This window comes from Pseudomonadota bacterium (assembly GCA_039028155.1).
Lineage (GTDB): Bacteria > Pseudomonadota > Alphaproteobacteria > SP197 > SP197 > JANQGO01.
Map to the genome: position 1 here is coordinate 1 of JBCCIS010000029.1, position 56,071 is coordinate 56,071.

Below are 56,071 nucleotides of genomic sequence, written 5' to 3' on the forward strand. Positions count from 1 at the left end.
CACGACTTTCGTCACCAGATTCTAAGTCTGGCGTGTCTACCAATTCCACCACGCCCGCAGCCTTACGCGGCCGTCGCGGCCAGATAGCCGCCCGGGCGGGACCATATAGTCGCGATTTCGCCCGCCCGCAAGCATGGCACATGGGGTGGTTCAGACAGACCGCTTCACCAGTTGGCGCAACGCCGACGAGATGGCGACGGTACCACTGCCGACAAAGGCCTCATGGTTGGTTCGGATGTCCTCCAGCCGATAGAGATAATTGACCATGATTCCAGCCGATTGCTCGTAGCCTTTCTGTGATGTATCGCCGGCCCAGTTCAGCCGCTCGACGCGGGCGCCGTTGGCCAGATGGAAGCGGGCAACCGGGTCCAGTGGGCGATCGTTGCGCTTCTCCATGACAAGGTAACGTGCCGTCAAACGCAGCAGAACTTCGGCGAAACGGTCCAAAGCGTCGCCTGGTCCGGCATCCAGGGCGACGGCAAGATCATCAAGAGCCGCCTGATGCGTCTCATAGCCAAGCTTCTTCAGCTCGTCGGGTCGGATCAGACCCTCATCCACCCCACTTAGGCCCTCGTCGGCGCGTATCAGTTTATCGTCCGAGGTCGCCATGCGACCGCTCAACCAGCGGCGAAACCCGGGAATCGGCGACAACGTTGCAAAGGTCTTCAGATTGCCAAGCTCCGCGCTCAACAGCTCCACGACCTGTTTGATCAGAAAGTCGCCCAGACTGATCCCCGCCAGCCCACGCTGCGTATTGGAGATCGAATAAAAGATCGCGGTATCCGTGCGATCGGGCGCCAGTTCCGGCGTTTCGGCGTCGAGCAGCGTCTGCACCTGGCTCGCCATCCCGTTGACCAGCGCGACCTCAACGAAGATCAACGGCTCGTCCGGCATGCGCGGGTGGAAAAAGGCAAAGAGCCGCCGGTCCGATCCCAGCCGGTTCTTCAGGTCCTGCCATGAGGCGATCCGGTGAACGGCCTCATAGACAATCAGCTTCTCCAGCAGCGACGCCGGCGACGACCAGGTGATGCGCGTGAGTTCGAGAAACCCGATATCGAACCAGCCGGTCAGCAGGCGGCGCAGGTCGTTGCTGATGCGCACCAGCACCGGTTCCTCGCGTGACCACGACATGGCATCGGCGCGCATATCGACGAGGAACTTGACGCCGTCCTGCAGGCCATTGAATTGAGTGAAGAGCCGCATGCGGGGTGGTTCCAACGCATCGCGCAACGATCCCGCCAGCGCCCGCTTGGCCTCCGGGTCCTGGACCTGGATCATCGCTTGGGCCTCTGTCTCAACCTCCGCGATGTCGATTTCGAAGTCACTGGCCAGCATCGCCAGGAAGCGACGCTTGCCGGTCGGCGCGAGCGAGAGATAGCTGCCACCGATCGACGCCGCCCTGCCCCTCGCCAGAACCTCGCCACCCAGGCCGGTGACACACTCCGCGACCTGGTTGCGCAGCTTGTCGAGATCGTCATCGGGCAAATCGACCCGAATGCGCCCACCGATGCGGACCATGGCGGCGTCGGCGACGTCCTGCCACGTCGTCGACAGCTGCTTTAGCGCCCGGTCCCAGATGTTGTCTCGCTCGTCGCTCACGCAACGTTCTCCTTCAGTGCCGCTAGGACGCGTGGCAGCGCCTCCGGCAGATCCTCGGCAATCAGGCCCGACCCGACCGTCTTGCCGGCTTCGCCGTGGAGCCAGGCGCCCATGGCCGCTGCCGCCACGGCCTTGACGCCTTGCGCCATCAGCCCGGCGACCACACCTGCCAAGACATCCCCGGACCCGGCGGTCGCCAAATCTGGTGGTGCATTGTCGTTAACCATTGCGGTTCCGTCAGGCGCAGCGATCACAGTATCGGCACCTTTTAACAGAACTATGGCACCGGCTTTCTCCGCGGCCCGACGCGCCCGATCCAGCTTGTTCCCGCTATCATCGAAAAGCCGAGCAAACTCGCCCTCATGAGGTGTAAGGACGCAATCCGCGTGAAGCCGCGCAAAGAGCGCTTCCGGATCGTCAGCAAAGACAGTCAAGGCGTCGGCATCCAAGACACAGTGCTTCTTTGCCGCCAAGGCCACCTCGACGAGGGCGCGGGTCCGCTCCGTCACCCCCTGGCCAGGCCCCAAGACGACGCAGTTGAGGCGCGGATCGGCCAGCATCTCAGAAAACGCTTCGGCATCGTCAATCCGCCGCAGCATGATCGCGGTCAAATGCGCAGCATAGGTACTGAGCGCTGCCGGTGGCGCGGCAACCGTGACCAGGCCGGACCCGACCCGCAGCGCCGCGCGCGCCGCCAGGCGCGAGGCGCCGTTCGCGGCAAGATCGCCGCCGGCGACGACCGTGTGACCTCGGGCGTATTTGTGGGCGTTCGGCGCCGGCCACGGAAAGGTTCCAAACCAGAGATCCCTGCCATTGCGCCATATCGCCGGACCGATGCCGCCCACGATGTGGTCGCCAATGCCGATATCGGCGACCACCACCTCGCCGCATAGTTCGCGCCCAGGCAGAAGTACATGCCCCGGTTTCGCACGGCAAAACGTCACCGTAAGGACCGCCCGGGGGGCGATACCGCGCACCGCGCCGCTGTCGCCATCAAGACCGCTGGGCACATCCACGGCGACGACTGGTGCGCCGCGCGACACGACGGCGGCGACCAACACCGCCGCCTGTCCGTCAAGGTCACGCGCCAATCCAGCGCCGAACAGGGCATCGATCACCAGGTCCGCCTTTTCCACACAGCCGGGCCCGGCCTCGACAACCTCACCCTGCCAGCGTTCCGCCATGATGGCGGCGTCGCCCTTGAGACGGCCGACATCGCCCAGCAGGGCAAGCTCGACCGGCCAACCGGCCTCGCTGAGCAGACGGGCGACAACAAAGCCGTCGCCGCCGTTGTTGCCGGGGCCACACAGGACAACAGTCTGACACGGCTCAAACCGTGCTTTGACCGCCTCGGCGATCGCTGCGCCGGCATTGGCCATCAAGATCTCGCCGGGCGCGCCTGAATCGATCGCCGCACGGTCGGCATCGTACATCTGGTTGACCGCCAGAAGGCGTAAGGCGTGATCGGTCGCAAAGGCCGTCTCAGGCATGGTCCAACTTGTCGCGGAACAGATAGACGGTCAGGGGTTGGCGGAATCCATAGCCACCGTCGTCGCGTCCGCGTTCAAAACTCTCGCGCACGGCAGGTGCTTCAACATCCGCGCGGCGGAAGGCGTTATAGGTCAGCGACAGGACCGCGTCGGCAAAGGCGTTGAAATCCGCATAGCGCCGCTCGACGGAAAACGCCGCGACAATCGTGTCGGCGAAGGCCGGCCGGGCGTGTTCGGCAAGGCAGGCGAGCGCTTGGCGCCTTTCGTTGGACTCATTGTGAAACGGCGACATCAGGTTCGAATACGCGCCATCGATGTCGGGCTCCAGAACATAGAGAAAGCCGCCGGGGCGCAGCACCCGCATGGCCTCGCCAACCGCGGCAGGCATGGCCGCGACCGGCACGTGATGCAACGACTTGCTGAAGAAGGCACCGTCGGCCGAGCGGTCGGCCAATGGCAGGCTCTCGGCGCCGGCCTCGACAAACTGCAATGACGACAACGGCGGTGAGGCAGCGTTCTTTCGCGCCTGGTCGGGATCAGGCTCAACAGCGGTTACCCGCGCGCCGCGTCCGGCCAAATGGCGGGCCAGATCACCCGCGCCGCAGCCAATGTCGACAAGATCGAGCCCTGCCGGGTCGATCAGTCGATCAAGCGCATCAAGCGCCGTGCAGTCACCGAAATCCTTGTCGACCGATGGGAGCGTGGCCACGGGCGTTGTTCGCTTTTCCTTTGTGCTCTGTCTTTGCCTCGTCGCGCCATGCCGCCCAAGGCGCTGGCCATCACGGCGAAGCTAGAGCTCTTCGATACCTGTATTGGCCAGTTTCTCAATATGGCGGCGGTCGAGGATCAGAAGCGTGCGGTTGCGGCGCTTGACGATGCCCAGGCTGGTCAACTGGCCGATCGCGCGCGCTACCGTATCCGTCGTTGTGCCGGACCAAATCGCAATGTCCTTGTGCGCCGGAACGGTGGGGATCAGCCAGCGGCCATCACCGGTCGGTGACGGTTCAATCAGGCGCAGGATCTCGTCATAAACACGCTGAATGCCGGACTTGGTGCTCAAGCCCACGACGCGCTCGTTGGAGCGCCGCAAGATCCTGGCGCAATCCTGCAACAGGTTCAGCGCAAACGGCGGAAACGCCGCCATCGCACGCAGGATGACGTCGCGCTCGACGACGGCAACGAACGAGTCCTGGATCGCAACGACACTCGCCGACCGGCTGCCGCCGTCCAATGTCGACAGCTCACCGAAATGGCCGCCGGGTCCGATATCGGCAAAGGCGACATCCTGGCCTGACGCGGCATGGATCAGCACCCGCGCCCTGCCCTCGGCCAGAAAAATCATCTCCGTACCCGTATCGCCCTGACGAAAGAACTGTTCGCCATCGTCATAGGTGAACCATTTGGCGTTTTCCTGCAGCTTTCCCATCTCGGCCTGCGGAAGCCCCGCAAGAATCCTGCTTTCCGAGAGGTCGCCCGCCTCCGCTGCCTGCATGTCGATCAAATCCCCTTACACATCGGCGCGTTGCCTCCAACGCCCGCGTCAAAATCGATCGTGACGCGATCGCGATGCCATGCCAAGTGGCCGGCATCGACCGCGTCGGTCATTTATCTTCCTCCCTGGGGATGCACACCACCTTTTACAGGTTTCTTAGCTGCGTCCCTGACATCTCTACAATGTCACATTAGGTGTGCGTGGTACAACATTGAAATAACTAGAAAATGGTCGGAGCGGCAGGATTTGAACCTGCGACCTACGGTCCCCCAGACCGTTGCGCTACCAGGCTGCGCCACGCTCCGACCGATACGGTTTGCAATCTGCAACCGCGCAAAGCGGCGGCACTATAGTCAACGCGGTTTAGCGCCGCAACGCTTGCGGCTTGGCTCGTTGGGGAGAAGATCGCGGAGCGCGCGACAACGGCGCAGGCTTCTCAGGAAGCGCCCTTGAGCAGGTCGCGGCAGGCGATCAATTGATCCAGGAGTGACTGCAGCGCGCGGACCTGAGCCGCCGAGAGCGTAACCGTGGCGCCGTCCTCGGCGCGGGCGGCAGGCGCCGGTGAGGCCGCGGGCGCGTCAGCGGCCGCACCATCAATCGCATGCTGCAGTGCCGCGACGCCGCCTTGGCGCAACAGACGCTGGACACCCTTGATGGTGTAACCCTCGGTGTACAGGAGATGCTTGATGTTCCTGAGGAGATCGATGTCCTCGGGCCGGTAATAGCGCCGCCCGCCGCCGCGCTTCAAAGGGCGGATCTGGTGGAACTTGGTCTCCCAGAAACGCAGGACATGCTGGGCCACGTCCAGCTCGTCGGCGACCTCGCTGATCGTCCGGAAAGCCGCCTTCGACTTGCCGCCCCGTCGCCCCGCGGCGCCCGCGCCGCTATTGGCGTCCGCCGCCATCGCCATCAGGCCCCGTCACGCCCTGTGAGTTCGTCGTTGATGCGGTCCTTCAGCACATGGGACGCACGGAACACCAGGACACGCCGTGGCAGGATTGGTACCGCCTCGCCAGTCTTCAGGTTCCGGCCGACGCGCTGAGCCTTGTCGCGGATCGAAAAGCTGCCGAAAGACGAGATCTTCACGGTCTCGCCGTCGATCAAGGATTCTGAGATTTCGCCCAACACTGATTCGACGAGTTCCGCCGACTCACTGCGTGACAGGCCCACCTCATGGTAGACCGCTTCGGTTAAATCCGCCCGAGTCATGGTTTTCTCGACCATTCCGGCATGTCCCCCTTGTTCTTAACAAGGAAGGCTAGCTTTGAAGCGAAAAACCGTCAATATCAAACAGTTGGCTCGGATATCTTAACAAAGACTGGACGCGTGGCCCGCCGGGTGTCTACCAGCGGATAAGGCCCGAACCCCAAGTAAAACCGCCACCCATGGCTTCAATCAGGACCAGCTCGCCCGGTTTGATTCGCCCGTCACCAGCGGCTTCGGCAAGCGCCAGCGGTATCGACGCGGCGGACGTATTGGCATGCCGATCGATCGTATTGACGACTCGCGATTCGTCCAGGGACAGCTTGCGCGCCATCGCATCGATGATCCGTTTGTTGGCCTGGTGTGGCACAAACCAGTCTATATCACTGGGACTTACACCATTTTTATCAAGCGCTTCATCAACCGCTTCAGCTAAGTTAATGACTGCATGTTTAAAGACCTCACGGCCTTCCATCCGCAGATGCCCGGCCAAACCGGTGGTCGACGGGCCGCCATCGACATAGAGCATGTCGTGATAACGCCCGTCGCTGTGGATGTGTGTCGACAGAACGCCCCGATCCTGGTTGCTGCCGCCGCAATCGCCGGCGCGCAGGATAACGGCACCGGCACCGTCGCCAAACAGCACGCAGGTACCGCGGTCCTCCCAGTCCAGAATGCGCGAGAATGTTTCGGCGCCGATGACCAACGCGCAATCGGCCTGGCCGGTCTTCACGAAATTGTCGGCAACCGACAAGGCATAAACAAAACCCGTACACACCGCCTGCACGTCGAAGGCAGCACCATGATACATGCCTAGCTTCTTCTGCACCTGGGCCGCGGTCGCCGGGAATGTCTGGTCTGGCGTCGCGGTGGCCAGAACAATGAGATCGACCTCGTCGATAGCGATCCCACTGTTGGCAAGCGCCTCCTGGGCCGCGTTTGTCGCGAGGTCGGACGTAAACTCGCCATCCGCGGCGATGTGGCGCTGGCGGATGCCGGTTCTGGCGACAATCCACTCGTCGGACGTATCGACCTTTTTGGCCAGTTCGGCGTTGGTCAGGCAGCGCGCCGGCAGATAGGACCCGCAGCCAGCAATCTGGCTGCGCCGAACGCCACTCACTGCGCAGCGGCCTCGGCGGCGTCCTTCGCCCCCTGATCGAGGCTCTCGATGTCGCGGATCACCTTTTCATTGAAACCCTGGGTCATCATGTCAACGGCGAACCCGATGGCGTTGGCGTAACCCAGCGCATCGGTGCCGCCATGGCTCTTCACCGCGATGCCGTTGATGCCCAGGAACATGCCGCCGTTGTAGCGGCGCGGGTCAAATCGCCGTTTCAGCGCCAAAAGCGCCGGTTTGGCCATCCAGTAACCGAGTTTGGAGAAGACCGAGCGGCGGAATGTGGCGCGCAGGAAGCTGGAATACATGCTGGCCGTGCCTTCGGCCGTCTTCAGCGCCACGTTGCCCGTGAAACCATCCGTCACGACCACGTCGACGGTGCCGTCGGCGATGTCGTTGCCTTCGACGAAGCCATGAAACTCAAGGGGAAGATCGGCGTCGCGCAGGGTCTGCGCGGCCCGCTTAATCTCCTCATGGCCCTTGCTTTCCTCGCTGCCCACGTTCAGCAGGCCGACGGTCGGGCGCCGGACGCCCTGGACACTGCGGGCGAATGCCGCCCCCATAATGGCGAATTGGACGAGATTCTCGGCGTCACACTCGATATTGGCGCCCAGATCCAGCATCACCGATTCACCGCGGGTGGTCGGAAACATGGTCGCGATCGCCGGGCGATGGATGCCGGGCAGCGTCCGCAGCACGATCTTCGACATCGCCATCAAAGCGCCGGTGTTACCGGCCGATACGACGCCCCGCGCCTTGCCCTCCGAGACATCGTCGATGGCCAGCCGCATGCTCGACTGGCGGCCGCGCCTGAGCGCCTGGGACGGCTTCTCTGAGGCCTCGATCACGGTCTCGCTGGCGACGACGGTCGCCACCTGGGCCAGTTTCGGGAACCGGCGCAAGAGCTTTTCCAGCTTCTCGGAGTTGCCGAACAGCCGAAACTGCAGGTTTGGGTAACGCACGCGCGCGACGTTGGCACCCGCCACCACCATGTCCGGGGCGTTGTCGCCACCCATGGCGTCGAGCGCCAAAACCAGCGAGCCGCTCATAGAGGTCAGTTCCGCGTTGCCAATCGACGAAGCCGCACGGTCAGAAGCTGCCCACCGGCTCCGTGATTTCTCGGTCGTTGTAATAGCCGCATGCCGCGCACACGTGGTGCGGCAGCTTCGTCTCACCGCAATTCGGGCATTCATTCAACGCCGCTGCGGTCAGCGCGTGATGCGAACGACGTTTGTCCCGGCGGGAACGGGTGACCTTTTTCTTAGGTACCGCCATCTCACAGATTCCTTAACTGACAGGAGATTTAAAGGCCCGTTTACCAGTCTTTGGAAGCGGGTACAAGCGACACGAAACTCACAGCTTCAGCTTCTTCAACACCGCAAACGGGTTGGTTTCTTCATCATCCTCGGTCGCGCGCGCCGCATACCGTGGGTCGATCTGGGCGCCTTCCTTGCGCGGATAGGGATTGATCGCCAGTCCCAGCTGTTCGGCAACCACCTCGCCCAGGTCGATCGTGTCATCGACCAGCGGATCGCAGACCGCCTCGTCGAGCAAATCATCGACCGTCAGATCCAGCTCGTCGTCCTCGCTGACGGCCATGTCCGGGTCGAAACGGCGCACGAAATCCTCGTCGACCGTTTCCGCCACAGGCTCCAGCGAGACCACGCAGGTCTGGGTCAGATTGCCTTGAAGTCGGCCCGAAACCTCGACAATGCGGTCATCGCGGCGATAACGCAGATCCGCCTCCAAGCTATCCAGCGACAGCAGGTCGAAGCGTGCGCGAAGCGCGGCGCGTTCGTCATCGTCGGCGACCAGATGGCGGATGCCTTCGTCGCCGTCTTCCAGGTCGCCAGTTTCGAGCGGCCGACTGAACTCAAGCGGCGCCGTGCCAGAGGATTGATCCATCATGTCTCAGTGACCCACATCACGATCAGCTTATATGGCCTGCCCCATGGCTTGCGGCAAGCGTGTCATGTGTGCGGTGTATCGAACCCCGGAAACGTCACCTTCCCGGCCAGAAGATCGTCATCCGCCTGACTGTCAAGCGCCTCCACGGCGGCGAAGACATAGGCCGTTACCGCGGAGACCGATGCATCACCAGGCTCGACGGTGCCATAAAGGTTGCGCAGGACCGCCTCCTCCATCGCCGCCGCGCCAGCCGCGTTGTCCGCGGCTCTGTCCAGGGCCTCGTCATAAGCCTTGGCGCGGCCATAGAACGCCTTGAGCATGATTTTGATCCGCCGCCCCACCCTCAGGTCGCCGACGCCCATCTCGCGCAGCGACCGGTCCATATCCGCGAACATCAGGTCGAACAACGCCTGATCGAGGCCTCGGCCGGCTTCGCCGCAGGCGCGCAACCGGCGGCCAACCAGCACGGTGTGCATGACAATCATGTCGAAGCGCCCGTCGACGCTGTCTGGCACTTCAGCCGCCAGGTAGAAGGCCGGCTGACGGGACTGGCCCACGATCGCGTCGTAGAGATCGTGGGCGCGGTCATCGAACCGGGAACGGGAGAGCAGTGTTGAGAGCTTCATGGCCATCCCTAAGCGACCCGGTTGACAGCCGGGTCCAATCGCTCGCATCTTGCGCGTCACATAGGCGGCAGAACGGGGTCGGTCAATGATGGATATGCGTCGGTTCGGCAATGGAGCGATCAAGACGTGTATGACAGCGTGTGTGACGGCGCTGGCCCTGACGGCGTGCTCGCCGCGGATTACAACGCACGGCTACGTGCCCGACCCCGATGCCCTGAGCCGGATCGAACCGGGTATCCATAACGAGCTGGAGGTCGCCCAGTTCCTCGGAACACCATCGACCACCGCCCTGTTCGGCGAGCCGACCTGGCTCTACATCACCGAGCGCACGGAATCCGTCGCCTTCTTCGAGCCAGAAGTGATTGACCAACGGGTTGTCGCCATTGCCTTCGACGACGCCGGCGTTGTGAGCGAGATCGACGAATACGTCCTGGCCGACGGCTACCTGGTCGATCCGATCTCACGGACGACGCCGACCTATGGCAAGCAGCTTGGCTTGCTGGAGCAGCTCCTGGGCAATATCGGCAGGTTCGCGGGCCAGGAAGATGAGCCGCGACGGTCGCCCGTGCCCGGCGTTTAACAACCCAGCGGACAGAATAGAAAACGCCCCGGTGTCTCTACGGCACCGGGGCGTTTTCGCTTCAAAGGCCTTGGCTGTCAGCCGCCCAGCATGGCGAGCAGCAGCAGTGCGACGATGTTGATGATCTTGATCATCGGATTGACGGCCGGGCCGGCGGTGTCCTTGTAGGGATCACCGACCGTATCGCCCGTCACCGCGGCATGATGGGCTTCCGAACCCTTGCCGCCGTGCTGACCGTCCTCGATGAACTTCTTGGCATTGTCCCAGGCACCGCCGCCGGACGTCATCGAGATCGCGACGAACAGGCCGGTGACGATAGTCCCCAGCAGCATGGCGCCCAGTGTCGAGAATGCCTGGCTCTGGCCGGCGATCGCCCAGATGACGAGATAGATCACAATCGGCGCCAGGACCGGCAGAAGCGAGGGAATGATCATCTCGCGGATCGCCGCCTTGGTCAGGAGATCGACCGCGCGGCTGTAGTCCGGTTTGCCCGTGCCTTCCATGATGCCGGCGATCTCGCGGAATTGGCGCCGCACCTCCTCGACCACCGACCCGGCGGCCCGGCCGACCGCCTGCATGGCAAGCGCGCCGAAGAGATAAGGCAGCATGCCGCCGATGAAGAGGCCGATCACGACGTACGGATCGGCGAGCCGGAAGGTGACGTCGAGATCCGGGAAATAGTGTTGCAGGTCCTCGACATAGGCCGCGAACAGCACCAGTGCCGCCAGACCGGCCGAACCGATGGCATAGCCCTTGGTTACCGCCTTGGTCGTGTTGCCGACAGCGTCCAGTGCGTCGGTCGTCTTGCGCACGTCTTCCGGCAATTCGGCCATCTCGGCGATGCCGCCAGCGTTGTCGGTGATCGGGCCGTAGGCGTCCAGGGTCACAACAACGCCGGCCAAGGCCAGCATGGTGGTGACGGCAATGGCGATGCCGAACAGGCCGGCGATGAGGTAACCGACCAGAATGCCGCCACAGATGATCAAGACCGGGACGGCCGTCGCCTCCATGGAAATGGCAAGGCCCTGGATGACATTGGTGCCGTGGCCGGTGGTCGAGGCCTTGGCGATGATCTTGACCGGGCGATACTCAGTCGATGTGTAGTACTCGGTCACCCAGATCAAAAGGCCGGTCACGACCAGGCCAAGCAGCCCGCAGAAGAACATGTCCCAGCCGTTGAAGGTCGTCGTGCCGACGGTAAACTCGGTGCCCAGCCCCAGGATCCATTCGGTGACCGGGATGAACAGGATCGCCGAAATGACGGCCGTGACCAGAAAGCCCTTGTAGAGCGCGGCCATGATGTTCTGGCTGCCGCCGAGCTTCATGAAGAAGTTGCCGACGACCGTGCCCAGGATACAGGCGCCGCCCAGAACCAGCGGGAACGCCATCATCGCCAATTGCGTCTCACCGGTGAAGAAGATCGAGGCGAGCAGCATGGTGGCGACGAAGGTCACCGCGTAGGTTTCGAAGAGGTCGGCGGCCATGCCGGCGCAGTCGCCGACGTTGTCGCCCACGTTGTCGGCGATCACCGCGGGATTGCGCGGGTCGTCCTCGGGGATGCCCGCTTCGACCTTACCGACCAGATCGGCGCCGACATCGGCACCCTTTGTGAAGATACCGCCGCCTAGACGCGCGAAGATCGAGATTAGCGAACCGCCGAAGCCAAGCGCCACGAGCGCCTCGACAATCTCGCGTTGGGGCACCTCGATGCCAAGCAGGACGACGTAATAGATGGCGACGCCGAGAAGACCAAGGCCGACCACCAGGATGCCGGTGACCGCACCGCCGCGTACGGCAATGCCCATGGCTTTCTCAAGGCTGGATCGGGCGGCCTCTGCGGTGCGCACGTTGGCACGTACCGAGACCAGCATGCCGATATAGCCGGCCGCGCCCGACAGCACCGCGCCGATGGCGAAGCCGACCGCCTGCCATAAGCCCAGCAGGAGCAGCAGCACCACAAAAATGACAACACCCGCCGCGCCGATCGTCAGGTACTGGCGGTTCAGGTAGGCCTGCGCGCCTTCCTGGACCGCACCAGCGATCTCCTGCATGCGCTCGTTGCCCGGGTCGGCCGCAACCACCGACCGAATGGCATAAATGCCATAGATAATGGCTACCACGCCGCACGCGATAGCGAACCACAATGCCGTCGTCATTGTTCAAGAACTCCTGCAAATCCGGCTAGATCAGCCTCGCAAACCGCCGCGAAACGGCGGTCTCGTTCCCCCGATCCAAAATCGCGCGGACCATGCCAAAACTGGTAAGCGATTTCAACATATTGCGGTGCACAACGCTCAACCCGCCGATTTGCCGTGCCGCCAACCGGTCTTTGTTGGTGTGATGTCGTGGCCGTCCGCATCGACGATCCAGACACCGGAACCCGCTTCGACCATGCCGATGACGCGGACCCCTGCATCCGTATCCCGAACATCCGCAAGGTCCGCCTCGCCGATCGTAAACAGCAGCTCATAGTCGTCACCGCCGGTCAGTACGCTGTCCAGATAGGCAGGGTCACCATCCACCAGGCGCCGCGCCGCGCCGGAAAGCGGAAGACTGTCGACGTCTATCCGGATCGCGACGTTCGATTGCTCGCTTAGGTGGCCGGCGTCAGCGGCCAGACCATCGGAAATGTCGAGCGCCGCCGTTGCCCGCCCAATCAATGCACTGCCCAATTCAAGGCGCGGTCTGGGCAATCGGTAACGGTCGACGAGATAGTCGTGGTCATCGGGATCGGCGGCGATCTCACCGCGCAGGCACCTCAGGCCCAGCGCACCGTCGCCGAGCGTGCCACTTACCGCAAGCAGGTTGCCCGGCACCGCGCCGGAACGCGTCAGGGCTCCGCCCTGCGGTACAACCCCTAGCGCCGTCAGCGACAGCACCAGAGGACCATCGCCAACGGCAATCGTGTCGCCGCCCATAAGTCCGAGCCCGAAGTCCTCCTGATCGGCCGCCAAGCCATCGACAAACTGGATGAGCCAATCCTCGTCTAAGGGTTCGCTGAAAGCCGCGCCGACCAGGTACCCGAGCGGGCTCGCACCCATCGCCGCGAGGTCGGAGAGATTGACCCTGAGCAGCTTGCGCGCGATCAGGTTGGGCGGATCATCGGGTAGGAAATGGATACCGGCCGCCACCATGTCCTTGGTGACGACCAGGTCCTGGCCAACCGGCGGGCTAATGATGGCGGCATCGTTGGTCAGATCGAATGTCCCCGGCGTCGCTGCGGCGAGCGGCGCCAGGAGGCGTTTGATCAGGTCGAATTCATCCACGCCCGGCGGACGCCGCTTCAGCCGCGGCAAACTCGGCATCGCGAAGACCGTGGGCCAGCTTGTCGAGCACCGCGTTCACCATGCCCGGCTCGCCCCGGTCGAAGAACGCGTTCGCGACGTCGACGTATTCGTTGATGACAACCTTGGCCGGCACATCCGGCCGGTCCAGCAGTTCGAACGCGCCGGCGCGCAGGATCGCGCGCATCAAGATCTCCAGTCGCGCCAGCGACCAATCTTCCGCCAATGCCCCTTCGATCATCTCGTCCAGCCGTTCCTGGGTCGCGCCCTCTGTCACGCCGCGCACGATGATCGAGGCAATCTCCGGGTCGGCCTCCGCGGCCAAGCCTGTCTCGTCCAATGTGGCGCCCCGCGCGATGACCGTGGCCAGTGCATCTTCCGGCCCGGCGGCGCCAAGCTCGACCTGATAGAGCGCCTGCACGGCCGCCAAACGGGCCGCCGTCGTCAAACCGTTGTTCTTTTTACGTGCCGTTCGGCTCATCCGGTAACTCGCAGGGTACGACTCAACTCGACCATCTTGATGCAGGCGATCGCGGCTTCGCGGCCTTTGTTGCGCCCTTTGACGTCGGCGCGCGCCTTGGCCTGATCCCAGTTCTCCACGGTCAGGACGCCAAAGCCGATCGGCGCCATGTGTTTCATGGCCAGTTCGTTCACGCCGCGCGCCACCTCGGCGCAAATGTGGTCGTAGTGGCTGGTTTCGCCGCGGATCACGCAGCCCAGCGTCAGGTAGCCGTCATACTTGCCGGTCGCGATCGCCATCTGCAGGCCGCCGGGAATCTCGAAGGCACCCGACAGCTCGACCCGCTCCCATGTCGCACCCCAGGCTTCCAGCTCGGCAATCGCGCCTTCGGCCAGTTCGTCGGTGATTTCCCGATAGTAACTTGCTTCGAGGATCAAGATATGCGGCGTTGTCGCCATCGTTGTGTCTCCCTGGCCCCCAAAGCATCAGGGCCACGTGTTTGACGGTTCTGGTTTTTCTGTTGAACCCTGGCTTCGCACAAATGCGCGCCGACCGCCAGCATCACGTTAGCATCACCACAGAACGGCGCACCGCCGGTCGCCTGGAGCAAGATCCGCCCATGTCCACGTCTTCACACCGTTCCGCCGCTTTCGAGCCGTTGGTCGAACTCGTGCAGCCCGGCGCGCGGTTGGTCACGTCCCGCCCCCTGGAGGGGGGCGTCTCGGCCGAAACCACGATGCTGGAACTGGCGCAGGCGGACGGCGGCGTCGAAAGAGTGGTCGTGCGGCGCCACGGACCGCGCGACCTCGCCGCCAACCCCCATGTCGCCCATGACGAGTACCACCTGCTGACCTTCCTCTATGCTGCCGGTCTTCCGGTTCCAGCGCCACGCTATGTCGACGAGGCCGGGGACCTGATGGGTTCACCGCTTATCGTGATCGATTTCGTCGACGGCACCGATACGATTGAAGAGGACGACCTGAAGCAGAGCCTGTCGCAAATGGCCGGCTTCCTTGGCGACCTCCATCGTCTCGACGGCGACGATCCGGCGCTGTCGTTCTTGTCCGACACCCAGCAGACGGTGGCTGTCTCGTTGGCCACCCCTCCGGACCAGCTTGACGACAGCCTCTCGGAGGGCCTGATCCGTGAAGCGCTTGTGCGGCCGTGGCCGCCGAAGGCCGACCAAGCGCGTTCGGTTCTGCACGGCGACTATTGGCCGGGCAACATCTTGTGGCACGACGGCAACCTGGCCGCCGTGATCGACTGGGAGGACGCCGGCGCTGGCGATCCACTGGCCGATCTCGCCAACATAAGGCTCGAACTTCTGTGGTGGTACGGCCGCGAGGCGATGGAGACATTTACAGCGCTCTATCGGAAGAACACCGGACGCGATCTGGCAAACCTGGCTCTGTGGGATCTCTATGCGGCGCTTCAGCCCTGCTCGAAGCTGGGGACGTGGGGGCTGGACGCCGACGAACTCCGGACGATGCAGGAGCAACATGCTGTCTTCGTTCAGCAGGCGCTCGCGGCCTTGCCCTAAAGGCGCCTACTCCGCCGCGGCGGCGACGTCCGCCAGCCGCGCGACATAGCGCGCCAGCATATCGATCTCCAGGTTCACACGATCGCCGACCTTATAGGCGCCGAACGTGGTGACCGCCTGGGTATGCGGGATGATGTTGACGCCAAAGCGGTGCTCACCGTCCTCGACCCAGACGCGGTTGACCGTCAGCGATACGCCATCGACGGCGATCGACCCCTTTTCGGCGATGAACCGCGCAAGACTGTCGGGGACCGCGAAGTCATAGCGGACGGAGTCACCCTCCGGCGTCATCGCCGCGACCCAGCCAATCCCATCGACATGGCCGGAGACAATATGGCCACCCATCTCGTCACCAAGTTTGAGCGAGCGCTCCAGATTGACCTTGGATCCTTCCACCCAATCACCGAGTACCGAACGCGACAAGCTCTCGGCGGAAACATCGACCGCAAAGCTGTGCTTGTCCTTTTCAACCACCGTCAGACAGACACCGGAACAGGCGATCGACGCGCCGATATCGACCTCGTCCATGTCATAGGCGGTCTTGATCACGAAACGTTTGTCGCCGCGCGCCTCGACAACCTCAACCGATCCAACATCGGTGACGATTCCAGTGAACATGTCCTACTCCTCGGTTTCGGCGTGAACGATGTGCGCCGTACGGAGTATATCGTCGCCTATCCTCCTGGTTTCATCGGGTATCAGACGGAAAGCCTTGTCGACGCGATCAAGGCCAAGATCGCCCAAAGCCGGCAAGGCATCACCGCCGAGCGCGATTGGCGCGCTGAACCAGGCGACGCGATCGGCCAGACCGGCTTTCAAGAACACCGTCGCCAGTCGCGGCCCACCCTCTACCAGAAGACGGGTCAAGTCGCGTGCGGCAAGCGCTTCCAGGGCGTCCGCCATATCGATCGAGCCGCCCCGGTGGCCGCCAACGTCGACAAACTCGACGTCGGTTTCCGCCAAGGCCTTACGGTTTGCCTTTGGCGCGGCCTTGGTCGTCACGAGCCAGGTCGGGATTTTATCGGATGTCGCCACCAACTGGCTGTCGACCGGCGTCGAGAGCTGCCCGTCAAACACAACGCGCACAGGGGATCTTTCCTCCAGACCATGCAGCCGGCACGTCAGAAGTGGGTTGTCGGCCTTCACGGTGCCCGAGCCGACGGCGATCGCATCGTGGTTGGCGCGCAACAGGTGACCCAGACGACGCGCCGGCTCGGCGGTAATCCAATGGCTATGGCCGTTTGCGGTGGCGACCCGGCCATCGATGCTGGCGGCGATCTTCAGCGTCACCATCGGCCGGTCGGCGGTGAGGCGCATCAGAAATCCCTGATTCAGTGTTTCGGCCGCCTCCCGCATGACGTTCTCGACGACCTCGATGCCGCCGGCCTTCAGGATCGCCACACCCTTGCCCGCGACGCGGGGGTCCGGATCGGGACAAGCGATCACCACGCGCCCTACCCCGGCAGCGACCAGCGCGTCGGCGCAAGGCGGCGTCTTACCGTGATGGGCACAAGGCTCGAGGGTCACATAGGCGGTCGCGTCCCGCGCCGCGTCGCCGGCACGCTGTAGCGCCTCGGCCTCTGCATGGGGCCTACCGCCGGGCTGGGTCCAGCCGCGCCCGACGACGCGATCGCGATTGACGATGACGCAGCCGACCGCCGGATTCGGCCAGACTCGGCCCAGGCCGCGCGCGGCGAGCCGCAGCGCCGCCGCCATATGGGCCCAATCGGCGTCCTTAGTCGTCGACGAAACTGGCGCCGTCGATTTGTTCGATGAACTGTTCAAAGTCCTTCGCTTCGCGGAAGTTGCGGTAGACCGACGCAAAGCGGACATAGGCGACCTGGTCCAAGTTGCGCAATGCTTCCATGACCATCTCGCCGATAACGGTCGACGGGATCTCCGTCTCGCCCATGCTCTCCAGGCGACGTTGGATGCCGGAGACCATGCGCTCGACGCGCTCCGGGTCGACCGGGCGTTTCCTGACCGCGATCTCGATCGATCGCGCCAGCTTGTCCCGGTCGAACGGCGCGCGGCTGCCGCTTTTCTTGACGACGGTCAGCTCGCGCAGCTGGATCCGCTCAAAGGTGGTGAACCGTGCGCCGCATTCCAGGCACTGACGCCGCCGCCGGATGGTGGCGCCGTCTTCGGTCGGCCTGGAGTCCTTGACCTGGGTGTCGTCGTGTCCGCAGAAGGGGCAGCGCATGGTTCGGGCTTATCCTACGTTCATATCCTGATAGACCGGGAAGCGCCGGCACAGCTCGGCCACCTTGGCCTCGACCGCTTTCTCCGCCGTGCTGTTGTCGTCGGGGTTGGCGACCAGGCCGTCCAGCACCTCGACGATCAAATGGCCGACCTGCAGGAACTCGGCGGTGCCGAATCCGCGGGTCGTGCCGGCCGGCGTGCCGAGCCGGATACCCGATGTCACCATCGGCTTTTCCGGATCGAACGGGATCGCGTTCTTGTTGCAGGTGATGCCGGCGTTCTCCAGGCTGCGCTCCGCCACGTTGCCGGTCAGCCCCTTGGGGCGAAGATCGACCAGCATAACGTGCGTGTCGGTGCCGCCGGAGACAACGGCGAGACCGCCGTCGACCATGGCGCCGGCGAGCGTCTTGGCGTTGTCGACCACCGACTGGCTGTAGGCCTTGAAGTCGGGCCGAAGCGCTTCGCCGAAGGCAACCGCCTTGGCCGCGATCACGTGCATCAGCGGACCGCCCTGAAGCCCCGGGAAAACGGCCGAGTTGATCTTCTTGCCGATCGCCTCGTCGTTACACAAGATCATGCCGCCGCGCGGGCCACGCAGGGTCTTGTGCGTCGTCGTCGTCACCACATGAGCGTGCGGCAGCGGTGTCGGATGGACGCCCGCGGCGACCAGGCCCGCGAAGTGCGCCATATCAACCATCAGATAGGCGCCAACGGAATCGGCGATCTCGCGCATGCGCGGGAAATCGATGATGCGCGGATAGGCCGAGCCGCCGGCGATGATCAGCTTGGGCTTGTGCTCCTCGGCCAGCTTGGCCATGGCGTCATAGTCGATCCGCGCGTCGTCTTCACGCACGCCATAACCGACCGCGTTGAACCACTTGCCCGACAAACTGGGGGCGGCGCCATGGGTCAGATGGCCACCATGGGCAAGCGACATGCCGAGAATGGTGTCGCCGGGCTGCAGCAACGCCAGGAAAACGGCGCCGTTGGCCTGGGCGCCGGAATGGGGCTGCACGTTGGCGAAGTTGCAGCCGAAGAGCTGCTTGGCGCGGTCGATCGCGAGCTGCTCGGCGATATCGACGAATTCGCAGCCGCCATAGTAGCGCCGGCCCGGATAACCTTCCGCATACTTGTTGGTCAGGACCGTGCCTTGGGCCTCCAGCACCGCCGTGGAGACGATGTTTTCCGAGGCAATCAGTTCGATCTGGTCGCGCTGTCGGTGTAGCTCGCCCTTGATGGACTGCAGCAGTTCGGGATCGCTGTCGGCGATCCGGCGGGTGAAGAAATCCGACGACGCAAGGGTCTGTTCCGCGACGGACATGGGCGTGTTCTCCAGAATGGGTTTCTCGTCGTTATGATTGGGTTCAGGCCGGCAGCTTGGCGAGCTTGTCGACCCGTCGAACATGGCGGTCACCGTCAAACGCGGTTTCCAAGAATACTCTCAGGCAATCCTTTGCCGTCTCACTGCCAATCAGGCGCGCACCCATGACCACCACATTGGCGTCGTTGTGGGCGCGGGCCAGCCGGGTCGAGGTGACGTCGTGACAAACAGCGGCCCGGATCCATGGATGCCGGTTGGCCGCCATGCCGATGCCAATCCCCGTGCCGCAGACGAGAACACCACGATCGGCCTTGCCGTTTTTGATCGCTGTCGCCAAGGCTTCGGCGAAATCGGGATAATCGACGGAATCCTCGGTGTGCGTGCCCAGGTCATCGACCTTGAGACCCATGGTCTGAAGCTCGTCGCGCAGCACTTCCTTCAGCGGAAAGCCGGCATGATCCGAAGCGATGACAAGGCGCCCAGCCGTCACGTCATATCCCCCTATATCGGGCGTTCAAGGCGCGGAGGACTACCATACCGTGGGGCTGGGCGCCAGTGCGGCGGTGCCGCCGGCTGGGCCCGATCCGTTGTCGGAATTGACCAGTTCCGCCCGGAATTCGCTTGCCCGCCCGGTCGCTATTCCGTACCTCTTGCCGAAAGGCGTCCAGTCGGCGTTTTCGGGCACAAGCCTGAGAAGAAGAACCGGTCAGCGCGTGGGGCAAGGCAACAGCAGGCGTTCTGGGGGCACGGGCTTTCATGGAATACTTCGATGTAGCTGTCTTTTCGCAGCAGCTCATCAACGGTCTCACCTTGGGCGCAATCTACGGCCTGATCGCCATCGGCTACACCATGGTCTATGGCATCATAGGCATGATCAATTTCGCCCACGGCGATATCTTCATGATCGGCGCCTTCACCGCTCTGATCGCGTTCCTGGTTATGGGTGTCATCGGCATCACCTGGATACCGCTGGCCCTGCTGCTGGTGCTGGTCATCGCCATGTTGCTGACATCGGTCTACGGATGGACTGTTGAGCGCTTGGCCTATAGACCGCTGCGCGGCTCGTTCCGCCTGGCGCCGCTGATCTCCGCCATCGGCATGTCGATCTTTTTGCAGAACTACGTCCAGTTGATCCAGGGCGCGCGGGTCAAACCGCTTCAGCCGGTTATCCGCGGTGGTGTCAACATGATGGAGGAGAGCGGCTATTCGGTGTCGTTGAGCTTCATGCAGATGCTGATCATCGCCATCACAATCGCGCTGATGATCGCCTTTTCGCTGTTGATCGCGCGGACGGCGCTGGGCCGCGCCCAGCGAGCCTGCGAACAGGATCGCGTGATGGCGGGCCTTATCGGCATCAATGTCGACCGCACGATTTCGCTGACATTCGTCATGGGCGCGGCCCTGGCCGCCGTCGCCGGCCTGATGTTCATGCTCTATTACGGCGTCATCGACTTCTACATCGGCTTTCTAGCCGGCATTAAGGCATTCACCGCCGCCGTCCTGGGCGGTATCGGTTCCCTGCCCGGCGCCATGCTGGGCGGCCTCCTGATCGGCCTGATCGAAGTCTTCTGGTCGGCCTATTTCTCGATCGAGTACAAGGACGTCGCGGCGTTCGCGGTACTCATCATGGTGCTGATCTTCCGTCCCACCGGTTTACTCGGCAAGCCCGAGATCGAGAAGGTCTGAGCCCATGGCGGTGACGGAAGGTACACCGAACGGCGTCGCGCAAAGGCCGGTCATCGACTATGTGAAGGCCGCGAAAGAAGCGGGCCTGGCCGGCCTGATAGCGCTCGGTCTGACCGTCATCATGGTCGGCCTCAAGACCGTCGACCAGTCCGGCGGCCTGGGCCTCGATACCCGATGGGGTTGGGTCGCGTTCGCCGTCGCAGCTGTCGTCATCGGCCGCTTCGGCCTCAACATCTATCTCCAGGTCCGCTCGCCCCAGCGGCGCGAAAAGGTCGACTTCGGCGAGTATGTCGCCCACTTCAACGCCGACTACGGTCGCTACGTCATGGTGGTGTTTCTGATCCTGGCGATCGGCATGCCGTTCATCCCGGGGGTCGGGCGTTACCATGTCGACATAGCAACCCTCGTCGTCACCTACATCATGCTTGGTTGGGGTCTCAACATTGTGGTCGGCCTAGCTGGCCTGCTCGACCTCGGCTACGTCGCGTTCTATGCGGTCGGCGCCTACTCCTATGCCCTGATCGCCACCCAGTACGACTGGTCATTCTGGGTCTGTTTGCCGCTGGCCGGTGTCTTCGCTGCCTTCTTCGGCGTTCTGCTGGGCTTCCCGGTCCTCAGACTGAGAGGCGACTACTTGGCGATCGTCACCTTAGGCTTCGGCGAGATCATACGGATCATCCTGCTCAACTGGTATCCGGTAACGAACGGGCCGGACGGCATTTCCGGCATTCCGCGACCGAGCTTCTTTGGCCTTCCGTTCGACCGAAGTCCGGCCGAGGGAACGGACTCGTTCCATACGTTCTTTGGCTTCGACTATTCGTCGATGCACCGAATCATCTTTCTCTACTATCTGATCCTGGTACTCGCGCTGATCACCAACGCGTTCACCCTGCGCATCCGCAAACTACCCATCGGACGCGCATGGGAAGCACTGCGCGAAGACGAAATCGCCTGCCGTTCGCTGGGCATCAATCCGACCAACACCAAGCTCACGGCATTCGCCATCGGCGCCATGTTCGGCGGCTTCGCCGGTTCATTTTTCGCTACGCGCCAAGGCTTCATCAGCCCGGAGAGTTTCACCTTCATCGAGTCAGCGGTGATCCTGGCCATCGTCGTCCTTGGCGGCATGGGTAGCCAGATCGGCGTCGTGATCGCTTCTGTCTTGCTGATCGGCGGCACCGAAGTCTTCCGGGAGCTTGAGGAGTACCGCATGCTCGCCTTCGGCGCGGCCATGGTCGCGATCATGGTGTGGCGTCCCCGCGGGTTGCTGGCCCACCGCGAGCCGACCGTTCGCCTGAAAGCACGGCGACGACGATCCGATAAGGTGTCACCGTGAACGCCGAGGCGACACGCGCACTCCTGACCGTCAACCACCTGACCATGCGGTTCGGCGGCCTGGTCGCCATCGACGACGTTTCGTTCGTTGCCGACGACGCCCGCATAACGGCCATCATCGGACCCAATGGCGCTGGCAAAACGACAGTCTTTAACTGCATGACCGGGTTCTATGCGCCGACTGTCGGCCGGTTGTCGTTGGAGGCTGAGCACGGGACCTACCTGCTGGAGCAGATGGACGACTTCCGTATCGCCCAACAAGCTCGCGTCGCACGCACGTTTCAGAACATACGGCTGTTCCCGGCGATGTCGGTGCTGGAGAACCTGATGGTCGCCCAGCACAATCGGCTGATGCGCGCTTCCGGCTACACCATCGCCGGTCTGCTCGGCCTGGGCGTATACCGGCACGCCGAACAGCACGCGGTCGAGCTGGCGCGTTATTGGCTTGAGCAGGTCGGCCTCACCGATCGCGCTGATGTCAATGCCGGCGGCCTCCCCTATGGTGATCAACGGCGCCTGGAGATTGCGCGCGCCATGTGCACCGACCCCGTTCTACTGTGCCTGGACGAACCGGCGGCCGGGCTCAATCCGCGCGAAACGTCCGATCTCAACGAACTGCTTCTGTTCATTCGCAACGAACACAAGATCGGCATTCTTCTGATCGAACATGACATGCGCGTTGTCATGGGCATCTCCGACCACATCATCGTGCTCGACTACGGGCGCAAGATCTCTGACGGCACGCCAGAGGAAGTGCGCAACGACCCGGCGGTTATCCGCGCCTATCTGGGTGAGGAAGACGATGAAGAGATCCCGCCGGAGGTCGTCGCCGATCTCGGTCTGGACGAAGACGGGGCGAAGCCATGAGCGACGTCGCCACGCAGCCACTGCTCCAGATATCCGGCGTCGAGACATTCTACGGCAACATTCAAGCGCTGCGCGGTGTCGACATGACCGTCGGCAACGGTGAAATTGTTACGCTGATCGGCGCCAACGGCGCCGGCAAGTCGACACTCCTCATGACAATCTGCGGCAACCCGCGCGCCGCTACCGGCGACATCGTTTTCGACGGTCGATCCATCACGCACACGCCGACGTTCGAGATCATCCGCATGGGCATTGCCCAGTCGCCCGAAGGACGTCGCATTTTTCCGCGCATGACGGTGATGGAGAACCTGCAAATGGGCGCCATCACCACCGACCCCGACAACTTCGACGACGATCTTGAGCGCGTTTTCGTACTCTTCCCACGCCTCAAGGAGCGTCTCAGCCAGCGCGGAGGCACCCTGTCGGGTGGCGAGCAGCAGATGTTGGCGATTGGGCGCGCATTGATGAGCAGGCCCCGCGTCCTGTTGCTCGACGAACCGTCGCTCGGCATCGCGCCCATCCTGGTTCGTCAAATCTTCGACGCCATTCGCGAGATCAACGAGCGCGACGCAATGACCATTCTGCTTGTCGAGCAGAACGCGTTCCACGCGCTGAAGCTTGCCCATCGCGGCTACGTCATGGTTAACGGCACCATCACCATGACGGGGACAGGTGACGAACTGCTCGCCAAGCCGGAGGTGCGCGCCGCCTATCTGGAGGCCGGCCAATGATCGAACTGCTTGGCACCGATTGGATCGTCTTTCTCATCGTTACGTTGATCCTGGGTGGCGGCGCGGCGTTCTTAACCGGTCAGGCCATGGCCAACCGCTGGCGTCCGACTTGGATGGTCATCGGCTATAGCCTGCTCCTGGGTTGCGCCGACCGGTTCGCTGTCTATGCGCTCGCCGACGGAGCCCTCTGGCTGATCACTGGCTACGTCATCGACACCGTGATTTTGACGGTCGTCGCGCTTATCGCCTATCGCATGAACAAGGCACGCAACATGGTCGAACAGTACCCGTGGATCTATGAGCGAAACGGGCTCTTCGGATGGCGTGAGCTACCCAAGTCGGCCCAGGTCGAGTAATCCCGATTTCCGTTGCCGCTTGCGGTAGTTAGTCCTAACCTTTTGGTCATGTAAGCGACCTGTAGGGATCGCATACAAGTGCGGGGGCGCAAGTATTCAATCTCGACCTCTCGGGGTCACTTAAGCAGGGAGGAAATTGATGAAACGTTTTGGATTGGTGGCTTCTGCCGCCGCGACGGCGCTGTTCTTTGGAACGGCGTCGGCTAACGCGGACATCCTTATTGCAACAGCCGGTCCGATGACCGGCCAGTACGCCAGTTTCGGCGCGCAGATGCAGGCGGGCGCCGAACAGGCGGTCGAGGACATCAATGCCGCCGGCGGCGTGTTGGGTGAAGATCTTGGGCTCGCGGTCGGCGACGATGCGTGTGACCCGAAGCAGGCCGTCGCTATAGCGAACCAGTTTGTGAATGACGGCGTGGTTTTCGTGGCCGGGCACTTCTGTTCGGGTTCGTCAATCCCCGCGTCGCAGGTTTATGACGAAGAGGGTATCCTGCAAATCTCGCCCGCTTCGACCAACCCGGCACTGACCGACGAAGGTGGCCCGGGCGTCTATCGCGTATGCGGCCGTGACGACCAGCAGGGCCTGGTCGCCGGTGGCTTCATGGCCGACAACTTCGGCGACATGAACATCGCAATCGTTCATGACAAGACAGCTTACGGTAAGGGCCTGGCCGACGAGACTCGCGCCGCGCTGAACAACGCCGGCGTGACCGAGAGCCTCTACGAAGCCTACACGGCTGGTGAGAAGGATTACTCGGCGCTGGTGTCGAAGCTGAAAGCCGAAGGCATCGATGTTCTGTATGTCGGCGGTTACCACACCGAGGCCGGCCTGATGGTGCGTCAGATGCGCGAGCAAGGCATGGATACGGTCCTGATGTCGGGCGACGCTTTGGTGACCGACGAATACTGGTCGATCACCGGTGATGCCGGCGAAGGCACGCTGATGACGTTCAGCCCTGACCCGCGCAAGAACCCAGCCGCTGCCGATATCGTCGAGGCATTCCGCGCCAAGGGCATCGAGCCGGAAGGCTATGTGCTCTACACCTATGCCGCCATTCAGGCATGGGCGCAGGCTGTCGAAGCGGCCGGCACGACCGACTTCGACGCGGTGATCGAAGCGCTGAACGCCGGCACCTTCGACACGGTCCTGGGCGAGATCGGCTTTGACGAGAAAGGTGACGTCACCGCGCCTGGTTACGTGATGTACGAGTGGAAAGAAGGCGTCTACGACTACTACTGATCGATCGCTCGTTTGAGCACGATCCCATCGGCCGTCGGGGCAGCCCGGCGGCCGATGTCTTTTTCCGAGCGATCATCGTGGTGACAGGCAAAGCCTGGGCACGCTAGTCTCGATCACAATCAACCGACACGTGCAAGTCGGGTGTAGAGTTTAAATCTCTTGGAGGAGCAATCATGAGAGATGGGCTTAAACTGAAGCAGACGCTTCTTTCGGGCGCAGTGATCGCCGGCCTTGCGGTCGGGGGAAACGCCGCCGCGGAGACCCTGGGCGCGTTGATGCCGATGACCGGCGATCTGCAGGTCTACGGCGAAACATCGCTTAACGGCGTGATCATGGCGGTCGAGCAGGTGAACGATGCCGGCGGCGTCAATGGCAACACGCTGGATCTGGTCGTCGGCGATACGCAGACCAACCCGCAAGGCGGCGTCGACGCCGCGCAGAAGCTGGTCTCCGTCGATGGTGCGACCGTCGTCGTCGGTGCGCTGTCGTCCGGTGTGACAATTCCGATTGCCACCAGCGTCACGTCCGTCAATGGTGTGCCGCAGATCTCGACGGCCTCGACGTCGCCGGTGATCACGACGTTGAGTGACAACGACTTTCTGTTCCGCACCGTGCCAAGTGACGCCCTGCAAGGCGTCGTGCTGGCCGAAGTGACCAAACAATCCGGCTACAACAGCGTCGGCGTGCTCTATGTCAACAACGACTATGGCAAAGGCCTTGCCGAAACGTTCGAGGCCAATTTTGCCGGCGACGTTGTCTCGCTCGCCTACGAGCCCGGCCAAGCATCCTATCGCGGCGAACTGCGTCAGGCCGCCGGAAACAGTGGCGAGGCGCTTGTCCTGATCGGCTACCCCGAAAACGGCATCACCATCCTGCGCCAGGCACTTGAAGAAGGTTACTTTGAGAAGTTCGTCTTTACCGACGGCATGAAGGCGCCGGAAATCATCGACGCCATCGGCGAGACGCTGAACGGCTCCATTGGAACGACGCCACAGGCCGTCTCCGACAGCGATGGCGCGGTCAAATTCGTCGAAATGTATGAGGCGCGCTTCGGCGAACTGCCGCCCAAGCCGTTCATCGACTCAGCTTACGACGCCGCGATGATCGCGGCATTGGCGATTGAGAAGGCGGGTTCTAATGACCCGACCGCCATCCGCGACGCGTTGCGCACTGTCGCCAACCCGCCGGGCACCGAAATTCTGCCGGGCGAGTTCGCCAAGGCGAAGGAACTGATCGCCGCCGGTGAAGATATCACTTATGTCGGCGCCGCCGGTTCGCAGAACTTCGACGACAACGGCGATGTCAGCGGCACGTTTGCGTTCTGGGGCATCGAGAACGGTGAGATCGTCACGCACCGCATGATCGAACCCTGATCAGGCAAGCGTCTTTCCAGTCAAGAGGGATCGCGGCCGTTGCCGCGGTCCCTTTTTTCTTGGCTCGCGGCATGGAGGTTCGTCAGAACCACAAATCGGCGACGCACCGTTCGTCGCGCGGCAGGCGCGCCCAGGTATCGAGCCCATCGAAGTGATTGACGGGGATCGCCGCCACCAGGGCCGGATCATCGATCATGCGAAGGTTGACGGCGATCTTGCGCCGACCGTCATTGCCGGGCGCCACGGCCCGGTAGTAGCCAAGACAGCCGCAAGCGGGACAGAAATGGAATCCAATGCTCTTATCACCCCACGCATAGACCGCGCTTGGGCCCGACGTCGTGACGTCATCGTCTTCCCAGCCGTAACCCCACAACGCGCCGTAGCGCCGGCAGATCGTGCAACTGCATGCCGTCGCCGTCTCGGGTCTGTCGGCGAAGCGCCAGGCGAGTTCGCCGCAATGACATGTTCCCGTCAGCATGTACTCGCCCGCCCTTCCGATGAACCCATAGAAACTGACTTGGACGTCCAGAGACCGCCTAGGTTTTGTCGCGCCGCCGCGCCTCGCGGCGCAGCATGCCCTCCTCGCTCAGGATGCCCTGGGGCCGGATGACGAGGATCACGCAGAGCAACAGGCCGACCAGCAGAATGCGGATATGGCCCGCCTGGGTGATCATGTCCGGCGGCAACAGACGCGTCGCGAAGTCGGTCGCGGAGAACACGCCCCAAATGACAAACGCGCCCAGGATGGCGCCGCGGTTGTTGCCGCTGCCGCCGGCGATCAGCATGACCCAGATCAGGAAGGTCGTCTGCATGGGTTCGAACGACTCTGGCGAGATGAACCCGAAAAAGTGCGCGTAGAGCGCGCCGGCCAAGCCCATGATCGACGACCCCACCACGAACGACTGCAGGCGGAATGAGACGATGTTCTTGCCGGCCGACGAGGCCGCCTGCTCGTCTTCGCGCAGCGCCCTCAGCACCCTGCCCCACGGCGCCTTGCGCAAGATCTCGCAGAGTCCATAGATGACCAACAAAACGACGACGACAAGCGCCAGGTAGGCATAGTTGAAATCAGCGCCCAGTTCGGGGCCCAGCGGGCGCGGGATGCCCGGCATGCCGCGCACGCCGTTGGTCAGCCAGTCCTCGTTCTTCAGGATCAACCGCACGAGCTCGGCCAAACCGATTGTCGAGATCGCCAGATAGTCGGCACGCAGCCGCAACGTCACGATGCCGATCAACAGCGCCAGTGCGGCCGATGTGATCATGGCCCCGAGCAGCCCGACCGGAAACGGCAATTCGAAGCCGCCGACATGATTGGGCGACGGCGGCGACGTCAGGATACCGGTCGTATAGGCGCCAATCGCAAAGAAAGCGGCGATGCCGATGTTGAACAGGCCGGTCAGCCCCCATTGCATGTTGAGGCCCAACGCGACGATGGCGTAGATCCCGGCGAAGACCAGGAAGAACACCGCGTAGTTCATCATGCCGATGAATTCCATCAGGTCGACCTCCCCGAGAACAGACCGGTGGGCCGCCAGATCAGGATGATGACCATCAGGCCGAAGGCGATGGCCGGCTTGTAGGCCGGCGCGATGGCGAGCGTCGACATCTCCTGGACGATGCCGATGGTCAACCCGCCCGCGATCGCGCCATAGGGTTTGCCGATACCGCCCAGGATCGCCGCGGCGAAGATCGGCAGCAGCAGCTTCCAGCCCATGATGGGGTTGAGCTGCGTATCCATGCCCAACATGACGCCTGCGGCGGCGGCGAGCGCGGCGCTGATCGCCCAGGTCCAGATGATCACGCGTTCGACCGCGATGCCGCTGACCTGGGCGAGATCGCGGTTGTCGCTCATCGCGCGCATCGCTTTGCCGACCTTGGTGCGCTGCAAGAAAAGATGCAGCGCCAGCACCAGAACCGCGGCACCACCGACAATCATGAACCACGCCGGCTTGATGCGGATGTCACCGACCTTGACCGGCATCTGGATACCGGCCTGATAGACATGGTTGTCCGGCCCCCAGACCAGACTGATCGCGCTGCGCATCATGAACGCGATACCGACCGAGGCGATCAGCAGAATGATCGGCTGCGTGCTGCGCAGGCGCTTGTAGAGCGTCTGGTCGATGGCGAGCGCGACCAGAAATGTCATCAGCATGGCAAACGGCATGGCAGCCCATGCCTGAACCCCCGATGCGGTGATCGCGAAGAGACCGAAGTACGCGCCCAGCGTCATCACGTCGCCATGGGCAAAGTTCGCGAAGCGAAGGATCCCGTATTGCAGCGACAGACCGATCGCGCCGAGGGTCAGTATGCTGCCCAGCACCACGCCGTGGATCAGCAGACGAATGATCTCAGCGAATTCCATGGCCGGCCTTTAGCTCCCGCCGCCCAGGAACAGCTCGCCGACTTCCGGATCGTCCAGAAGGTTGGCGCCGGTGTCCTCGTAACGCGCGTGGCCTTGGACCAGAACATAGCCACGGTTGGCGATGGCAAGCGCCTGCTTGGCATTCTGCTCAACCATCAGAACGGTCGTGCCGAGCTTGTTGATGTCGATGACCTTGTTGAAGATCTGCTCCATGTAGAGCGGCGACAGGCCGGCCGTCGGTTCGTCCAGCATGATCAGCTGCGGCTCCATCATCAGCGCGCGGGCGAACGCCACCATCTGTCGTTGACCGCCGGAGAGCGAGCCAGCGGGATCGCGGCGCTTGTCCTTGAGGTCGGGAAAGAGCTCATACATGCGCGCGAACAAAGGCTGGATGTCGTCGCTGCGCGTGAACGCGCCCATTTCCAGGTTCTCGTGAACCGTCATGCCGGGAAAGACATTGTACTCCTGTGGGACATAACCGACGCCGCACCGCACGATCCGGTCCGTCCGCAGGCGCGTGATATCGCGCTCGGCAAAACTGATCGTTCCCTCGCGAACATTGGCAAGACCGAACACCGACTTCATAGCCGTCGATTTGCCAGCGCCGTTCGGGCCGATCAGAACGACAATCTCGCCCTCCTCGACCCGCATGGTGAGGTCCTGCAGAATGGTTGAGTCACCGTAACCGCCGGTTACGTGATCGACTTGCAGCAGACTCACGACGCCCCGCCAAGATAAGCATCGATGACATCTTTGTCGGCGCGAACCTCGTCCATGGACCCCTGCATCAGGACCTTGCCTTCCGCCATCACGATGACGGTGTCGCTGAGGCGTGTAATCACATCCATGTCGTGCTCGATGATGCAGATGGTGTAGCCGCGTTCCTTGTTGAGACGCATGATCGTGTCGCAGATCTTCACCAGCAGCGTTCGATTGACGCCGGCACCCGGCTCATCCAGCAGCGCGACCTTGGCTTCGGTCATCATGGTGCGGCCGATCTCGATCAGTTTCTTTTGACCGCCCGAAAGTTGGCCCGCCAATTGGTTTCGCAGTTTCTGGATCTGCAGAAAGTCCAGCACCTCTTCGGCGCGCTCGCGTGTCGCCTTGTCGAAGTCGGCGACGCGCCGGCGTTGAAACAGCGCTCGCCACAGCTCATCGCCCGGCTGATCGGGCGCGGCGACCATCAGGTTCTCGACCACCGTCATCTGCGAAAACTCGCGCGGGATCTGAAACGTGCGGACCAGCCCCTCATCATAGAGGCGGTGCGGCGGCCAACCAGTCACGTCCTTACCGTCCAAAACGATTTGGCCGGAATCCGGTTTCATGGTGCCGGCGATCATGTTGAACAGTGTCGTCTTGCCGGCGCCGTTGGGCCCGATGACACCGGTGATCTTGCCGGTCTCGATGCGCAGGCTGCAGTTCTCGACCGCACGCATGCCGCTGAAGGACTTTGATATGTCCGTAACGTCGATCAAAGCGAACCCAATGCCCAGCCGCAAAGTAGACCCAGCGTCTTGCGCGCCGGTGACCCAGCCACCACTAGCCGAAGCCCATGGCCGGGAGCAAGAGAAGATGACAGGGAGCTGTCAGCACAAACGACGGCCTAGAGGGCCTGCGGATCAGAACCTGTCGGCCAGTTCCGGTGTGTCGACAAACGGGTTGCGGTTGCCCTGGATGGCCGCGATCGCGTCGTTGCGCCGGCGCTCGTCGGCCGTGACGGGATCCTCGCGGTTCCACGCGCGCAACAAATCGACCGTCATCGAACGCGGCAGTGCCAAACCGTACTCCCACATCATGTAGAGGATGGCGCGCGCGATATCGCCGCGCGCCGGCACCGGCGGCTGCGCCAGGCCGCGCGCCGGATCGACCTTGAAGATGCAGTCCTGGCCGAAGTCGCGACGGTCACCGGGCACAAAGCCAAAAGGCAATTCACCGCGCGCGTCGTCCGTGCCGAGACGCGCGGGATAGAGATTGTGCAAATCAGACTCGATGTAGGCGAAAGCTGGAACGGTCTGCCGGCACTGCGCGATATCCTCGCACCCCAACTGGCGAGCGACCCATTCCGGCGCGTAGACATGGGTCATGGTGAGCCCAAGCCGCACCGTGAACGGTTGCCGGCAATAGAGCGTTTCGCCACCGTTCCGGTAGACATCGGGCCAAAAGTGGACGGCTTCGGTGCGCGTGACATCCTTCAACACGGTCTGCCCGGCCTTTGCCGGCGTTTCCGCGAAGAACACGATCGCCAGGACGATGGAGCCGGCAACACGCCACAGGCGCGCACACCGTCTTGTGGCTGGCGTACCGGCGGTCATCGTGCTTGCCTTGGCAACCATCCCCCGACCTTGCGCAAGCGCCAGGTCAAGATCAACCGCGAGGAGCGCACGGCATGACCGACCCCTTCCCCGCCGACCAAATGATCGATGAGGACGAATTTCGCCGGCTCGGCGAGCGGGTCGTCACCATGGCCAATACGCACCTGCGCGATGTCGTCAACGATCCGATCCGCCCCGATCTCTCGCCGGACACCCTGGATGTGCTGCTCAATCAACCATTGCCGGAAACCGGCAGCGATCCCGATTCGATCCTGGACTTTGCCGCCGAGCACATCCTCAGCCAGCCGCGCGGCAACGGCAATCCGGGTTTCTACGGCTGGGTGATCTCGCCGCCGGCCCACATGCCTGTGCTGACCGAAATGCTGTCGGCCGCCGCCAACATCGCCTGCGGCGGCGGTTTCCACGGCGCGATCGTCCTCGAACGCTGCGTCGTCGGGTGGCTGAAGGCGCTGATGGGTTTCACCAATCCGGAGGCCCATGGCGTGCTGACCAGCGGCGGCTCGATGGCGAATCTGACGGCGCTGGCCGCCGCGCGCCACCGCGTCGCCGAACGCTTGGGGTGGGATATCCGCAAGGATGGCCTTCAAGGCGGCCCGCGGCTCGTGCTCTACGCCGGCGGCGAGGTCCATGCTTGTGTCAGAAAGGCCGTCGAACTGATGGGGTTGGGCAGCGACGCGATCCGGCAGATCCCCACCGATGACAACTTCCATATGGATCTGAGAGAACTCTCTGAACTTATTGAAAAAGATAAGGAAAATGATCTCCATCCGTTCTGTGTCGTCGGCAGCGCTGGGACCGTCAACACAGGCGCCATCGATGATCTCGACGGTCTCGCCGATATCGCCGAGCGCGACGGACTGTGGCTGCATGTCGACGGTGCTTATGGCGCCTTCGGTATCCTGGACTCGGGCCTCGCCTCGCAATTCGCCGGTTTGGCACGGGCTGACTCGCTGGCGCTTGACCCCCACAAATGGATGGCCGTGCCGATCGAGTGCGGCTGCGTCCTCGTGCGCGACGCCGCCAACCTGCGCGACACGTTCTCGCTGATCCCACCCTACATCCGCGTCGACGGCCCCGACAGTCGCGACGAGCTGGGCCCGCCGATGGAGTACAGCTTCCCGCTTACCCGCAGCTACCGGGCCTTCAAGGTCTGGGCCACCCTCATGCACATCGGCCGCGAGGGCCTGGCCAAGACGGTGACGCGCCACAATCAGCTCGCCCGTCACCTCGCCGAGGTTGTCGGCGGGCGAGACGAGCTCGAGCTGTTGGCCCCGGTCGATCTCTCGATCGTTTGCTTTCGCTACGCTCCCGCCGCCTTGCGTGGCGATGACGAGCGCCTGAACGCCCTCAACAAGGCCGTATTGGCCAAAATCCAGGCCGACGGCGAGGCCTATCCGTCCCAGACCGTGCTGAACGGCCAATTTGCGATCCGCGCCAACATCATGCACTACGCGACCAGCCGTCAGCACGTCGAGCGTCTGGCCGAGCTGGTGGTCGAGGCGGGAGAAGGCCTGGCAAGGGCCAACCAGTGATGGCGGCACCGGCCTCGCCAAGCGCGCGCCAAGGCGCTATATCATCGGTTAACCCCCAATTTCGCGACGCGGAGCCTCGATCATGAGCAAGGCAGCGGCCCAATCCGGCACACCCTCGGCAAGCGCCAAGCAGCGCGCCCACTTCCAATGGGACGACCCGTTCCTGCTTGACGAGCAGTTGACCGAAGACGAACGCATGATCCGCGACAGCACGCGCCAGTTCGCCGCCGACTATCTGATGGCGCGGGTCCAGGACGACTTCCGCAACGAGTCGAGCGACCGCGAGGTCATGACCAAGATGGGCGAGATGGGGCTTCTGGGTCCGACCATCGATGGCTACGGCTGCGCCGGCATCAGCTATGTCGCCTATGGCCTGATCGCTCACGAGATCGAGTTTGTCGACAGCGCCTATCGCTCGTCGGCCTCGGTTCAATCGAGCCTGGTCATGCACCCGATCCATGCCTATGGCACCGAAGAACAGCGTCAGAAGTACCTGCCCAAGCTCGCCACGGGCGAGTTCATCGGCGCGTTCGGCCTGACCGAGCCGGATCACGGTTCCGATCCCGGCGGCATGAAGACGCGGGCGCGAAAGGCCGATGGCGGCTATCGGCTGTCAGGCGCGAAGATGTGGATCTCAAACTCGCCGATCGCCGACGTATTCGTTGTCTGGGCCAAGGACGACGACGGCGATATCCGCGGCTTCATCCTTGATCGCGGGATGAAAGGTCTGACGACGCCGAAGATCGAAGGCAAGTTCAGCCTGCGCGCCGGGCCGACCGGCGAGATCGTCATGGACGACGTCTTCGTGCCGGAGGAAAACGCCTTCCCTGACATCCGTGGTCTGAAAGGCCCCTTCGGTTGTCTGAACAACGCGCGCTTCGGCATCGCCTGGGGCGCGCTGGGCGCCGCCAGCTTCTGTTGGCAAGCCGCGCGGACCTACACGCTGGAGCGCACCCAGTTCGGCCGGCCGCTCGCCGCCAATCAGTTGATTCAGAAAAAGCTCGCCGACATGCAGACCGAAATCGCGATCGGCCTGCAGTCGTGCCTGCGGGTCGGGCGTCTGAAGGACGAGAACCGCGCGGCGCCGGAAATGATCTCACTGATCAAACGCAATTCGTGCGGCAAGTCGCTGGAAATCGCGCGGACGTCGCGGGACATGCATGGCGGCAATGGCGTCAGCGACGAGTACGGCGTGATCCGTCACGTGCTGAACCTGGAAGCCGTCAATACGTACGAAGGCACCCATGACATCCACGCGCTGATCCTGGGCCGCGCGCAGACGGGCATCCAGGCGTTCACAAATTAAGCAGGTCGGACCTCGCGCTCACTCCTGGACCAGGGTGAGCGTGTTGCCCGCGGGGTCGTCGAAATGGGCGAGCGTGCCGCCCCAAGGTTGGCGTTCGGGTTCGCCGTGGAAACGTATCCCGGCCTCTGACCAAGCCGCATGGACAGCGGCAATGTCGTTGACCGGAAACGAGATGCCGGCGAAGCGGCCGATCAGTTCTGCTTCCTCGGCATCATCGGGATCGCCCTTTTCGATCAGCAAACCCACTTGGCCGCTTTGAAACATCGCGGCGTCATCGCTGCGAAAAAGCTCCTTCAGACCAAGCACGTCACGATAGAAATCGGCCACCGGCTCGACCTCAGTACAGAACAGGCGAACCGCGTTCAACGGGCCGACGGCAAATGACTGTGTTATCGGCGACGACGCAGCGTTGGGCATAAGTAAATCTCCAAAACGAAATCTCAGCGCTTCTCGGCGGCGGTCTTATGACGGTCGTAGCGCCGTCAGCAAGTCATCAAGCAAACCGCTATGGCGGTCGACATCAGAGCGCGCGGTTTGCGGCGCAACCAGGCACATGTTCTGGAACGGCGTCAGCAACACACCCCGGTTCAGCATGTAGAGATGCAACAGATGATCGAACCTGTCGTCGATCGCCGCCAACGCATCACGGCCATTCGTCATCGCCTTGCCGAACGGGTCGTACGCGACACGCGCGCCGAGCCGGACGACGTGGCCGTCGCATCCATGCTTCGCGAGAACATCGGCGACGCCCGTTTCGATAGCCTCAGCCGCGTCAATCATCTGATCGAACGTCTTATCGGTCATCACATGGTCGAGCATCACGCGCATGCCGGCCATGGCGAGCGCATGCCCGGTCAACGTACCGCCGATGGCGAAGATGCCGGGACCAGTCTCGGCCATCACCAAACCAACCCGTTCGGCCAGGTCAGCAGACAGACCGTAAGTCGCCGCCGGCACACCACCGGCAATAGGCTTGCCGAGCGTCACCGTGTCTGGCTTGACGTCGTGGAGTGCTGTGTAACCGCCCGGCCCGCAGCAGATGGTATGCGTTTCGTCCAACGCGAAGATGGCTTCATGGCGGTGCGCGGCAGCCTTGACGGCCTCCAGAAAACCCGGTTCCGGCAACACGACCCGGCAGTTCGTCAACGCCGGTTCGGTCATGACGCAGGCTATGTCGCCGGCAGCCAGGACACGCTCGACCGCCTCGATGTCGTTGAACTCGACGACCTCCGTGGTCTCACGCGGGTCGACTTCGTGACCGACCATCTCCGGGCTTGCGGCGGCGACACCGTTCTTTGACGTAATCAGCGCCTCGACGAGATTGCCGTGATAACAGCCATTGAACAGCAGCACCTTGCGCTTGCCGGTCACCGCGCGCGCCAGGCGCAAAATGAAGCGATTGGCATCGGTCGCCGACACCGCGAACTGCCAGCTCGGCAGGCCAAATCGCCCGGCCAGCGTCGCGCCGACTTCGGCCGCGTCGGCGGTTGGCAACATCATACTGGCACCGGTCGCCAAACGCGCGTTCAGCGCCTGGGCCACATCCCGCCGGCCATGACCGAACAGCGACGCGGTGTCACCCATACAGAAGTCGACATAGTCTAGGCCGTCAACGTCAGTCACATGGGCGCCGCTGGCGCGATCGGCATAGAGCGGGAACGGTCCGGCCCACCGGCGCATCCAGTTGAGCGGCACGCCGTTCAGGAGGTGCGCGCCAGCCGCCTCAAACAGTGCGCGTGAACGCGGGTGGTCGGTTTCGAAGGTTTGGATTTCTTGGTCAAGCAGCGCCTGGACGTCGGCTTCGCGCGGCTTCCACACCATCAGGCGACGTGGCGTCCATGCGCCTTGATCTCGCCCAGGAAGTTGTCGAACAGCTGGCGCGAAGCGTTGTTGAAGTCGCCCATGTTGGCGCTGCACTCCTGGTCAAATCGATCGAGCGCACCTGCGCCCAAGGTCTTCTCCAGCGACTCCTGATATGCCGGCACCGCGCCCCACTCCTGAACAGTCTTGTCGGTCATCTCGACATGGTACTGAATGCCGAATGCCACGTCGCCGATGCGTTGCGCCTGCACCGCGCATATCGGTGACTGCGCCAAGGCAATGCCACCATCCGGCATTTCTGTCACGGCGACACCGTGCCATTGCAGTGCCTTGAACGTCTCGGGGATGCCATGCATCAACGCGTCGGTTTTGCCGGCATCGGTCAGCGACACGTCCATGATGCCGACCTCCGGCACCGGCATGCGCTCGCACTTGCCGCCCAACGCATCGGCCAGCAACTGATGGCCTAAACAGAATCCGAAGTAGGGCATGCCACGTTCGCGCACGGCTTCGCGGATCGCCGCTTTTTCCGGGATCAGCCATGGCAGTTCGTCTTCGTCGAAGACATCCATCGGCCCACCCATGACCATCAACGCGTCATAGCTGTCGAGCGACGGGATCGGCTCTCCTTCGTCCAGCTCGACCGCGTCCCATGCGATTCCGGCCTCCGTCATCAGGTCACGGAAGATGCCGGGGTGCTCGATGTCGATATGCTGAAAAACCAGGAAGCGCATGACGGCAGGTTAGCCGGAGTCCTCGGTGCATCCAAAGGAAACCCACTATACCTTTGGCCGCGACCGGTTGACGCAATTGGTTGCATCGCAGCGACATGGCCCGGCGCCATGGCAGCGAACCACTTGACAACCGGTAAGCGATGGTGATTTAAGATTTGCCAGCGCCGATTTGATTGTCAGCTTGCGGGGCGCTCTAAAAATACCAGCTAAAGCGCCGGACCACGTTTCGAACCGCCCGGCACCACGCTGAGGCGGTTTTTTTGTTGGCTTGGTTCCCCGAAGGAACCCGCGGGATTTGAGGGGCAGCTTGCGTCCGCGTCACCAACCGCTAAAGCGCCACGGGAAGTCTCCCGTGGGCCCGTTCGATAACGGTGGTTCAAGGAGACGGACTATGACCACATCATCATTCGCGTTCCGCGACGGCTTTAATGGCCTGCGCGATGCTTTCGAGACCGACCGCGAGACGGCAAAAGCAACGTTCAGCGCCACCAGTCGGCAGATCGCCGGGCTGCACAGCCGCGTCAACACGCGCAATTTCTTCCTGGATGTCGACGAACCGGAAGCACTCGGCGGCACCGACAAGGGCCCGAACCCGGTCGAACTGGTGCTTGCGGCGCTGGCGTCATGTCAGGAGATCACCTATCGGCTCTACGCTGACCGACTCGGCATCCCGATCGATGGCGTCTCCGTGCATCTGGACGGCGATATCGACTTGAGCGGCTTCACTGCCGCCAACGAGGACGTCAGGCCGGGCTTCACCGCCATTCGTGGCAGTGTGGATATCGACAGCCCAGCGCCGCTTGAAGACCTCGAACGACTAAAAGCGACGGTTGATCGCTACTGCCCGGTGCTCGACATCATCGGGGGCGAAACGCCCGTTAGCCTGGAAATAACCCCCGCGGCGGTACATATTTCGGCGGCGGAGTAGCCGCCGCAGGGGTCCCGATGGGGGGCGGCGCCGGCAGGCTCCGCTCCCCATCTCTTTTTTACGACCAACGACAGACAAAGGATCAGGGCACCATGACCGAGAGCCAAAACCCGGAAACCATCGTCCTGCACGCCGGTTACCGCAGCGACGAGACCACCAACGCGGTCGCCGTGCCGATCTATCAGACCACATCCTATCAGTTCGATAGCACCGAGCACGCGTCGAATCTGTTCGGCCTGAAAGAGTTCGGGAACATCTATACCCGGATCATGAATCCGACCAACGACGTGCTTGAAAAGCGCATCGCCGCGTTAGAGGGCGGTGTCGCCTCGCTGGCTCTGGGTTCGGGTCAGGCCGCATCATTGTTCGCGATCCAAAATATCTGCCACGCCGGCGATAATTTCGTAAGTTCCACAGATCTTTATGGCGGAACGTGGAACCTTTTTGTGAACACACTGAGCACCATGGGTATCGAGGTCCGCTACGTCGACCCCGCCGATCCCGAGGGCTTCCGCAAGGCGACCGACGAGCGCACGCGCTGCTATTACGCCGAGACCCTGCCCAACCCGAAGCTGAACGTCTTCCCGATCAAGGAAGTCGCCGACATCGGCCGCGAGCTCGGCGTGCCGTTGATCATGGACAACACCGCCTGCCCGGTTCTGTGCCGGCCATTCGACCATGGCGCGGCCATCATCGTTTATTCGACGACCAAGTACATCGGCGGTCACGGCACCTCGATCGGCGGCATGATCGTCGATGGCGGCAACTTCGATTGGGAAGCCCAGGGCGACCGTTTCCCGATGCTGAACCAGCCCGATCCCAGCTATCACGGCGCGGTCTGGACCGAGGCGGTCAAGCCGCTGGGGCCGATCGCCTATATCATCAAGGCGCGCGTCACCCTGTTGCGCGACGTTGGCGCGCCGATGAGCCCGTTCAACGCGTTCCAGTTCATCCAGGGTCTGGAGACCCTGCCGCTCAGGATGGAACGCCATTGCGAGAATGCCGCGGCGGTCGCCCAATACCTCTCCAGCAACGACAAGGTCACCAATGTGATCTTCCCGGGCATGCAATCAGGCGAACTCAAGCGCCGCGCCGATGCCTATCTGAAGGGAGGCTATGGCGCGCTGGTCGGTTTCGAGCTCAAGGGTGGGTTGGAATCCGGGCGCAAGTTCATCGATGCCCTTCAAATGTTCTATCACGTCGCCAACATCGGCGATGCCAGGAGCCTCGCCATCCATCCGGCGTCGACAACCCACTCTCAGTTGTCACCGGAGGACCAGCTTGCGACCGGCGTTTCGGAAGGCTATGTCAGGCTATCGATCGGTATCGAGCATATCGACGACATCCTTGCCGACCTGAAACAGGCGCTGGAAGCAGCATGACGCGGTGACGAATGGTCCGATCAGTTTTCCCGGCGCCTATCCGGCGACGCGGCTCAGGCGCAACCGGCTTGAGGCCTGGTCGCGCCGCCTCGTCGCCGAGACGTCACTGGGTCCCGGGGATCTGATCTGGCCGATCTTCGTGCGCGAGGGCGAAAACGAACGCGAGCCCGTCGGTTCGATGCCCGGTGTCGACCGACTCAGCGTTGATCTGATCATCGAGGCCGCTAAAGAAGCCCGCGACCTGGGCATCCCGGCGGTCGCGCTCTTTCCGAATACGCCGCAGGACGCCAAATCCGCGGATGGCCGCGAGGCGACCAACGCCGGCAATTTGGTGTGCCGGGCGACCGCAGCGATCAAAGCACAGATCGACGACTTGGGCGTCATGGTCGATGTCGCGCTTGATCCCTATACGACCCACGGCCATGACGGCATTCTGGACGGTGAGGAAATCCTCAACGACGAGACCGTGGAGATCCTGTGCCGTCAAGCGCTGGTCCAGGCCGAGTCCGGCTGCGACATCATCTCGCCGTCGGACATGATGGACGGTCGTATTGGCGCCATTCGAACCGCGCTTGACGGCGCGGGATTTCGCAACGTGCGCATCATGGCCTATGCGGCGAAGTACGCATCGGGCTTCTATGGCCCATTCCGCGACGCGCTCGGTTCGTCCGCCAACCTGGGTCAGGGCGACAAGCGCACCTATCAGATGAACCCGGCCAACGCCGACGAAGCTTTGCGCGAGGTCGCGTTCGACCTCAATGAAGGCGCCGACATGGTCATGGTCAAACCGGGCATGCCCTATCTGGATATCGTGCGCCGGGTCAAAGATACCTTCGGCGCACCGACCTTCGCCTATCAGGTGTCGGGCGAGTACGCGATGATCCAGGGTGCCGTCGAACGCGGCTGGCTGGACGGCGCCAAGGTGTGGCCGGAAACCATGCATTGTTTTAAGCGCGCCGGCGCCGACGGCGTCTTGACCTATGCCGCCGTTGACATCGCACGCAGTCTCAACGCGGCGTGACGTGATCCAGGAATGCGAGGATGCGTTGATCGTGCCACGGCACCTTGCTGCCGCGCGCATGAAAGCCGACATGGCCGCCGGCTCGGGTTAGTTCTGGTCTGAGCCAGCGGTTGCGCGCCCATTTGAACCGGCGGTAGGCATCGGAGGGGATCCAGGGATCGTCGTCGGCGTGGATGATCAGCGTCGGCGTCCTGATGGCGTCCAGGTATGTCAGGGCCTGGCACTTTTCATAATAATCCTCGGCGCCGTCAAAGCCGTTGCGCCGGGCGACGTAGAGATCGTCGTACTCGATGACCGTGCGCGCACCAATGACCGCTTCGCGCTCGTCGGGCGAGACATCGGCGCCCTGCATCAGCGCCTCCTTCTTCAGATTGTTCAGCATCCATTGGTGATAGACTTTGTTGCGCCGCGATGTGAACTGTTGCGTCGTCGCGAACAGATCGATCGGCGCACTGATCGATGCCGCCGCCAAAAACGGCGAGGCCTCGCCGTCTTCGCCCAGGCACTTCAGCGCCATGTTGCCGCCCAGCGAAAAACCGACAACGACAAGTCCATGGGCCTTCAGTGATTGCGGCAGCGCGGCGACCACGTCGCGAAGATCCTCGCTGCGACCGGCGTGATAGTGATCGCGGCAGGTGGGACGTGATGGCGGCGATCCCCTGAGGTTAAGCCGTAAGGCTGGAAAGCCAGCCTTCAGCAGCGATGTCGCGGTGGCCTTGATGTAAACGCTTTCTTCGCAACCTGTCACGCCTGGAACCAATATCACGAGCGGCTTTGCACTCGCCGTCTCGGGACGGTGCAGGCTTGCGGCAAGGCGGTCGCCTGTTTCGTCACGCATGGTCAGCAGCATCCGCTCGCCGGGCCAGCGCTTGAAATCAAAGATCGGACGAACGATCGAGTTTCGCAGCGTCTGCAGATCACCATTGCGCCACGGCGGTCGCGGAACAAAGGGAGTCATGGCCGCCTCGCCTGCCCGCCTAGCTCTCGGCGGCGAGGCGGTCCTCGCTAAGCGGATGGCCTTCCAGCCAGTCCCGAACCAAATGCATTTGCTCGTCGTCGGTCAGCCACAGTGGATGGGTAATTCCGTGAAAGGTGACGAGCGTCGCGCGCGGACCGCGCGTCATCATCGCCTCCGCCGTCGCCTGGTCCAGAACTTCCGACTCACCGCCGCGCACCACCAGCGTCGGCACCTTGATGGCGTCATAGACCTCCCACAGATCGGCGTCACCGGTCGCCTGACTGACCAACGGCACCACGACGTCGGGGTCACACGCCAGGCGCAGGTCACCGTGCTCATCACGCCGACCGCTGTGGTGGGCGAAGTAGGACCACTGTTGGTCAGTGACCGGGCCAAATGGCGTGAAGCGCTCCATCAGAAAACCCTTGATGGCGTCTTCGTCCTTGAACACCGGCGCCTCGCCTGTCCGCTCGATAATGCCTGCGATGACGTCGGAGGCAATAAACGGACCGATGTCGTTCAACACCAAACGGCGCATGGAGATCGCGCCGACGGATGCGGCGACCATGCCGATCATGCCGCCCATCGACGTGCCGATCCAATCGACCTCACCCAGTTCCAGTGTCGTCGCCACGTGCGCGATATGCTGAATGTAGGACGGCACGGCGTAGCCGGCGGGGTCGTCCAGCCACTGGCTCGCGCCACGGCCGACCATGTCGATCGCGATCACGCGCCAACCGGCCTTCGCCAGTTCGCGCCCAAGCCAATTGAAATCGTGCGCGTTGCGCGAAATGCCATGAATGCACAACGCCGTTCGGGCGGCCCCGCTGTCACCCCACTCCAGATAGCCAAGCTGCACCGTACCGTCGCCGTGCGGCACGTCGATATGGTGCTGTTTGGCGACCGCCGTCATGACGCCTTGGCCTGACGCGTGCCGCCGCTCATCGGATCGTCGGCCGCCTTTGTCACTTCGACAAAGGTGTCGGGGTAGAAACCGTTGAAGTTGGTGCGCAGGGCGTTGCCGTAGGCACCGACCATGCCGATCTCGATCCAATCGCCCTCGCGCATGTCTTCGGGCAGATGGAACGTGAACGGCAGCACATCCAGTGAATCACAGGTCGGCCCGGCGACGCTGAAATCCATGCCGGTTTCGGACATCGGCTCGTCAAGACGGATCGCCCGCACCGGCATCTGGACCTGCGCCGTCACCATCTCCGACAGGCTGCCATAGATGCCGTCGTTGACGTAGATCTGATCTTCCTTGCGCAGCAGCACCTGCGTGACAAGCGACATGCCATCAGCGACCAAAGCGCGGCCCGGTTCGCACATCACGGTGCAGTCGCGGCGCAGGTCGAGTTCTTTCAGCCCGTTCGATATTTCCGTCATGTAACTTTCGAGCGGCGGCATTTGAATGCCCTGATAGTTGGCCGGAAATCCACCGCCGACATCCAGCATGTGCAGGTCCACCTTGGCGGCATCGATGATATCACCGACCATCTCCAACGCCGTCTTGTAAGCGCGCGGCACCAGGCACTGGGACCCCACATGGAACGACAGACCGGTCTGGCAACCCCAGGACTTCGCTTCCTCCAGGATGTACGGTGCCTCGGCCGGGCGAACGCCGAACTTCTTAGAAAGGTCATAGGCCGCGCCGGCGGCCGGCGTCGCGATCCGCACGACGATGGTCACGCCCTCGCCACCCGTCTCGTCGAGCACCTTGGCGAGTTCGGCGGGGTGATCGACCACATAGTGGCGGATGCCATAGACTTCATAGGCGGCCTTGATCGCCGCGCGCGCCTTCACCGGGTGCATGAAGTAGGCGCCGGCATCACGGAACTGCTCGCGCACCTGGGCGATTTCCGGCAGGGACGCCGTATCGAAGTGGCGAATGCCAGCGTCATACAGGATCTGCAAGACCTTGGGGTGCGGGTTGCATTTGATGGCGTAGAGAACCCGGCCCGGGAAGGTCTGAACGAAGTGCTCGGCAGTCGTCTTCAGGGTTTCCGGATGGATGCAATAGACCGGATAGCTCGGCGTCATCGCGCGAACCATCTGGGTAACATCGTCAAATTTGTCCTTGGCCATCCGTCCTTCCCTAGAGCGGATCATGGTTAGGTGGAACTGTTTGACGGTTCCACCTAACCATGTGAATCCGCTCTTTATCTATGAGTAGAGCAGATTCGCCTGTCCTGACGAAATCGCGAAGCGATTCCATCAACACAGGATCTGCTCTAACGCCCCCGGCTGTCGAGGGCCCTTCATATTGGAGCAGTATCGCACGATTCAAAGAACTTCGCTGCGACGCCGGGCGTTGGACCGCGCATGCCTCATGGGCTAGAAACGCGCGTCCTTCCCCCTTTCGACAGGTGATCACCCGTGCCAGCCGACGGCCCCTCAAGCGGCCCTTTCAGTGGATTAACCGTTCTCGACCTCACCCGCGTCCTTGCCGGGCCCTATTGCACGATGGTGCTGAGCGATCTCGGCGCGCGCGTCATCAAGATCGAGGTCCCGGAAAAGGGCGACGATGCCCGTCATTTCGGCCCCTATATGGGCGAAGTCTCCGCCTATTTCGCCTCGCTCAACCGGGGCAAGGAGAGCATCGCGCTGAACCTGAAGGACCAAGGCGACCTCGCGATCTTCCACGATCTCCTGGCAGGCGCGGATATCCTGGTCGAGAACTACCGCGCAGGCGTCATGGATAAACTGGGGTTGGGCTGGGATGTCCTGCATGAACAGTACCCGCGCCTGATCTATGCCGCCGTCTCCGGCTTCGGCCACAGTGGTCCCTACGCCAAGCGGCCGGCTTACGACATGGTGGTTCAGGGCATGGGCGGCGTCATGAGCCTGACCGGCCAGCCCGACGGTCCGCCGACCCGGGTCGGCACCAGCGTCGGCGACATCACGGCGGGCCTTTTCACCACCATTGGCATCGCGTCGGCCGTGTACGACCGCGAGCGCACCGGCGAAGGCATGAAGATCGACGTCGGCATGCTGGATTGCCAGGTAGCGATCCTGGAGAACGCTATTGCGCGTTACGTTGCCACCGGCGACACCCCAAAGCCGCTTGGCGCCCGTCATCCCTCTATCGTGCCGTTTGAGGCCTACGCGACCGCTGACGGCCACCTCATCATCGCCGCCGGCAACGATTCTCTCTTTGCCAAGCTGGCCGGAGCCTTGGGCAAGCCCGAATGGGCCGACGACCCGCGTTATCTCACCAACAGCGACCGCGCCAACCACGTGGCGGCGCTCAAGATCGAGATCGAGGCAGCCCTCGCCGACCACACGACCAGCCACTGGTTGAAAGTGCTGGAGGCCGCGGGCGTTCCCTGCGGTCCCATCAACGATGTCGCCCAGGTTCTGGCGGACCCCCAGGTCCTCGCCCGCAACATGGTGGTCAGCGTCGAGGATGCCGAAACCGGCAAGCTCTCCATGGCCGGCAACCCGATCAAGCTGTCGGCCTATGACGACCCCAGCGATAGAGGGGCCATTCCGCGCCTGGACGAACATCGCGAAACGTTACTGCGCGACTTCAAGAAGTGACCTCAAGTATTTGACGTTCTTGCAAGAAAAACCGAAGAAGCGGCGACGTTGGCTGCGTCGTTTGCTGACAGGGTTTGCCGCCCTGATTGTCATCTTGGTGGCCCTGGTCGCGGTGGCGGCAGGCTGGATGTGGTACTCGCTGCCGCAACTCGACGGCACCGTCGCGGTCGACGGCCCGGCTGACACCATCCAAATCCAGCGTGATGCCCATGGCGTGCCGCATATCTTCGCGGCGACGCCGGCGGATGCCTACTTTGGGCTCGGTTTCGTTCACGCCCAGGACCGTATGTTCCAGATGGAGCAACAGCGCATGGTCGCCCAGGGCCGCTTGTCGTCGGTCATGGGCAGCGCGACCGTTCGTTTCGACCGCTTCTTCCGCATGCTCGACCTGGACGGCCTGGCCAAGGCCAGTCTTGAAAGGCTCGATCCGTCGACAATCGGCACGCTCGAGGCCTATGCGGCCGGCGTTAACGCCTACCTCGCCACCCATAGCGGTGCGGCGGCGCCAGAGCTCGACCTGTTGCTGGTCGGCGATCCGGCGCCTTGGCAACCGGCCGATTCCGTCGCCTGGCTCAAAATCATGGCGCTTCACCTGTCGGGCAACTGGCGCGCGGAGGTCCTGCGCGCGCGGATGATCGATCTGCTCGGACCGGAAAAGGCCGACACGTTTTTCCCACCCCACCCCGCCGACGGCCCTATCGTCATCGATGAGGCGCTGCGCGCCGCCGGCCTGTCCGGCACGCCATGGACGCAGGCCCTGCTCGACCTCCTGCCCCGGCCGGGCAATGGCTCGAACAACTGGGTGGTCGACGGCACGATGACCGCGTCGGGCAGTCCGCTGCTCGCCAATGACCCTCATCTAGGCCACAACATCCCGGCGACCTGGTACATGGCGCATTTGGAAGCGCCCGGCCTTTCGGTGGTCGGCGCAACTCTGCCCGGTGTCCCCGCGATCATCGTCGGGCACAACCGCGATCTCGCCTGGGGCGTGACGAACACCGGGCCCGACACCCAGGATCTCTTCCTGCAACGCGTCGACCCGGACGATCCCGACCGCTACATCACACCCGATGGCAGCGAGCCGTTTACCCTGCGCGACGAGACGATCGTTGTTCGCTTTGGCAATGATGAGGCCGTCACCATTCGCGGCACACGGCACGGGCCGGTCATCTCCGATATCTATCCCGATGCGACCGAGGGTCTGGGCGAGGACGATCAAGTCGTCGCACTCGCCTGGACCATGCTGAGCGATGACGACCGCAGCATCCAGGCAGCGCTGAAGCTGCATACGGCGACATCATGGGACGATGCGCTGGATGCCGCACGCGATTACCGCGGACCGCAACAGAACATCGTCCTGGCCGAGACCAGCGGTCGGATCGGCTACTATGCGCCTGCGGTTGTTCCGATCCGCAAGAGCGGCGACGGCTCTGTGCCAGTCCCCGGCTGGTCGGGCGAATACGACTGGGTCGGCGAAATCCCGTTTGAGGACCTGCCCCATGTGGTCGATCCGCCGCGCGGCTACATCGTCACCGCGAACGAAAAGGTGGTCGGTGACGATTACCCTTACTTCCTGGGCAACGACTGGCAGCCCGGCTACCGCAGCCAGCGGATCCGCGACCTCCTGGAATTGAGCCCAGACCACACGGTCGATACGTTCGCGGCCATCCAGGCCGACACCCATTCCCTGATGGCCGAGCATTTTCTGCCGTTCGCCCTGGCGAGCGAACCGGAGACGACGCTTGGCCAAACCCTGCGCGACCGGCTTGACGACTGGCGCGGCGACATGAATGAGGCATCAGACCAACCGCTCATCTTCGCCACGTGGTATCGCGAGCTGACACGCCTGATCTATGCGGACGATCTGGGCGAGCTGTTCCGTGACGCTTGGTGGCACCGCCCGACCTTCGTCCACGCGGTGATGTCTGGCGACCTCGCCGAATGGTGTCTCGATGAAACGCGAGACGATGAGAGCGCGGCTGCCGCCTGCCATCGCCTCGCCGGACAGGCCTTCGACGACGCCGCTGTGTTTCTGACCGCGCGCTGCGGGTCCGACCCCGCGGCCTGGAACTGGGGCGAGGCCCATGCGGCGGTCTTCCGCCACCGCCTCTTCCAATATGTGCCAGTGCTCTCAGGCCTGACCGAGATACGCGTTCCCGTTGGCGGGGATCGATACAGCGTCAATGTCGGCACCTATATCTTCAACAACGACAACGCGGTGTTCGAAACTGTGCACGGCGCCAGCATGCGTGCGGTGATGGATCTGGCCGACCTCGACAACTCACGATTTGTCTGGGTGCCCGGGCAATCCGGCCATATCTTCTCGCCCTACTACGACGATATGGTCGCGCGCTGGCGCGACAACGATATGGTCACCATCCCGACGGACCGCGCGTTGATCGATCCCGCACACACATTATTGCTTCAACCGGCGGAGGCGCCCTGAGAGCAGGCCCGGCCTGTCAGCACGGCGACCTAGGAGAACCGATGGACCCCTATACGCTGATCCGTGGCGAAGCGCCGCTTCTCGTCAGCTTGCCCCATGCCGGCACCCATGTGCCAATCGACATTGCCGAACACATGACCGGCCAGGCTCGCCATGTTCCCGACACGGATTGGCATGTCGACAGGCTCTACGACATGGCCGCCGGCATGGGCGCGACCGTGCTGACCGCGACGCATTCGCGCTACGTCATCGACCTGAACCGCGCGCCCGACAACGCGCCGCTCTATCCCGGCGCCAGCAATACCGAACTATGCCCGCTCACCATGTTCGACTTCGCGCCGATCTATCTGCCCGGGCAGGCCCCGGACCAGGTTGAAGTCGCGCACCGCTTGGACACCTATTGGCGCCCCTATCACGATCAGATCGCTGCCGAGCTGGAACGGCTGCGAGCACGCCACGATCGCGTCGTCCTGTGGGACGGCCATACCATCCGATCGGAGGCACCCCGCTTCTTCGACGGGCGTTTGCCCGATTTCAACCTGGGGACGGCATCCGGCGCCAGCGCCGCGCCTGAGCTTGCCGACCGCTTGCTGGCAATCGCTGAGCAAAGCGCTGATCACGGCGCAGTTCTGAACGGGCGTTTCAAGGGCGGCTTCATTACACGCCACTACGGCCAGCCCAATGCCGGCATGCACGCTGTGCAGCTCGAACTTTCCGAGATCACCTATATGGAAGAGGACCCGCCGTTTCGCTATCTCGATGACCGCGCCGAGAACGTGAAGGCGATCATCACAGACCTTATGAAATGTGCTCTGGAGTGGGCAGCGAACGCTAACTGATTCTATACTTTAGAATAATGCCATAAACTCACGTAATATCTATTTAATATCGATACACTTAAAGTGTTCTATGAACTCATCTTTTCGTACTTTCCGTCGAAATAGAGCAACGGAGGGCCGCCGTCACCGGCGGTCATGTTGAAGGCCTCGCCGACGAAGATGACGTGGTCACCGCCATCGTAGTGAAAACGGGTGTAGCACTCGAACGTCGCCAATGAGCCGGGGATCAGTGGGCAATTCGTAACGCCGGACGTGTACTCGACGCCCTCCCATTTGTCGACGGACGCCTTGGCGAACTTATCGGAGAGGTCCCGCTGATCCTCGCGCAGGATGTTGACGGCGAAAAAGTCGCAGGTCTCGAACTTGTTGAGGCTGTAGGCCTCGCGCGCCAGGCTGAACAGCACCATGGGAGGCTCCAGCGACACGGAATTGAAAGAATTCGCCGTGATTCCGAGCAACTCGCCTTCGCGGGTACAGGTCGTGATGATGGTGACGCCGGTCGCGAAACGCCCGAGGGCATCGCGCAGTTGTCGCTTGGTAAAGTTGCGTTTTCGGCTCAAGGCCACTTCCCCCTGCCGTCACCGCGCGATGATAGCGCAGTGGCTTCGCGTACCTCTACCCATCGTATGCCAGAATGCCAAAAAATCGCGCTGTTCATGGGCCCGACAAGCCTGTATGACATGCGCCCGCCGCCCCACAAGAAGCCAGATTTAGCCGCGCCCCACGGAAACGAGCGACGGCACCAACTTTGGTATAATCGGCCACCGCAACGTTCACGGAACAGGGCGAAAGCCAGCCATGCCCATGCCTGACGCATCTCTTTCGATGTGGCTGACGTTCGCCGTCATTGTGGTGGCGGTCTATCTCTACGCGACCGAGACCTACACGCTAGAGTTCACCTCGATCGGCGTGATCGCCGTGCTGCTGGTCATCTTCAACATTCTGCCGCTGGCCGGACCGGACGGCGACAACCTGATGGCGCCAAGCGCGGTCCTGGCCGGCTTCGCCGATCCCGCACTGATCACTGTCGTCTGCCTGCTGGTGGTCGGTCAGGGGTTAATCCAGACCGGCGCCTTACAACGCATCGCCGGCGGCATGCTGATGTTGACCCGCGGGCGGACCCGGATAGCCATCGGGCTCGCCCTGATCTTCGCGCTCGCGCTGTCGGCATTCGCGAACAACACACCTATCGTCGTTGTCTTCATTCCGGTCTTGCAGGCGCTTGCCGAGCGGCGCGAGCGATCGGTCAGCAAGGTGATGATCCCGCTGAGTTACGCCGCCTGCCTGGGGGGTATGATCACGCTGATCGGATCCAGCACCAACCTCCTGATCTCCGGCAGCCTGCGGGAACTCGGTGAGCGGCCGTTTGACATGTTCTCCTTTGCCGTGCCTGGCCTTGTGCTGGCATCGGTAGGTCTCGTCTACACGATCCTGATCGCGCCGCGTTTGCTCAAACCGCGCAGCGGCCTTGCCGGCCGTCTGGTCGGCACCGCCGGGCGCCAGTACATCGCGCAGATCACGTTGGCGCCGTCATCGAACCTGGTCGGGCAACACGCGGCAGCCGGCCAGTTCGCCAGCCTGCCCGACATCACCGTGCAGATGGTCCAACGCGGCGAACACGCCGAACTCCCGCCCTTCGATAGCGTCGCCCTGGCGCCGGGCGATACGCTGGTTGTGGCGGGGACACGTCAGGCGCTTGCCGACGCGCTGGCGCGCGACCACGGTCTGATGGCCGATGTTGACCGCCGCGATACCGATGCAGGCGACGAGCAATGGGGCTGGATGCCCGGCGAGGAGCGCGTTCTGGTCGAGGTCATGATCGCGCCTGCCAGCCGAATGGTCGGTCAGGACCTGGAGCAGATCGGCTTCAGGCGCCGCTTTGGCAGCCTCGTTCTGGGGATCCAGAGGCGTTCGCGCATGATCCGCCAGAGCATCACGGAGATCCGTTTGGAGCCGGGCGACGTGTTGCTGGTGCAGGGCCGTCGCAACGAAATCGAGGCACTGCGCGCCAACCCGGACGTTCTCTTGATGGAATGGTCGGCCGCCGAACTACCCAACGTGCCGCTGGCGCGGCGCGCATTGACCATCCTGGCGCTCGTCGTCTTGGCGATCGCGACCGACATTCTGCCGCCGGTCATCGCTTCGGTCGCCGGCGCCTGCGCCATGATCGCGACCAGTTGCCTCAACGTGCGCCAGGCGACCCGCGCCGTCGACATCAAGGTGGTTATGCTGGTGGGCGCGGCGCTCGCCATGGGTGCAGCGATGCAGCACACCGGCGGCGCAGCCTATCTGGCCGCGCTGGTGATCGGCGCCACCGGCGATGCCGGCCCCGCTGTCGTGCTGTCGGCGTTGTTCCTGATGATCGCCGTCATGACCAACATCCTCAGCAACAACGCCGCCGCCGTGCTGTTCACGCCGATCGCCATCAGCCTGGCGCACGGCTTGGGCGTCGATCCGATGGCCTTCGCCGTCGCCGTCGTGATGGCCGCCAGTTGCTCGTTCGCCTCGCCGATCGGCTATCAGACCAACCTTCTGGTCATGGCGCCCGGCCACTACCGCTTCAGCGACTTCATCACCGCGGGGCTGCCGCTGGTCCTTATCTTGTGGCTGACGTTCTCGTTCTTCGCGCCCTTCTACTACAACCTGCATTGACCTTGATCCCGGGCCTCCAGCCGAAGCAATTCCCTATGGTCGGGATCTGCTCTACCCTTTCGCACCTATGACCCGACCTGACGGCAGATCCCTCGATTCACCACTCGCCTCCAGTGGCGGGCAGGAACGCGCGCGCCCTCTGGCCTTCTTCTTCGGCACGCGCGGCCAGACCTGCCCTTATCTGCCCAACCGGATGGAAATGAAGATCGTGACGGACCTCTCAGGCCCGTTTGCACAGGACATTCACGATGAGCTGACTGCGGCAGGTTTTCGGCGCAGCCACAACCTCGTCTACAAACCCGCCTGCCTCGGATGCAACGCCTGCGTCCCCGTACGCATCCCGGTCGCCCGCTTCAGTCCAGGACGCACCATGCGCAAGACATGGCGTCGCAACGACGATCTGAAGGCGACCATTGTCAGCGCGACAGCGACGCTTGAACAGTACGATGTCTTCGACCGCTACCAGAAACAGCGCCATCACGATGGCGGCATGGCGACCATGACGTTCGCCGACTACCGCGCCATGGTCGAGGAGACGCCGGTCAGGACCCGGTTGATCGAGTTCCGCACGAGTGAGAACGATCTGGTCGGCGTTTGCCTGACCGATTGGATCAACGACGGGCTTTCGGGCATCTACAAGTTCTTCGATCCCGATCTCGCCGAGCGCAGCCTCGGGACTTACATGATCCTGTGGCAGATCAACCACGCGGCCGCGCATGGCATGCCATTCGTCTATCTGGGCTACTGGATCGCCGGCTGCGACAAGATGTCCTACAAGGCCCGCTTCCGTCCTCTGGAGGCGCTGACCGCGACCGGATGGCAGGATCTCCAAACCGACTGATTGCATCGGCAGCGGGGATCAGCAGGCCAACGGCGCGATAGCTTAGGGCGATTTCACCTGGCCTAGCCGAACCGGTTGGAGCTGGCGAAACCGGGCGGCGCGATGCGGCCGGCCTGGCCGCGCTTGCCGACCCAGTTCTTCAGGTTGGTCTCCGTACGCGTGCGGCTGCCACTGCGCCAGGTCAACCCTTCTTTCAGCGTGAAGGTCTTGGCATCGCTCAAGCCACCGCTGTTGTAGCGCTGCAGGATCACGCCCCGGCCACGCGTCATCTCCGGTAACTCACCGATTGGGAAGAGGATGAGTTTGCGGTTTTCGCCGACCACGGCGACGTGACTGCCCTCCGCGACACGGGCGACAACGGCCTCAGCCTGCCCTGAAACGTTCAGCACCTGCTTGCCGCCACGGGTCTGGGCCAGTACCGCGTCCTCGGGCACCAGGAACCCGCGGCCTTCCGAGGAGGCCACCAGGAATTGGCGGCCGCCGACATAGACCATCATAGAGGCGATATCGCCTTCGTTACCCAGGTCGATCATCAGCTTGACCGGATCGCCATAGCCGCGACCACCCGGCAGCTTGTCGCAGGCGACCGTATAGAAGCGGCCGTTGGTCGCGAATAGGACCAGCTTGTCGGTCGTATGCGCTTCGCAACGGAAACGCTCGCGGTCACCCTCCTTGAACCGAAGCGTGCCGACCGCGTCACCATGGCCCTTGACCGCGCGGATCCAACCCTTGGCCGACAGCACGACCGTGATCGGCTCACGCTCGACGGTCGCCTCGATCGGCACATCGATCTCGGCTGGCGGTTTGCCGATCGTGGTGCGCCGTTTGCCAAGCTCGGTCTTCTCGCCGAACTTCGCGCGGATATCCTTGAACTCTGCCTTCAACGCCTTCTTCTGCTGCGGCTGGCTTTTTAGAAGCGCGTTCAAAGCCTTCTTTTCATCGGTGAGCGCCTTCTTCTCGCGCTTAAGCTCCATCTCCTCAAGCTTGCGCAGGGATCGCAGGCGCATGTTGAGGATCGCTTCGGCCTGCACGTCGGAGAGCTTGAAGCGCTTGATCAGCGCCGGCTTCGGCTCGTCCTCCTCGCGGATGATGCGGATGACCTCATCCAGGTTCAAAAAGACGATGAGGTAGCCGCCCAGGATCTCCAGGCGGTGGTTGATCTTGTCGAGCCGGTAGCGGCTGCGACGAACCAGAACCTCCTGGCGATGGTCGATGAACGCCAGCAGCGCATCACGCAGATTCATGACGCGCGGTACGCCATCACCGTCCAGCATGTTCATGTTGAGGCTGATCCGCGTCTCAAGCTCCGTCGCGCGGAACAGGCTTTCCATCAGCACCTCGGCCTCGACCGTGCGGCTCTTCGGCTGCAAGACGAGACGGATATCCTCCGCCGACTCATCCAGCACCGTCTCCAAGAGCGGCAACTTGCGAGCATCGATCAGCTCGGCAATGCGTTCGATCAGGCGCGACTTCTGGACCTGATAAGGGATTTCGGTGACGACGATCTGGTACTGACCGCGCCCGAGGTCCTCCTTGACCCACCGCGCGCGCAGGCGGAACGAGCCGCGGCCGGTGGCATAGGCTTCCTTGATGTTCTCGTGCGGCTCGACCAGCTCGCCGCCAGTCGGGAAGTCGGGGCCGGGAATGTAGCCGGCCAGCGTCGCGGCCTGAGCGTTGCGCTTGTCGACCAAGTGCACCAGCGCGGCGCACAGCTCGCCCACATTGTGCGGCGGAATGCTGGTCGCCATGCCGACGGCGATGCCACTGGCGCCGTTCGCCAGCAGATTGGGAAACCGCGCCGGCAACACGACCGGCTCGTCCTCGGAGCCGTCGTAGGTCGGCCGGAAGTCGACGGCGTCCTCGTCGATGCCTTCGAGCAACGCCATCGCGACCTCGGTCATGCGCGCCTCGGTGTAGCGCATGGCCGCCGCGCTATCGCCGTCTACGTTGCCGAAGTTGCCTTGGCCATCGACCAGCGGATAGCGCGCGGCGAAGTCCTGGGCCAGCCGGACCAGCGCGTCATAGATCGCGACGTCGCCGTGGGGATGGTACTTACCGATCACGTCGCCGACGACACGCGCGGACTTCTTGAATCCGTCCGCTGGATTGAGCTTCAGCTGCCGCATGGCGTAGAGCAGCCGCCGATGGACGGGCTTCAGCCCGTCACGCACGTCAGGCAGGGATCGCGCGGTGATCGTGGAGAGCGCGTAGGCGAGATAACGCTCGGAAAGCGCCTCGCCCAGCGCGACCGGTTCGATGTGGGGTTTGTCTACAACATCCGTCATTCGCGGGTTATACCACCAGATATTGTGGAGAGAGCAAGATCACTGTTGATGGATTCCATCAGCAGCATGAATCGGTCTCTCTGCGAGCCAGGCGATGGATAAATCGCTCGCGTGCCGGCGCAATGCCGGCGGTGTCGTGGGCGAGCAGATGTCGCTCCAGAAAGTAGCCGGTTAAGGTCAGCCCAGCGAGCACATCATCCCGGCCAGCGTTGCCGGACCCGGTCAAGAAAGCGGGCAGCGGTAGAAGCCGCGCCTTGTACGTTTCGCCAGCCGCTGCCGAGACAGCCCGCCCCGACTTTGGAGAGACATAGACAAGGTCGTCCGTCGTACCTGTCGCCGCGCACGACGTCAGATCCAGACCAAAACCCAACTGCTCCAAGAGACCGAGCTCCCAGCGCACGTAGACGGGACGCCAAGCTCCGTTGTCGGCCGAAAGGGCATCCAGCAGCGCGCCAAATGCTTCATAGACCGGCGGATATGGATGGCGTTCCGGCAGGGTCTGCTCGACCACCGCGGCCGCCGACGCGAGGCACGCGAGCCGGTCGGCATCGTCCAGCAGCACGGAACCCTGGGCCGTCGCCAACTCCAGGGTGTAGGTGCCCAGGTGTTCCTCAAGCCGGCCGCGCCAGCGGGCTTCGACACGGTTGCCCGGCTGCAGCATGCCGCGCGACTTGCGCCCTGCCCCGCCGCGCACCAAGCCCGGATGGCGACCGTGTTCGCGGGTCAAGAGACTGACGATGGCGCTCGTTTCGCCGTGGCGTCGGGCGCTCAGCACATATCCCTGGTCGGACCACTGCATTGTTTGTCTAGGTCGTCCTCGGCTTCGCCTGCATCGCCAGCCCGCTCGCCCGCCTCCGGGGCAAAACGCCGAGAGGCGTTTTCGCCGAGGCCACCCATGGCAGCATCCCAGGGGTGGCCGGGTGGGGGAGCGGACCGGTGCCGATACCGCGCGAGCGAAAGACAATCCGACGACGAGTCATCATTGACGCGGGAACTCCAGCCCCATCTCGCGATAGCGGGCGGGCTCGTCCAGCCAGTTGGGCCGAACCTTGACGTGCAAGAAGAGGTGCACCCGGCAGCCAAGGATCGTCTCCAGCTCCTTGCGCGCGGTCGTGCCGATGCGCTTCAGCATCTGGCCGCCCTTGCCGAGCACGATGGGTTTGTGGCCATCCTTGGCGACATAGATGATCTGGTCGATCCGGACCGCGTCTTCGTCCTCGATCTCCGTCCACATCTCGGTCTCGACCGAGAGGCCATAGGGAAGCTCCTGATGCAGTGCCAGAAACAGCTTCTCGCGCGTGATTTCGGCCGCCATCATGCGCATGGGGACGTCAGAGATCTGTTCTTCTGGATAGAGCCACGGCCCCGGCGGCATGCGCCCAACCAGGAACTGAAGGAGGTCCTCGATACCATCGCCTTGAAGCGCGGAAATCATGAAGATCTCGTCGGCCTGACCGCCTTCGTTGATGGCGGCGGCCAGCGGCAACAGGTTGTGCTTGGCGACCTTGTCGACCTTGTTGAGCGCCACGACGAACGGCCGCTCTCGCTCCGCGAGGCGCTGAAGGATGCGCCGCGTGTTCTTGTCGATGCCGTGGATCGCATCGATCAAGAGAACTGCGACATCCGCGCCATCCAGGCCGGCCCACGCCGCCTCAACCATGGCGCGCTCCAAGCGCCGCTTGGGCGCGAAGATGCCAGGCGTATCAACGAAGATCAGCTGCGCCCGATCAACGATCCGAATGCCGGTAATCCGCGTCCGGGTCGTCTGCACCTTCGGCGTCACGATCGAGACCTTGGCACCGACCACGGCATTCAGCAGGGTCGACTTGCCGGCGTTGGGGGCGCCCAAGAGGGCGACAAAACCGCAGGACGTGGCGCTGTCGGTCATGGGTTGTCGCCACCGTCGCCAAGCCGCTCAAGCAGTTCCTGGGCCGCCTGCTGCTGCGCGGCGCGTTTGGAACCGCCTTTCGCCATCACCGCGCCCTGTCCTTTGACGGTCAGTTCGACTGTGATCTCGGGCTCGTGCGCCGGCCCCTCCTGCGACACCATGCGGTACGACGGCAACGGCAAGCCGCGCCCCAAGGCCCATTCTTGAAGCCTGGTTTTGGCATCACGCGGCGGCGTGGTCTGGGCCTGCATGCGGTCGTGCCAGATGCGCCGGATGAATGCCGATGCCGCTTCTAGACCGCCGTCCAGATAGAGCGCGCCGATCAGCGCTTCCGTCACGTCGGCCAGAACCGAGGGGCTCTCGCGCGTTCCGCTCTCGTCCTCGCCTTCAGACAGGTTGATGAAATCACCGAAGCCGAGTTCGCGCGCGATTTCGGCCAGGGTCTCCTTGCGCACAAGAGAGGCCTGGCGAACGGAGAGTTTGCCTTCAGGCTCGTCAGGGAAGCCGTCATAAAGCATGTGCGCGACCACGACGCCCAGAACGCGGTCGCCCAGGAATTCCAGCCTTTCGTAGCCATGGCCAAGCCGCCCGGCAGCCGTGCTTCTATGGGTCAAGGCCAGACGGGCAAGATCGTCGTCGTCGAAGCGGTGACCCAGGATCTCCTGAAGCTGGTCCAGGCCAGGCTCGCCGGTCATTCGATCGACATGAAGAGACGGCCCCACCGGATCGAACTTGGCCAGGTCAGCGGGTTGTAAAGGCTGCCGCAAGTATCGGCGGAGAAGAAGATGAT

General features: G+C 63.0%; 57 protein-coding genes and 1 tRNA gene (1 of these 58 cut by a window edge). 19 read left to right on the forward strand and 39 right to left on the reverse strand.

Translation table 11 applies throughout. The features are described from left to right. Positions 1 to 150 precede the first annotated feature (150 nt). The 12 genes from AAF563_15465 to AAF563_15520 all read right to left on the reverse strand — a co-directional run bounded on the left by AAF563_15465 (position 151) and on the right by AAF563_15520 (position 9,435). The gene (locus AAF563_15465; GenBank protein MEM7122679.1) at positions 151 to 1,599 is read right to left on the reverse strand and encodes a malonyl-CoA decarboxylase; all 1,449 of its coding nucleotides are present in this window, start codon (positions 1,597 to 1,599) and stop codon (positions 151 to 153) included. Then, positions 1,596 to 3,089 carry an NAD(P)H-hydrate dehydratase gene (locus AAF563_15470; protein MEM7122680.1) on the reverse strand — a complete coding sequence of 498 codons (1,494 nt, stop codon included), beginning with the start codon at positions 3,087 to 3,089 and terminating at the stop codon, positions 1,596 to 1,598. The genes AAF563_15465 and AAF563_15470 overlap by 4 nt, the downstream gene beginning before the upstream one ends. After that, entirely contained in the window at positions 3,082 to 3,798 is a 717-nt protein-coding gene (locus AAF563_15475) for a class I SAM-dependent methyltransferase (protein ID MEM7122681.1), read from the reverse strand. The genes AAF563_15470 and AAF563_15475 overlap by 8 nt, the downstream gene beginning before the upstream one ends. Before the next feature lie 81 nt (positions 3,799 to 3,879). Continuing rightward, complete coding sequence (locus AAF563_15480) at positions 3,880 to 4,581, reverse strand: Crp/Fnr family transcriptional regulator (protein ID MEM7122682.1); 702 nt, start codon at positions 4,579 to 4,581, stop codon at positions 3,880 to 3,882. A 228-nt stretch (positions 4,582 to 4,809) separates the two neighbouring features. Beyond that, a tRNA-Pro gene (locus AAF563_15485) sits at positions 4,810 to 4,886 on the reverse strand. Between the two features lie 131 nt (positions 4,887 to 5,017). Beyond that, a complete protein-coding gene (locus AAF563_15490) occupies positions 5,018 to 5,491 on the reverse strand; it encodes a MerR family transcriptional regulator (GenBank protein ID MEM7122683.1) in 474 nt (157 codons plus the stop codon). Further along, on the reverse strand, positions 5,491 to 5,805 hold the full coding sequence (locus AAF563_15495; GenBank protein ID MEM7122684.1) for an integration host factor subunit alpha: 315 nt from the start codon (positions 5,803 to 5,805) through the stop codon (positions 5,491 to 5,493). Before AAF563_15495 ends, AAF563_15490 begins: the two co-directional genes overlap by 1 nt. Before the next feature lie 118 nt (positions 5,806 to 5,923). Beyond that, on the reverse strand, positions 5,924 to 6,904 hold the full coding sequence (locus AAF563_15500; GenBank protein ID MEM7122685.1) for a beta-ketoacyl-ACP synthase III: 981 nt from the start codon (positions 6,902 to 6,904) through the stop codon (positions 5,924 to 5,926). Further along, entirely contained in the window at positions 6,901 to 7,950 is a 1,050-nt protein-coding gene (plsX, locus tag AAF563_15505) for a phosphate acyltransferase PlsX (GenBank protein MEM7122686.1), read from the reverse strand. Before plsX ends, AAF563_15500 begins: the two co-directional genes overlap by 4 nt. A 40-nt stretch (positions 7,951 to 7,990) precedes the next feature. Next, complete coding sequence (gene rpmF, locus AAF563_15510; GenBank protein ID MEM7122687.1) at positions 7,991 to 8,176, reverse strand: 50S ribosomal protein L32; 186 nt, start codon at positions 8,174 to 8,176, stop codon at positions 7,991 to 7,993. A gap of 78 nt (positions 8,177 to 8,254) precedes the next feature. Beyond that, positions 8,255 to 8,809: a DUF177 domain-containing protein gene (locus tag AAF563_15515; GenBank protein MEM7122688.1), complete on the reverse strand. Its 555-nt coding sequence runs from the start codon at positions 8,807 to 8,809 to the stop codon at positions 8,255 to 8,257. 62 nt (positions 8,810 to 8,871) lie between these two features. Next, positions 8,872 to 9,435, reverse strand: a complete 564-nt coding sequence (locus tag AAF563_15520; GenBank protein MEM7122689.1) for a ubiquinol-cytochrome C chaperone family protein — start codon at positions 9,433 to 9,435, stop codon at positions 8,872 to 8,874. Between the two features lie 142 nt (positions 9,436 to 9,577). Between AAF563_15520 and bamE the strand changes: the two genes are divergently transcribed. Continuing rightward, positions 9,578 to 10,015, forward strand: a complete 438-nt coding sequence (gene bamE, locus AAF563_15525) for an outer membrane protein assembly factor BamE (GenBank protein MEM7122690.1) — start codon at positions 9,578 to 9,580, stop codon at positions 10,013 to 10,015. Between the two features lie 77 nt (positions 10,016 to 10,092). Here bamE and AAF563_15530 read toward each other — a convergent pair whose 3' ends face one another. The 4 genes from AAF563_15530 to ribH form a co-directional block, all read right to left on the reverse strand. Next, complete coding sequence (locus AAF563_15530; protein MEM7122691.1) at positions 10,093 to 12,171, reverse strand: sodium-translocating pyrophosphatase; 2,079 nt, start codon at positions 12,169 to 12,171, stop codon at positions 10,093 to 10,095. Positions 12,172 to 12,309: 138 nt separating this feature from the next. After that, positions 12,310 to 13,320 (reverse strand): thiamine-phosphate kinase, encoded by a 1,011-nt coding sequence (thiL, locus tag AAF563_15535; protein ID MEM7122692.1) that lies wholly within the window; start codon positions 13,318 to 13,320, stop codon positions 12,310 to 12,312. After that, the gene (gene nusB / locus AAF563_15540) at positions 13,274 to 13,780 is read right to left on the reverse strand and encodes a transcription antitermination factor NusB (GenBank protein ID MEM7122693.1); all 507 of its coding nucleotides are present in this window, start codon (positions 13,778 to 13,780) and stop codon (positions 13,274 to 13,276) included. Before nusB ends, thiL begins: the two co-directional genes overlap by 47 nt. Continuing rightward, positions 13,777 to 14,217 (reverse strand): 6,7-dimethyl-8-ribityllumazine synthase, encoded by a 441-nt coding sequence (ribH, locus tag AAF563_15545; protein ID MEM7122694.1) that lies wholly within the window; start codon positions 14,215 to 14,217, stop codon positions 13,777 to 13,779. The genes nusB and ribH overlap by 4 nt, the downstream gene beginning before the upstream one ends. Before the next feature lie 161 nt (positions 14,218 to 14,378). Between ribH and AAF563_15550 the strand changes: the two genes are divergently transcribed. Next, a complete protein-coding gene (locus AAF563_15550) occupies positions 14,379 to 15,299 on the forward strand; it encodes a phosphotransferase (protein MEM7122695.1) in 921 nt (306 codons plus the stop codon). A gap of 6 nt (positions 15,300 to 15,305) precedes the next feature. Here AAF563_15550 and AAF563_15555 read toward each other — a convergent pair whose 3' ends face one another. The 5 genes from AAF563_15555 to rpiB are packed head-to-tail and all read right to left on the reverse strand — an operon-like array spanning position 15,306 to position 19,312. Beyond that, a complete protein-coding gene (locus AAF563_15555; GenBank protein ID MEM7122696.1) occupies positions 15,306 to 15,917 on the reverse strand; it encodes a riboflavin synthase in 612 nt (203 codons plus the stop codon). 3 nt (positions 15,918 to 15,920) lie between these two features. Beyond that, positions 15,921 to 17,015, reverse strand: coding sequence for a bifunctional diaminohydroxyphosphoribosylaminopyrimidine deaminase/5-amino-6-(5-phosphoribosylamino)uracil reductase RibD (gene ribD, locus AAF563_15560; protein MEM7122697.1), 1,095 nt, complete (start codon positions 17,013 to 17,015; stop codon positions 15,921 to 15,923). 19 nt (positions 17,016 to 17,034) lie between these two features. Next, a complete protein-coding gene (gene nrdR, locus AAF563_15565; protein ID MEM7122698.1) occupies positions 17,035 to 17,502 on the reverse strand; it encodes a transcriptional regulator NrdR in 468 nt (155 codons plus the stop codon). Positions 17,503 to 17,511: 9 nt separating this feature from the next. Continuing rightward, complete coding sequence (gene glyA / locus AAF563_15570; GenBank protein ID MEM7122699.1) at positions 17,512 to 18,822, reverse strand: serine hydroxymethyltransferase; 1,311 nt, start codon at positions 18,820 to 18,822, stop codon at positions 17,512 to 17,514. Between the two features lie 43 nt (positions 18,823 to 18,865). After that, the gene (gene rpiB / locus AAF563_15575; GenBank protein MEM7122700.1) at positions 18,866 to 19,312 is read right to left on the reverse strand and encodes a ribose 5-phosphate isomerase B; all 447 of its coding nucleotides are present in this window, start codon (positions 19,310 to 19,312) and stop codon (positions 18,866 to 18,868) included. A 266-nt stretch (positions 19,313 to 19,578) separates the two neighbouring features. Between rpiB and AAF563_15580 the strand changes: the two genes are divergently transcribed. From AAF563_15580 to AAF563_15610, 7 genes are all read left to right on the forward strand, one after another. Beyond that, positions 19,579 to 20,508, forward strand: a complete 930-nt coding sequence (locus tag AAF563_15580; GenBank protein MEM7122701.1) for a branched-chain amino acid ABC transporter permease LivH — start codon at positions 19,579 to 19,581, stop codon at positions 20,506 to 20,508. Positions 20,509 to 20,512: 4 nt separating this feature from the next. After that, positions 20,513 to 21,844: a high-affinity branched-chain amino acid ABC transporter permease LivM gene (livM, locus tag AAF563_15585; GenBank protein MEM7122702.1), complete on the forward strand. Its 1,332-nt coding sequence runs from the start codon at positions 20,513 to 20,515 to the stop codon at positions 21,842 to 21,844. A 44-nt stretch (positions 21,845 to 21,888) separates the two neighbouring features. Next, a complete protein-coding gene (locus AAF563_15590; protein MEM7122703.1) occupies positions 21,889 to 22,710 on the forward strand; it encodes an ABC transporter ATP-binding protein in 822 nt (273 codons plus the stop codon). Then, positions 22,707 to 23,441 (forward strand): ABC transporter ATP-binding protein, encoded by a 735-nt coding sequence (locus tag AAF563_15595; protein ID MEM7122704.1) that lies wholly within the window; start codon positions 22,707 to 22,709, stop codon positions 23,439 to 23,441. Before AAF563_15590 ends, AAF563_15595 begins: the two co-directional genes overlap by 4 nt. Next, positions 23,438 to 23,797, forward strand: a complete 360-nt coding sequence (locus tag AAF563_15600) for a DUF6867 family protein (GenBank protein ID MEM7122705.1) — start codon at positions 23,438 to 23,440, stop codon at positions 23,795 to 23,797. Before AAF563_15595 ends, AAF563_15600 begins: the two co-directional genes overlap by 4 nt. A 139-nt stretch (positions 23,798 to 23,936) precedes the next feature. Next, entirely contained in the window at positions 23,937 to 25,037 is a 1,101-nt protein-coding gene (locus AAF563_15605) for a branched-chain amino acid ABC transporter substrate-binding protein (GenBank protein MEM7122706.1), read from the forward strand. Between the two features lie 173 nt (positions 25,038 to 25,210). After that, a complete protein-coding gene (locus tag AAF563_15610; GenBank protein MEM7122707.1) occupies positions 25,211 to 26,410 on the forward strand; it encodes an ABC transporter substrate-binding protein in 1,200 nt (399 codons plus the stop codon). Between the two features lie 82 nt (positions 26,411 to 26,492). Here AAF563_15610 and AAF563_15615 read toward each other — a convergent pair whose 3' ends face one another. From AAF563_15615 to AAF563_15640, 6 genes are all read right to left on the reverse strand, one after another. Beyond that, complete coding sequence (locus AAF563_15615) at positions 26,493 to 26,888, reverse strand: GFA family protein (GenBank protein MEM7122708.1); 396 nt, start codon at positions 26,886 to 26,888, stop codon at positions 26,493 to 26,495. A gap of 58 nt (positions 26,889 to 26,946) precedes the next feature. Beyond that, on the reverse strand, positions 26,947 to 27,906 hold the full coding sequence (locus tag AAF563_15620) for a branched-chain amino acid ABC transporter permease (protein MEM7122709.1): 960 nt from the start codon (positions 27,904 to 27,906) through the stop codon (positions 26,947 to 26,949). Next, positions 27,906 to 28,775: a branched-chain amino acid ABC transporter permease gene (locus AAF563_15625; GenBank protein ID MEM7122710.1), complete on the reverse strand. Its 870-nt coding sequence runs from the start codon at positions 28,773 to 28,775 to the stop codon at positions 27,906 to 27,908. The genes AAF563_15620 and AAF563_15625 overlap by 1 nt, the downstream gene beginning before the upstream one ends. A 9-nt stretch (positions 28,776 to 28,784) precedes the next feature. Further along, positions 28,785 to 29,495, reverse strand: a complete 711-nt coding sequence (locus AAF563_15630; GenBank protein ID MEM7122711.1) for an ABC transporter ATP-binding protein — start codon at positions 29,493 to 29,495, stop codon at positions 28,785 to 28,787. Further along, entirely contained in the window at positions 29,492 to 30,250 is a 759-nt protein-coding gene (locus tag AAF563_15635; GenBank protein ID MEM7122712.1) for an ABC transporter ATP-binding protein, read from the reverse strand. Before AAF563_15635 ends, AAF563_15630 begins: the two co-directional genes overlap by 4 nt. Before the next feature lie 144 nt (positions 30,251 to 30,394). Then, complete coding sequence (locus AAF563_15640; GenBank protein MEM7122713.1) at positions 30,395 to 31,087, reverse strand: endonuclease; 693 nt, start codon at positions 31,085 to 31,087, stop codon at positions 30,395 to 30,397. 74 nt (positions 31,088 to 31,161) lie between these two features. Between AAF563_15640 and AAF563_15645 the strand changes: the two genes are divergently transcribed. After that, positions 31,162 to 32,640 (forward strand): aminotransferase class I/II-fold pyridoxal phosphate-dependent enzyme, encoded by a 1,479-nt coding sequence (locus tag AAF563_15645; protein MEM7122714.1) that lies wholly within the window; start codon positions 31,162 to 31,164, stop codon positions 32,638 to 32,640. An 82-nt stretch (positions 32,641 to 32,722) separates the two neighbouring features. Continuing rightward, positions 32,723 to 33,946: an acyl-CoA dehydrogenase gene (locus AAF563_15650; GenBank protein MEM7122715.1), complete on the forward strand. Its 1,224-nt coding sequence runs from the start codon at positions 32,723 to 32,725 to the stop codon at positions 33,944 to 33,946. Between the two features lie 18 nt (positions 33,947 to 33,964). Here the strand turns inward: AAF563_15650 and AAF563_15655 are convergent, their stop codons facing one another. From AAF563_15655 to AAF563_15665, 3 genes are read right to left on the reverse strand one after another with little or no spacing between them, the layout of a single operon-like run. Further along, positions 33,965 to 34,363, reverse strand: a complete 399-nt coding sequence (locus AAF563_15655; protein MEM7122716.1) for a VOC family protein — start codon at positions 34,361 to 34,363, stop codon at positions 33,965 to 33,967. 45 nt (positions 34,364 to 34,408) lie between these two features. Then, a complete protein-coding gene (locus tag AAF563_15660; GenBank protein ID MEM7122717.1) occupies positions 34,409 to 35,767 on the reverse strand; it encodes a transaminase in 1,359 nt (452 codons plus the stop codon). Then, positions 35,767 to 36,501 carry a type 1 glutamine amidotransferase gene (locus tag AAF563_15665; GenBank protein MEM7122718.1) on the reverse strand — a complete coding sequence of 245 codons (735 nt, stop codon included), beginning with the start codon at positions 36,499 to 36,501 and terminating at the stop codon, positions 35,767 to 35,769. Before AAF563_15665 ends, AAF563_15660 begins: the two co-directional genes overlap by 1 nt. Positions 36,502 to 36,853: 352 nt before the next feature. Between AAF563_15665 and AAF563_15670 the strand changes: the two genes are divergently transcribed. The 3 genes from AAF563_15670 (at position 36,854) to hemB (ending at position 39,832) form a co-directional block, all read left to right on the forward strand. Next, the gene (locus AAF563_15670) at positions 36,854 to 37,429 is read left to right on the forward strand and encodes an OsmC family protein (protein MEM7122719.1); all 576 of its coding nucleotides are present in this window, start codon (positions 36,854 to 36,856) and stop codon (positions 37,427 to 37,429) included. 92 nt (positions 37,430 to 37,521) lie between these two features. Beyond that, on the forward strand, positions 37,522 to 38,811 hold the full coding sequence (locus AAF563_15675) for an O-acetylhomoserine aminocarboxypropyltransferase/cysteine synthase (GenBank protein MEM7122720.1): 1,290 nt from the start codon (positions 37,522 to 37,524) through the stop codon (positions 38,809 to 38,811). Positions 38,812 to 38,815: 4 nt separating this feature from the next. Next, positions 38,816 to 39,832: a porphobilinogen synthase gene (gene hemB / locus AAF563_15680; protein MEM7122721.1), complete on the forward strand. Its 1,017-nt coding sequence runs from the start codon at positions 38,816 to 38,818 to the stop codon at positions 39,830 to 39,832. On the opposite strand, the gene AAF563_15685 is transcribed toward hemB, so the two are convergent. The 3 genes from AAF563_15685 to AAF563_15695 are packed head-to-tail and all read right to left on the reverse strand — an operon-like array spanning position 39,819 to position 42,875. Next, on the reverse strand, positions 39,819 to 40,790 hold the full coding sequence (locus AAF563_15685; GenBank protein ID MEM7122722.1) for an alpha/beta fold hydrolase: 972 nt from the start codon (positions 40,788 to 40,790) through the stop codon (positions 39,819 to 39,821). The genes hemB and AAF563_15685 overlap by 14 nt on opposite strands. 19 nt (positions 40,791 to 40,809) lie before the next feature. Then, the gene (locus AAF563_15690; protein ID MEM7122723.1) at positions 40,810 to 41,703 is read right to left on the reverse strand and encodes an alpha/beta hydrolase; all 894 of its coding nucleotides are present in this window, start codon (positions 41,701 to 41,703) and stop codon (positions 40,810 to 40,812) included. Continuing rightward, complete coding sequence (locus tag AAF563_15695; GenBank protein MEM7122724.1) at positions 41,700 to 42,875, reverse strand: type III PLP-dependent enzyme; 1,176 nt, start codon at positions 42,873 to 42,875, stop codon at positions 41,700 to 41,702. The genes AAF563_15690 and AAF563_15695 overlap by 4 nt, the downstream gene beginning before the upstream one ends. Before the next feature lie 291 nt (positions 42,876 to 43,166). On the opposite strand from AAF563_15695, the gene AAF563_15700 reads away from it, so the two are divergent. From AAF563_15700 to hutG, 3 genes are all read left to right on the forward strand, one after another. Continuing rightward, on the forward strand, positions 43,167 to 44,330 hold the full coding sequence (locus AAF563_15700; protein MEM7122725.1) for a CoA transferase: 1,164 nt from the start codon (positions 43,167 to 43,169) through the stop codon (positions 44,328 to 44,330). Between the two features lie 61 nt (positions 44,331 to 44,391). Continuing rightward, positions 44,392 to 46,776, forward strand: a complete 2,385-nt coding sequence (locus AAF563_15705) for a penicillin acylase family protein (GenBank protein MEM7122726.1) — start codon at positions 44,392 to 44,394, stop codon at positions 46,774 to 46,776. A 41-nt stretch (positions 46,777 to 46,817) separates the two neighbouring features. Further along, complete coding sequence (gene hutG / locus AAF563_15710; protein MEM7122727.1) at positions 46,818 to 47,615, forward strand: N-formylglutamate deformylase; 798 nt, start codon at positions 46,818 to 46,820, stop codon at positions 47,613 to 47,615. Positions 47,616 to 47,683: 68 nt separating this feature from the next. Here hutG and AAF563_15715 read toward each other — a convergent pair whose 3' ends face one another. Next, a complete protein-coding gene (locus AAF563_15715; GenBank protein MEM7122728.1) occupies positions 47,684 to 48,175 on the reverse strand; it encodes a flavin reductase family protein in 492 nt (163 codons plus the stop codon). A gap of 244 nt (positions 48,176 to 48,419) precedes the next feature. Here AAF563_15715 and AAF563_15720 point away from each other — a divergent pair, with 244 nt between their 5' ends. Then, the gene (locus tag AAF563_15720; protein ID MEM7122729.1) at positions 48,420 to 50,267 is read left to right on the forward strand and encodes an SLC13 family permease; all 1,848 of its coding nucleotides are present in this window, start codon (positions 48,420 to 48,422) and stop codon (positions 50,265 to 50,267) included. A 67-nt stretch (positions 50,268 to 50,334) separates the two neighbouring features. After that, entirely contained in the window at positions 50,335 to 51,108 is a 774-nt protein-coding gene (locus tag AAF563_15725) for an arginyltransferase (GenBank protein ID MEM7122730.1), read from the forward strand. Positions 51,109 to 51,170: 62 nt separating this feature from the next. On the opposite strand, the gene parC is transcribed toward AAF563_15725, so the two are convergent. The 5 genes from parC to lepB form a co-directional block, all read right to left on the reverse strand. After that, entirely contained in the window at positions 51,171 to 53,393 is a 2,223-nt protein-coding gene (parC, locus tag AAF563_15730) for a DNA topoisomerase IV subunit A (protein ID MEM7122731.1), read from the reverse strand. Between the two features lie 58 nt (positions 53,394 to 53,451). Continuing rightward, complete coding sequence (recO, locus tag AAF563_15735) at positions 53,452 to 54,192, reverse strand: DNA repair protein RecO (GenBank protein ID MEM7122732.1); 741 nt, start codon at positions 54,190 to 54,192, stop codon at positions 53,452 to 53,454. 180 nt (positions 54,193 to 54,372) lie between these two features. Continuing rightward, positions 54,373 to 55,281, reverse strand: a complete 909-nt coding sequence (era, locus tag AAF563_15740) for a GTPase Era (GenBank protein ID MEM7122733.1) — start codon at positions 55,279 to 55,281, stop codon at positions 54,373 to 54,375. Then, positions 55,278 to 55,976: a ribonuclease III gene (rnc, locus tag AAF563_15745; protein MEM7122734.1), complete on the reverse strand. Its 699-nt coding sequence runs from the start codon at positions 55,974 to 55,976 to the stop codon at positions 55,278 to 55,280. The genes era and rnc overlap by 4 nt, the downstream gene beginning before the upstream one ends. Further along, positions 55,973 to 56,071, reverse strand: the final stretch of a protein-coding gene (lepB, locus tag AAF563_15750) for a signal peptidase I (protein ID MEM7122735.1). Its footprint extends 696 nt past the window's final position; 99 of the gene's 795 nt are visible here — the last part of the coding sequence; its start codon lies beyond the right edge, outside the window — the gene reads right to left on this strand; its stop codon occupies positions 55,973 to 55,975. Before lepB ends, rnc begins: the two co-directional genes overlap by 4 nt.

What these genes read in the sequence shown, in the direction of transcription:
- AAF563_15625 (MEM7122710.1), bottom strand. Translation starts at nt 28,775, where the DNA reads ATGGAATTCGCTGAGATCATTCGTCTGCTGATCCACGGCGTGGTGCTG.
- thiL (MEM7122692.1), bottom strand. Translation starts at nt 13,320, where the DNA reads ATGCCGAGTTTGCCGCGGCTGAAGCGGCGTCCGCCGGGCGTGGATGAA.
- AAF563_15655 (MEM7122716.1), bottom strand. Translation starts at nt 34,363, where the DNA reads ATGCCCAACGCTGCGTCGTCGCCGATAACACAGTCATTTGCCGTCGGC.
- AAF563_15675 (MEM7122720.1), top strand. Translation starts at nt 37,522, where the DNA reads ATGACCGAGAGCCAAAACCCGGAAACCATCGTCCTGCACGCCGGTTAC.
- AAF563_15590 (MEM7122703.1), top strand. Translation starts at nt 21,889, where the DNA reads ATGCGGTTCGGCGGCCTGGTCGCCATCGACGACGTTTCGTTCGTTGCC.
- AAF563_15640 (MEM7122713.1), bottom strand. Translation starts at nt 31,087, where the DNA reads ATGACCGCCGGTACGCCAGCCACAAGACGGTGTGCGCGCCTGTGGCGT.
- glyA (MEM7122699.1), bottom strand. Translation starts at nt 18,822, where the DNA reads ATGTCCGTCGCGGAACAGACCCTTGCGTCGTCGGATTTCTTCACCCGC.
- AAF563_15470 (MEM7122680.1), bottom strand. Translation starts at nt 3,089, where the DNA reads ATGCCTGAGACGGCCTTTGCGACCGATCACGCCTTACGCCTTCTGGCG.
- rpmF (MEM7122687.1), bottom strand. Translation starts at nt 8,176, where the DNA reads ATGGCGGTACCTAAGAAAAAGGTCACCCGTTCCCGCCGGGACAAACGT.
- AAF563_15530 (MEM7122691.1), bottom strand. Translation starts at nt 12,171, where the DNA reads ATGACGACGGCATTGTGGTTCGCTATCGCGTGCGGCGTGGTAGCCATT.
- AAF563_15725 (MEM7122730.1), top strand. Translation starts at nt 50,335, where the DNA reads ATGACCCGACCTGACGGCAGATCCCTCGATTCACCACTCGCCTCCAGT.
- plsX (MEM7122686.1), bottom strand. Translation starts at nt 7,950, where the DNA reads ATGAGCGGCTCGCTGGTTTTGGCGCTCGACGCCATGGGTGGCGACAAC.
- AAF563_15595 (MEM7122704.1), top strand. Translation starts at nt 22,707, where the DNA reads ATGAGCGACGTCGCCACGCAGCCACTGCTCCAGATATCCGGCGTCGAG.
- AAF563_15695 (MEM7122724.1), bottom strand. Translation starts at nt 42,875, where the DNA reads ATGGCCAAGGACAAATTTGACGATGTTACCCAGATGGTTCGCGCGATG.
- AAF563_15620 (MEM7122709.1), bottom strand. Translation starts at nt 27,906, where the DNA reads ATGGAATTCATCGGCATGATGAACTACGCGGTGTTCTTCCTGGTCTTC.
- AAF563_15580 (MEM7122701.1), top strand. Translation starts at nt 19,579, where the DNA reads ATGGAATACTTCGATGTAGCTGTCTTTTCGCAGCAGCTCATCAACGGT.
- AAF563_15720 (MEM7122729.1), top strand. Translation starts at nt 48,420, where the DNA reads ATGCCTGACGCATCTCTTTCGATGTGGCTGACGTTCGCCGTCATTGTG.
- AAF563_15520 (MEM7122689.1), bottom strand. Translation starts at nt 9,435, where the DNA reads ATGAAGCTCTCAACACTGCTCTCCCGTTCCCGGTTCGATGACCGCGCC.
- AAF563_15555 (MEM7122696.1), bottom strand. Translation starts at nt 15,917, where the DNA reads ATGTTCACTGGAATCGTCACCGATGTTGGATCGGTTGAGGTTGTCGAG.
- AAF563_15645 (MEM7122714.1), top strand. Translation starts at nt 31,162, where the DNA reads ATGACCGACCCCTTCCCCGCCGACCAAATGATCGATGAGGACGAATTT.
- livM (MEM7122702.1), top strand. Translation starts at nt 20,513, where the DNA reads ATGGCGGTGACGGAAGGTACACCGAACGGCGTCGCGCAAAGGCCGGTC.
- parC (MEM7122731.1), bottom strand. Translation starts at nt 53,393, where the DNA reads ATGACGGATGTTGTAGACAAACCCCACATCGAACCGGTCGCGCTGGGC.
- era (MEM7122733.1), bottom strand. Translation starts at nt 55,281, where the DNA reads ATGACCGACAGCGCCACGTCCTGCGGTTTTGTCGCCCTCTTGGGCGCC.
- AAF563_15615 (MEM7122708.1), bottom strand. Translation starts at nt 26,888, where the DNA reads ATGCTGACGGGAACATGTCATTGCGGCGAACTCGCCTGGCGCTTCGCC.
- rnc (MEM7122734.1), bottom strand. Translation starts at nt 55,976, where the DNA reads ATGACCGGCGAGCCTGGCCTGGACCAGCTTCAGGAGATCCTGGGTCAC.
- AAF563_15550 (MEM7122695.1), top strand. Translation starts at nt 14,379, where the DNA reads ATGTCCACGTCTTCACACCGTTCCGCCGCTTTCGAGCCGTTGGTCGAA.
- AAF563_15660 (MEM7122717.1), bottom strand. Translation starts at nt 35,767, where the DNA reads ATGGTGTGGAAGCCGCGCGAAGCCGACGTCCAGGCGCTGCTTGACCAA.
- ribH (MEM7122694.1), bottom strand. Translation starts at nt 14,217, where the DNA reads ATGGCGACAACGCCGCATATCTTGATCCTCGAAGCAAGTTACTATCGG.
- nusB (MEM7122693.1), bottom strand. Translation starts at nt 13,780, where the DNA reads ATGAGCCGAACGGCACGTAAAAAGAACAACGGTTTGACGACGGCGGCC.
- hutG (MEM7122727.1), top strand. Translation starts at nt 46,818, where the DNA reads ATGGACCCCTATACGCTGATCCGTGGCGAAGCGCCGCTTCTCGTCAGC.
- recO (MEM7122732.1), bottom strand. Translation starts at nt 54,192, where the DNA reads ATGCAGTGGTCCGACCAGGGATATGTGCTGAGCGCCCGACGCCACGGC.
- AAF563_15480 (MEM7122682.1), bottom strand. Translation starts at nt 4,581, where the DNA reads ATGCAGGCAGCGGAGGCGGGCGACCTCTCGGAAAGCAGGATTCTTGCG.
- AAF563_15605 (MEM7122706.1), top strand. Translation starts at nt 23,937, where the DNA reads ATGAAACGTTTTGGATTGGTGGCTTCTGCCGCCGCGACGGCGCTGTTC.
- AAF563_15650 (MEM7122715.1), top strand. Translation starts at nt 32,723, where the DNA reads ATGAGCAAGGCAGCGGCCCAATCCGGCACACCCTCGGCAAGCGCCAAG.
- nrdR (MEM7122698.1), bottom strand. Translation starts at nt 17,502, where the DNA reads ATGCGCTGCCCCTTCTGCGGACACGACGACACCCAGGTCAAGGACTCC.
- ribD (MEM7122697.1), bottom strand. Translation starts at nt 17,015, where the DNA reads ATGGCGGCGGCGCTGCGGCTCGCCGCGCGCGGCCTGGGCCGAGTCTGG.
- AAF563_15600 (MEM7122705.1), top strand. Translation starts at nt 23,438, where the DNA reads ATGATCGAACTGCTTGGCACCGATTGGATCGTCTTTCTCATCGTTACG.
- AAF563_15515 (MEM7122688.1), bottom strand. Translation starts at nt 8,809, where the DNA reads ATGATGGATCAATCCTCTGGCACGGCGCCGCTTGAGTTCAGTCGGCCG.
- AAF563_15685 (MEM7122722.1), bottom strand. Translation starts at nt 40,790, where the DNA reads ATGACTCCCTTTGTTCCGCGACCGCCGTGGCGCAATGGTGATCTGCAG.
- AAF563_15490 (MEM7122683.1), bottom strand. Translation starts at nt 5,491, where the DNA reads ATGGCGATGGCGGCGGACGCCAATAGCGGCGCGGGCGCCGCGGGGCGA.
- AAF563_15610 (MEM7122707.1), top strand. Translation starts at nt 25,211, where the DNA reads ATGAGAGATGGGCTTAAACTGAAGCAGACGCTTCTTTCGGGCGCAGTG.
- AAF563_15665 (MEM7122718.1), bottom strand. Translation starts at nt 36,501, where the DNA reads ATGCGCTTCCTGGTTTTTCAGCATATCGACATCGAGCACCCCGGCATC.
- AAF563_15690 (MEM7122723.1), bottom strand. Translation starts at nt 41,703, where the DNA reads ATGACGGCGGTCGCCAAACAGCACCATATCGACGTGCCGCACGGCGAC.
- AAF563_15495 (MEM7122684.1), bottom strand. Translation starts at nt 5,805, where the DNA reads ATGGTCGAGAAAACCATGACTCGGGCGGATTTAACCGAAGCGGTCTAC.